Source organism: Nostoc sp. ChiVER01 (assembly GCF_034531155.1).
Classification (GTDB): domain Bacteria; phylum Cyanobacteriota; class Cyanobacteriia; order Cyanobacteriales; family Nostocaceae; genus Nostoc.
The window spans coordinates 173,015-230,685 of record NZ_JAVRBS010000006.1 but is presented as its reverse complement, the minus strand read 5'-3'; the positions used below and the strand labels follow the sequence as shown (position 1 = coordinate 230,685).

At 41.7% G+C, this 57,671-nt stretch carries 50 protein-coding genes (2 of these 50 running past the window's edge); 30 read left to right on the top strand and 20 right to left on the bottom strand.

Features of this window, described 5'->3' with window-relative positions:
* The 4 genes from RMY00_RS11015 to RMY00_RS11000 all read left to right on the top strand — a co-directional run.
* Positions 1 to 1,237 carry the 3' portion of an ATP-binding protein gene (locus RMY00_RS11015; protein ID WP_322647571.1) on the top strand. The gene continues 281 nt to the left of window position 1, outside the view, so 1,237 of the gene's 1,518 nt are visible here — the last part of the coding sequence; the start codon falls outside the window, past its left edge; it ends in the stop codon at positions 1,235 to 1,237.
* A gap of 421 nt (positions 1,238 to 1,658) precedes the next feature.
* Positions 1,659 to 2,123, top strand: coding sequence for an NADAR family protein (locus RMY00_RS11010; protein WP_322647570.1), 465 nt, complete (start codon positions 1,659 to 1,661; stop codon positions 2,121 to 2,123).
* A gap of 570 nt (positions 2,124 to 2,693) precedes the next feature.
* On the top strand, positions 2,694 to 5,411 hold the full coding sequence (locus tag RMY00_RS11005; protein ID WP_322647569.1) for a GAF domain-containing protein: 2,718 nt from the start codon (positions 2,694 to 2,696) through the stop codon (positions 5,409 to 5,411).
* Between the two features lie 514 nt (positions 5,412 to 5,925).
* Positions 5,926 to 6,696, top strand: a complete 771-nt coding sequence (locus RMY00_RS11000; protein WP_322647568.1) for a hypothetical protein — start codon at positions 5,926 to 5,928, stop codon at positions 6,694 to 6,696.
* A 32-nt stretch (positions 6,697 to 6,728) separates the two neighbouring features.
* Here RMY00_RS11000 and RMY00_RS10995 read toward each other — a convergent pair whose 3' ends face one another.
* Positions 6,729 to 7,583, bottom strand: a complete 855-nt coding sequence (locus tag RMY00_RS10995) for a phosphate/phosphite/phosphonate ABC transporter substrate-binding protein (protein WP_322647567.1) — start codon at positions 7,581 to 7,583, stop codon at positions 6,729 to 6,731.
* Between the two features lie 178 nt (positions 7,584 to 7,761).
* Here RMY00_RS10995 and RMY00_RS10990 point away from each other — a divergent pair, with 178 nt between their 5' ends.
* Positions 7,762 to 8,676, top strand: coding sequence for a Tll0287-like domain-containing protein (locus RMY00_RS10990; protein WP_322647566.1), 915 nt, complete (start codon positions 7,762 to 7,764; stop codon positions 8,674 to 8,676).
* Between the two features lie 63 nt (positions 8,677 to 8,739).
* On the opposite strand, the gene RMY00_RS10985 is transcribed toward RMY00_RS10990, so the two are convergent.
* Positions 8,740 to 10,119, bottom strand: a complete 1,380-nt coding sequence (locus tag RMY00_RS10985; protein ID WP_322647565.1) for a serine/threonine-protein kinase — start codon at positions 10,117 to 10,119, stop codon at positions 8,740 to 8,742.
* A gap of 283 nt (positions 10,120 to 10,402) precedes the next feature.
* Here RMY00_RS10985 and RMY00_RS10980 point away from each other — a divergent pair, with 283 nt between their 5' ends.
* Both RMY00_RS10980 and RMY00_RS10975 read left to right on the top strand, forming a co-directional pair.
* A complete protein-coding gene (locus RMY00_RS10980; protein ID WP_109010830.1) occupies positions 10,403 to 10,657 on the top strand; it encodes a hypothetical protein in 255 nt (84 codons plus the stop codon).
* 3 nt (positions 10,658 to 10,660) lie between these two features.
* Positions 10,661 to 11,944 carry a murein transglycosylase A gene (locus RMY00_RS10975; protein ID WP_322647628.1) on the top strand — a complete coding sequence of 428 codons (1,284 nt, stop codon included), beginning with the start codon at positions 10,661 to 10,663 and terminating at the stop codon, positions 11,942 to 11,944.
* 57 nt (positions 11,945 to 12,001) lie between these two features.
* Here RMY00_RS10975 and RMY00_RS10970 read toward each other — a convergent pair whose 3' ends face one another.
* Both RMY00_RS10970 and RMY00_RS10965 read right to left on the bottom strand, forming a co-directional pair.
* Positions 12,002 to 12,871: a DUF5895 domain-containing protein gene (locus tag RMY00_RS10970; protein WP_322647627.1), complete on the bottom strand. Its 870-nt coding sequence runs from the start codon at positions 12,869 to 12,871 to the stop codon at positions 12,002 to 12,004.
* Positions 12,872 to 13,118: 247 nt separating this feature from the next.
* Positions 13,119 to 13,817: a haloacid dehalogenase type II gene (locus RMY00_RS10965; RefSeq protein ID WP_322647564.1), complete on the bottom strand. Its 699-nt coding sequence runs from the start codon at positions 13,815 to 13,817 to the stop codon at positions 13,119 to 13,121.
* Positions 13,818 to 14,191: 374 nt separating this feature from the next.
* On the opposite strand from RMY00_RS10965, the gene RMY00_RS10960 reads away from it, so the two are divergent.
* The 4 genes from RMY00_RS10960 to RMY00_RS10945 are packed head-to-tail and all read left to right on the top strand — an operon-like array spanning position 14,192 to position 18,938.
* Positions 14,192 to 15,937: a ScyA-related TPP-binding enzyme gene (locus RMY00_RS10960; protein ID WP_322647563.1), complete on the top strand. Its 1,746-nt coding sequence runs from the start codon at positions 14,192 to 14,194 to the stop codon at positions 15,935 to 15,937.
* A 44-nt stretch (positions 15,938 to 15,981) separates the two neighbouring features.
* On the top strand, positions 15,982 to 17,130 hold the full coding sequence (locus RMY00_RS10955; protein WP_322647562.1) for a 3-oxoacyl-ACP synthase III family protein: 1,149 nt from the start codon (positions 15,982 to 15,984) through the stop codon (positions 17,128 to 17,130).
* A 41-nt stretch (positions 17,131 to 17,171) separates the two neighbouring features.
* Positions 17,172 to 18,224 (top strand): SGNH/GDSL hydrolase family protein, encoded by a 1,053-nt coding sequence (locus RMY00_RS10950; protein ID WP_322647561.1) that lies wholly within the window; start codon positions 17,172 to 17,174, stop codon positions 18,222 to 18,224.
* A gap of 30 nt (positions 18,225 to 18,254) precedes the next feature.
* The gene (locus RMY00_RS10945) at positions 18,255 to 18,938 is read left to right on the top strand and encodes a class I SAM-dependent methyltransferase (RefSeq protein ID WP_322647560.1); all 684 of its coding nucleotides are present in this window, start codon (positions 18,255 to 18,257) and stop codon (positions 18,936 to 18,938) included.
* A gap of 46 nt (positions 18,939 to 18,984) precedes the next feature.
* Here the strand turns inward: RMY00_RS10945 and RMY00_RS10940 are convergent, their stop codons facing one another.
* The gene (locus RMY00_RS10940; RefSeq protein ID WP_322647559.1) at positions 18,985 to 22,560 is read right to left on the bottom strand and encodes an NB-ARC domain-containing protein; all 3,576 of its coding nucleotides are present in this window, start codon (positions 22,558 to 22,560) and stop codon (positions 18,985 to 18,987) included.
* 439 nt (positions 22,561 to 22,999) lie between these two features.
* Between RMY00_RS10940 and RMY00_RS10935 the strand changes: the two genes are divergently transcribed.
* Positions 23,000 to 23,179 carry a CopG family transcriptional regulator gene (locus RMY00_RS10935; protein ID WP_322647558.1) on the top strand — a complete coding sequence of 60 codons (180 nt, stop codon included), beginning with the start codon at positions 23,000 to 23,002 and terminating at the stop codon, positions 23,177 to 23,179.
* A 169-nt stretch (positions 23,180 to 23,348) separates the two neighbouring features.
* Here the strand turns inward: RMY00_RS10935 and RMY00_RS10930 are convergent, their stop codons facing one another.
* On the bottom strand, positions 23,349 to 23,495 hold the full coding sequence (locus RMY00_RS10930; RefSeq protein WP_229493684.1) for a ribbon-helix-helix protein, CopG family: 147 nt from the start codon (positions 23,493 to 23,495) through the stop codon (positions 23,349 to 23,351).
* Between the two features lie 762 nt (positions 23,496 to 24,257).
* Here RMY00_RS10930 and RMY00_RS10925 point away from each other — a divergent pair.
* From RMY00_RS10925 to RMY00_RS10905, 5 genes are all read left to right on the top strand, one after another.
* Positions 24,258 to 24,758 (top strand): fatty acid hydroxylase, encoded by a 501-nt coding sequence (locus RMY00_RS10925; RefSeq protein ID WP_322647557.1) that lies wholly within the window; start codon positions 24,258 to 24,260, stop codon positions 24,756 to 24,758.
* A 435-nt stretch (positions 24,759 to 25,193) separates the two neighbouring features.
* The gene (locus RMY00_RS10920) at positions 25,194 to 25,508 is read left to right on the top strand and encodes a hypothetical protein (RefSeq protein ID WP_322647556.1); all 315 of its coding nucleotides are present in this window, start codon (positions 25,194 to 25,196) and stop codon (positions 25,506 to 25,508) included.
* Positions 25,495 to 27,474, top strand: coding sequence for an ATP-binding protein (locus RMY00_RS10915; protein ID WP_322647555.1), 1,980 nt, complete (start codon positions 25,495 to 25,497; stop codon positions 27,472 to 27,474). Before RMY00_RS10920 ends, RMY00_RS10915 begins: the two co-directional genes overlap by 14 nt.
* A 14-nt stretch (positions 27,475 to 27,488) precedes the next feature.
* On the top strand, positions 27,489 to 30,860 hold the full coding sequence (locus RMY00_RS10910) for a PAS domain S-box protein (RefSeq protein ID WP_322647554.1): 3,372 nt from the start codon (positions 27,489 to 27,491) through the stop codon (positions 30,858 to 30,860).
* A gap of 118 nt (positions 30,861 to 30,978) precedes the next feature.
* Positions 30,979 to 31,356, top strand: a complete 378-nt coding sequence (locus RMY00_RS10905) for a response regulator (RefSeq protein WP_322647553.1) — start codon at positions 30,979 to 30,981, stop codon at positions 31,354 to 31,356.
* Between the two features lie 6 nt (positions 31,357 to 31,362).
* On the opposite strand, the gene RMY00_RS10900 is transcribed toward RMY00_RS10905, so the two are convergent.
* On the bottom strand, positions 31,363 to 31,566 hold the full coding sequence (locus RMY00_RS10900) for a hypothetical protein (protein WP_322647552.1): 204 nt from the start codon (positions 31,564 to 31,566) through the stop codon (positions 31,363 to 31,365).
* Between the two features lie 265 nt (positions 31,567 to 31,831).
* A complete protein-coding gene (locus RMY00_RS10895) occupies positions 31,832 to 32,437 on the bottom strand; it encodes a flavin reductase family protein (RefSeq protein ID WP_322647551.1) in 606 nt (201 codons plus the stop codon).
* Positions 32,438 to 32,961: 524 nt separating this feature from the next.
* On the opposite strand from RMY00_RS10895, the gene RMY00_RS10890 reads away from it, so the two are divergent.
* Complete coding sequence (locus tag RMY00_RS10890; protein WP_109010813.1) at positions 32,962 to 34,056, top strand: phosphotransacetylase family protein; 1,095 nt, start codon at positions 32,962 to 32,964, stop codon at positions 34,054 to 34,056.
* A 16-nt stretch (positions 34,057 to 34,072) separates the two neighbouring features.
* On the opposite strand, the gene RMY00_RS10885 is transcribed toward RMY00_RS10890, so the two are convergent.
* On the bottom strand, positions 34,073 to 34,591 hold the full coding sequence (locus RMY00_RS10885; protein WP_322647550.1) for a DUF4188 domain-containing protein: 519 nt from the start codon (positions 34,589 to 34,591) through the stop codon (positions 34,073 to 34,075).
* 95 nt (positions 34,592 to 34,686) lie between these two features.
* Here RMY00_RS10885 and RMY00_RS10880 point away from each other — a divergent pair, with 95 nt between their 5' ends.
* The 4 genes from RMY00_RS10880 to RMY00_RS10865 all read left to right on the top strand — a co-directional run bounded on the left by RMY00_RS10880 (position 34,687) and on the right by RMY00_RS10865 (position 36,953).
* On the top strand, positions 34,687 to 35,232 hold the full coding sequence (locus RMY00_RS10880) for a PadR family transcriptional regulator (RefSeq protein WP_322647549.1): 546 nt from the start codon (positions 34,687 to 34,689) through the stop codon (positions 35,230 to 35,232).
* A gap of 84 nt (positions 35,233 to 35,316) precedes the next feature.
* Positions 35,317 to 35,820 (top strand): hypothetical protein, encoded by a 504-nt coding sequence (locus RMY00_RS10875; RefSeq protein ID WP_041565591.1) that lies wholly within the window; start codon positions 35,317 to 35,319, stop codon positions 35,818 to 35,820.
* A gap of 143 nt (positions 35,821 to 35,963) precedes the next feature.
* On the top strand, positions 35,964 to 36,362 hold the full coding sequence (locus RMY00_RS10870; RefSeq protein WP_322647548.1) for an MAPEG family protein: 399 nt from the start codon (positions 35,964 to 35,966) through the stop codon (positions 36,360 to 36,362).
* A gap of 99 nt (positions 36,363 to 36,461) precedes the next feature.
* Positions 36,462 to 36,953: a YajQ family cyclic di-GMP-binding protein gene (locus RMY00_RS10865; protein WP_012411046.1), complete on the top strand. Its 492-nt coding sequence runs from the start codon at positions 36,462 to 36,464 to the stop codon at positions 36,951 to 36,953.
* Between the two features lie 56 nt (positions 36,954 to 37,009).
* On the opposite strand, the gene RMY00_RS10860 is transcribed toward RMY00_RS10865, so the two are convergent.
* Both RMY00_RS10860 and RMY00_RS10855 read right to left on the bottom strand, forming a co-directional pair.
* Entirely contained in the window at positions 37,010 to 37,567 is a 558-nt protein-coding gene (locus tag RMY00_RS10860; protein ID WP_322647547.1) for a glutathione S-transferase family protein, read from the bottom strand.
* Positions 37,568 to 37,573: 6 nt separating this feature from the next.
* Positions 37,574 to 38,038: a hypothetical protein gene (locus RMY00_RS10855; RefSeq protein ID WP_322647546.1), complete on the bottom strand. Its 465-nt coding sequence runs from the start codon at positions 38,036 to 38,038 to the stop codon at positions 37,574 to 37,576.
* A gap of 489 nt (positions 38,039 to 38,527) precedes the next feature.
* On the opposite strand from RMY00_RS10855, the gene RMY00_RS10850 reads away from it, so the two are divergent.
* On the top strand, positions 38,528 to 39,247 hold the full coding sequence (locus tag RMY00_RS10850; RefSeq protein ID WP_322647545.1) for a tetratricopeptide repeat protein: 720 nt from the start codon (positions 38,528 to 38,530) through the stop codon (positions 39,245 to 39,247).
* Between the two features lie 227 nt (positions 39,248 to 39,474).
* Here the strand turns inward: RMY00_RS10850 and RMY00_RS10845 are convergent, their stop codons facing one another.
* Positions 39,475 to 39,885, bottom strand: coding sequence for a hypothetical protein (locus RMY00_RS10845; protein WP_322647544.1), 411 nt, complete (start codon positions 39,883 to 39,885; stop codon positions 39,475 to 39,477).
* Between the two features lie 248 nt (positions 39,886 to 40,133).
* The gene (gene psaM / locus RMY00_RS10840; protein WP_040630342.1) at positions 40,134 to 40,223 is read right to left on the bottom strand and encodes a photosystem I reaction center subunit XII; all 90 of its coding nucleotides are present in this window, start codon (positions 40,221 to 40,223) and stop codon (positions 40,134 to 40,136) included.
* A gap of 199 nt (positions 40,224 to 40,422) precedes the next feature.
* Between psaM and RMY00_RS10835 the strand changes: the two genes are divergently transcribed.
* Positions 40,423 to 41,691, top strand: a complete 1,269-nt coding sequence (locus RMY00_RS10835) for an FGGY-family carbohydrate kinase (RefSeq protein WP_322647543.1) — start codon at positions 40,423 to 40,425, stop codon at positions 41,689 to 41,691.
* Between the two features lie 449 nt (positions 41,692 to 42,140).
* Here the strand turns inward: RMY00_RS10835 and RMY00_RS10830 are convergent, their stop codons facing one another.
* The 3 genes from RMY00_RS10830 to RMY00_RS10820 are packed head-to-tail and all read right to left on the bottom strand — an operon-like array spanning position 42,141 to position 45,814.
* Entirely contained in the window at positions 42,141 to 43,724 is a 1,584-nt protein-coding gene (locus tag RMY00_RS10830) for a DUF2357 domain-containing protein (RefSeq protein ID WP_322647542.1), read from the bottom strand.
* Complete coding sequence (locus tag RMY00_RS10825) at positions 43,702 to 45,459, bottom strand: McrB family protein (protein WP_322647541.1); 1,758 nt, start codon at positions 45,457 to 45,459, stop codon at positions 43,702 to 43,704. Before RMY00_RS10825 ends, RMY00_RS10830 begins: the two co-directional genes overlap by 23 nt.
* Positions 45,460 to 45,466: 7 nt before the next feature.
* Entirely contained in the window at positions 45,467 to 45,814 is a 348-nt protein-coding gene (locus tag RMY00_RS10820; protein ID WP_322647540.1) for a hypothetical protein, read from the bottom strand.
* A 195-nt stretch (positions 45,815 to 46,009) separates the two neighbouring features.
* On the opposite strand from RMY00_RS10820, the gene RMY00_RS10815 reads away from it, so the two are divergent.
* Positions 46,010 to 46,750, top strand: coding sequence for a dienelactone hydrolase family protein (locus tag RMY00_RS10815; protein ID WP_322647539.1), 741 nt, complete (start codon positions 46,010 to 46,012; stop codon positions 46,748 to 46,750).
* Positions 46,751 to 46,776: 26 nt separating this feature from the next.
* On the opposite strand, the gene RMY00_RS10810 is transcribed toward RMY00_RS10815, so the two are convergent.
* Complete coding sequence (locus tag RMY00_RS10810) at positions 46,777 to 47,733, bottom strand: N-acetylglucosamine kinase (protein ID WP_322647538.1); 957 nt, start codon at positions 47,731 to 47,733, stop codon at positions 46,777 to 46,779.
* Positions 47,734 to 47,747: 14 nt separating this feature from the next.
* Complete coding sequence (locus RMY00_RS10805) at positions 47,748 to 48,944, bottom strand: MFS transporter (protein WP_322647626.1); 1,197 nt, start codon at positions 48,942 to 48,944, stop codon at positions 47,748 to 47,750.
* Here RMY00_RS10805 and RMY00_RS10800 point away from each other — a divergent pair.
* Positions 48,885 to 49,064, top strand: coding sequence for a hypothetical protein (locus tag RMY00_RS10800; protein WP_322647634.1), 180 nt, complete (start codon positions 48,885 to 48,887; stop codon positions 49,062 to 49,064). The two genes, RMY00_RS10805 and RMY00_RS10800, sit on opposite strands and share 60 nt — an antisense overlap.
* Here RMY00_RS10800 and RMY00_RS10795 read toward each other — a convergent pair.
* The gene (locus RMY00_RS10795) at positions 49,061 to 49,483 is read right to left on the bottom strand and encodes a GxxExxY protein (protein ID WP_322647537.1); all 423 of its coding nucleotides are present in this window, start codon (positions 49,481 to 49,483) and stop codon (positions 49,061 to 49,063) included. The two genes, RMY00_RS10800 and RMY00_RS10795, sit on opposite strands and share 4 nt — an antisense overlap.
* 58 nt (positions 49,484 to 49,541) lie before the next feature.
* Here RMY00_RS10795 and RMY00_RS10790 point away from each other — a divergent pair, with 58 nt between their 5' ends.
* The 3 genes from RMY00_RS10790 to cysC all read left to right on the top strand — a co-directional run bounded on the left by RMY00_RS10790 (position 49,542) and on the right by cysC (position 53,800).
* Positions 49,542 to 52,526, top strand: coding sequence for a valine--tRNA ligase (locus RMY00_RS10790; RefSeq protein ID WP_322647536.1), 2,985 nt, complete (start codon positions 49,542 to 49,544; stop codon positions 52,524 to 52,526).
* A gap of 159 nt (positions 52,527 to 52,685) precedes the next feature.
* Entirely contained in the window at positions 52,686 to 53,120 is a 435-nt protein-coding gene (locus RMY00_RS10785; protein ID WP_322647535.1) for a hypothetical protein, read from the top strand.
* Positions 53,121 to 53,239: 119 nt separating this feature from the next.
* Positions 53,240 to 53,800: an adenylyl-sulfate kinase gene (gene cysC, locus RMY00_RS10780; RefSeq protein WP_322647534.1), complete on the top strand. Its 561-nt coding sequence runs from the start codon at positions 53,240 to 53,242 to the stop codon at positions 53,798 to 53,800.
* Between the two features lie 207 nt (positions 53,801 to 54,007).
* On the opposite strand, the gene RMY00_RS10775 is transcribed toward cysC, so the two are convergent.
* Complete coding sequence (locus tag RMY00_RS10775; protein WP_322647533.1) at positions 54,008 to 55,996, bottom strand: AarF/ABC1/UbiB kinase family protein; 1,989 nt, start codon at positions 55,994 to 55,996, stop codon at positions 54,008 to 54,010.
* 341 nt (positions 55,997 to 56,337) lie between these two features.
* Between RMY00_RS10775 and recN the strand changes: the two genes are divergently transcribed.
* Positions 56,338 to 57,671 carry the 5' portion of a DNA repair protein RecN gene (gene recN / locus RMY00_RS10770; RefSeq protein WP_322647625.1) on the top strand. Its footprint extends 415 nt past the window's final position, so the window shows 1,334 of its 1,749 coding nt (coding positions 1-1,334); it begins with the start codon at positions 56,338 to 56,340; its stop codon lies off the right edge, out of view.

Here is a 57,671-nt window from a genome sequence, read left to right as displayed (position 1 = left end):
AAAAACTCCCATTGCCCTACTGGTGCTTGATGCAAACAACAAGATACTTTATCAATCCAACTCTCTAACCAGCGACGTTGAGATGAATCGTTTGCTGCTTAAGCGTCTTCAGTTGATACCTATACCACCACTTTTGCAGCGAGAACCACCGCCACCCCCCAATACAAATCCATCCGTTCAGCCACCACCTTTTCTTCGTCTTCGTCCAACTCAATTAGTTACTGAGCAGACAAAAACAGCAGCTTGGCGGATTGGGGCAGCTAAATTTCCTAATGTTCAGATTGCCATTGCTGTTAATCTCCAAGCCGTCGATCAAGAAATGGCAACGATTCAGAATATCTTTCTGATTTCAATTCCGGGAGGGCTTTTGCTGGTTGCGATCGGTGCATGGTTGGTTTCTGGTAGTGTTTTGCGTCCTATCCGGCAATTAACAGGCGTGATTCAACAGGTGACTGTCAAAGGGCTAGATCAACGGATTCCCATTGGGACAACTGATGTGGAATTTGTCGAACTAATTCAGGTATTTAACCAAATGCTGGAACGCTTGGAACGCAGTTTTACCCAAGCTTCCCGTTTTAGTGGTGATGCGGCTCATGAACTGAAAACGCCACTGACTATTTTGCAAGGCGAACTGGAACGAACCCTGCAACAGGTCGATCCTGGAAGTGAAGTACAACAACGCTTAAGTAACCTGTTGGATGAGGTGCGCCGCCTGAGTGGAATTATGCGAAAACTCTTGCTGCTATCTCTAGCAGATGCGGGAAAAATGAGTTTGTATTTGGTTGAGGTGGATATGTCTGAGTTACTGATGGAGATGTTAGAAGATGTGGAAATGTTAGCTCCCCACTTGAGTGTACAAACTGATTTCACTGACGGGCTACGGGTACAGGGCGATCGCGATCTTCTCATTCAAGTTTTGCAAAACCTATTCAGTAATGCCATCAAATACAATCTCGCTAACGGCTGGATACAAATTCGCGCCCATCAAATTCAAACAACTCTCCATATCACCATTGCCAACGCATCCAAAGATATTCCCCTGAGCGATCGTAATCGCATTTTTGACCGCTTTTATCGCGGCGATCCGGCTCGAACCCGCAAGGTAGAAGGCATCGGACTGGGACTGGGCCTAGCCCGTGAAATTGCCAGGGCCCATCATGGCAATCTTACCCTTGACTCAACATCTTTTGGTCAAACAGCATTCACCCTCACCTTACCAATGAAGTTACAGAATTGAAGAAGAGGCAAGGGAGCAGGGGGGATGGAAAAGAATGGGGATTTTCCAATACGGTTCAGTTAAAGCTAAAAAATAAAACTAAGTTGGCTTGAACTTTAGTGTTACCCAACAAAGCCTTGATAATATTGGGTTTCGTTCCTTAACCCAAGCGTATTGGATTTGACCCCATCAATTCGAGAACCACTTAGTAGAAGTGGGGAAATCATATCAAGTCCGGTGAATCACTTATGATTACCGTATCTGTGCAAAAATCTCAAAAGCCTTTTTCCCCCTGCCCCCTGCCCCCTGCTTCTTCATTGAGCCGTTGGGAAGAATCCCTAATGATATGAACCGAGAGAAAATCTATCTGATAACGATTTTGGGTTGCGGGTGCGATCTTTCAGCTACCCTGAAATTGAATATATAAAAGAGCAATTTTCAAATGACCATTTACTTTTATAAGGTTTGGCAGCCTTATGGCTGTTTTTCTAACTTTTCTCCCCACGGAATCCATATTCAGGGTATTTACTGGCCAACGGTTGAGCATTATTATCAAGCTCAAAAGTTTGTTGGCAGCACAGATGCGGGAATCATACCCGTCATCCATGCTGCCGCAACCCCGGAAGAAGCTGCCGCGTTGGGAAGATGTAGCACTCGCCAACTCCGTCGAGACTGGGATTTGGTCAAAACTGAAATTATGCGAGAAGCTCTCCTCAAAAAGTTTATCACTCATACTGATATTAGAGAAGTTCTCCTAAAAACAGGTGATGAGATTTTGGTTGAAAACTCTCCAACCGATTCTTTTTGGGGCTGTGGTGCTAATAGAACCGGTCAAAACCATCTCGGTAAAACTCTCATGAGTGTACGTGAAGAAATCCGTAACTTACTATCTTTAACGATAATTTAGGAATAATTTAATCAAAATAGTTACATTCAACATAAAATCAGTAATTCGACGGGGAATAGTAAAATTCCCCAGCCAAAAATCTTTGAAACAGTTGCCAATAATTTAGTTATTATTTGAAAAAATTTTAATTAATTGCATTAATGAGTAAAAAGGGTGAAAAAATATTTTTAATTTAACGCAGTTTTTCAGTCAATAAATTAAGTAAAATTACTGAAATAGTTTAATCATTGAGAATATAAAATTAATAGATGTTAATGATTAAGATTTTCTTAACTTTAGCCTTGAAAGGATGTTTTGACAGTATCTAATAATACAAGTAAATAGTTTGATATCTACCTAAATCCACTTTAGAAGGGTTCGAGATAACAAGCAAAATATCTGATCCTTTTCAAATATCCTCTAAATCCATTTTCAAAAATATTTGCACCAGATGTATGCCCCAAGCAACACATTTGTAGCAAAAATTTTTAGAAATGGAACGAAGATCAAGGCATTGTTAAGTTTAAAACTCTGAACAGCGACAATCAATTATAAAAAAAAATTATACTTCAGTCATGGTGTATGTAAGCAATGACATTTACCGATAAACCAAAAGGGTTGCAGCAAAGCTTAGATCAAGAAAGTTTACTGCACCAGATGATAAACCAGATCAGGCGATCGCTCGACCTCCAGGAAATATTAACAACTACCGTTAGCCAGGTGCGTTTATTTTTGGGTGCAGATCGAGTAAAAATATATCGTTTTGATACCGATGGTAGTGGTGAAGTTATCGCTGAATCTATCCATGAGCAGCGTCTACCATCTTTATTAGGGCAGCGTTTCCCAGTTAATGATATTCCAGAAGCAGCCAGAGAGATGTTTATGTTAGTGGGGCAACGTTCGATTGTGGATGTGGCAAATGGGAAGATCGGGCTATCGCCTCTACAGTCAAAAGAAACTGGCAAACGTCTAGAAACTAATATCCACTATCGGCAGGTAGACCCGTGCCATATTCAATACTTAAAGGCAATGGGCGTGCAGTCTTCGTTGGTAGTGCCAATTTTAGATTGCGATTTCCAAGAACAATCGGCAAAACCTACATTGTGGGGATTGTTGGTAGCTCACCAAAGTGAACCGCGAAAAATTTTAAAGCGGGAACTACAAGTATTGCAGCAAGTAGCTGACCAAGTAGCGATCGCGATCGCTCAAAGTAATCTACTCACCGCAGCCCGCACTAAGCAAGAGCGAGAAGCTACTATTAATCGAGTTACTACACTATTACATAAACTGCCGACAGTCCAATTACAGGGGGCGCTAGAAGAAGTTATTACAGCCTTCAATGGAACAGGTGGCAGGCTTTACATTGAACAGAGTCAGGAACTATACACCTGGGGCGAACAACCCACACTCCCCTACGAGTTAGATAACAATATTATCGAACATCATCCCTTATGGCAAAACTGGATGGCTGAATTTAAACAAGGTAATGTTTGGGCAACATCTGACCTGTATAAAGAACCCCATTTGCGAGTTTTGGCTTTAGCATTCCGTTCAACTCCAATTCGCGGACTTATGGTAATTCCCCTACATTACCGGGAAAAATTTATCGGTGTATTAAGCATTTTTCGCTGTGAATTTGAAACGGAAATCTTGTGGGCGGGACGATGTGAACAAAATCGGCGGCAACTATTACCACAGCTTTCTTTTGAGCTTTGGCGAGAGCAAAAAAAGGGGCAATCAGTTGAGTGGAAACCAGAAGACATCTCACTAGCGCAAGCCTTGTACGATCATTTCTCAATGGCAATTCAGCAGCAACAGATGTTTAAACAGGTACAAACCCTGAATGGCAATTTAGAACTGCGGGTGCAAGAGCAAACTTATGAACTCGAAAAATCATTACTATTTACCAAGGTACTCAAGCAAGTCACAGAGCATATTCGCCGCACATTAGACTTGCAGACAACTCTGCAATCCATCGTTCGGGAAGTCCGTGCCCTGCTAAACTCAGACCGCGTGGTGATTTTTGAACTGAAGAGTAAATCGGTGATTGTCGAAGAGATTAATGGCAATTGGCAGTCAGTTTTGGGAATGAATGCACCAGCCGATTGCTTTCCTGATGAGTATACCCATCTATATAGTCAGGGCAGAGTACGGGTAATTAACAACGTTTCGATAGCTTCTTTAAATAATTGTCATCGAGAGTTTTTGCAGAGTTTGCAAATACAAGCAACCTTAATAGTTCCGATTAATATAGGTATGGAAGTATGGGGGTTACTAATAGCCCATGAGTGTGAGACTCCTAGAAATTGGGAGGATGCAGAAATTGATTTATTGCAACAGCTAGGAGATCAGGCTGCGATCGCTATTCAACAAGCGCAACTCTACGAACAAACCTGTAATGCCGAAGCTGAAGCCAGAAATCAAGCTGCCCAGTTAGAGCATACCCTACATGAACTCCAAGAAACACAGACAAAATTGATTCACACCGAAAAAATGTCTGGTTTAGGACAGTTAGTGGCGGGTGTCGCCCACGAAATCAACAACCCTGTTAACTTTATTTACGGGAACCTCTGCCACGCTAGTGATTATACTGAACAACTGTTAGAAATTTTACGCCTCTATCAGTTATACTATCCCCAACCTCATAGCGAAATTAAGACAGCGATCAAAGCGATAGATTTTGAATTTTTGGTAGAAGACCTCCCGAAAATCATCACCTCAATGCAAGTAGGAAGCGATCGCATCCGTTCAATAGTGGTGTCGTTACGCAGTTTTTCTCGCTTGGATGAGGCTGAAAACAAGCGCGTTGACCTGCATGAAGGCATTGAAAACACCTTATTGATTTTGCAACATCGGCTCAAAGGTAATGGTGAATTCCGTGGCATTGAGGTCATTAAAGACTATGGCAACATACCAATGGTGGAATGCTATGCCGGTCAAATGAATCAGGTATTTATGAACATTATCAGCAATGCTATAGATGCGCTAGAAATGGGGAATCGAAGTAAGAGGGACGACAAAAAGATTGCCCAATACCCAGTGCCTACTATCCACATTTCCACTAGAGTCTCAGTAGACAATTCTCGTCTATTAATTCGTATTAGCGACAATGGAGCTGGTATGACTGAAGAGGTGAAAAAGCGGATTTTTGATCCGTTTTACACTACCAAACCTGTAGGTAAGGGTACAGGATTGGGATTGGCAATCAGCTATCAAATTATTGTCGAAAAACATGGTGGAATAATGGAGTGCATTTCAGAACTTGGCAAAGGTACAGAGTTCTGGATTGAAATTCCCGTCAGCCTTTAGTCAAAATAGATTGCTAAACTTAGAGAAATCGTTAACGATTTAAAATTTTAAATTAAAAACATTTTAGAGGGAGATTTAAACCCTGACTGAGACAAATGACAAAAGTAAAGTTTAGTTGCAAAAAAAATCCCTCTCATCTAAGAAGTGATAATCTAATAATTGAAGCTAATAAAGCCTCCCTGGCAGATATAACAGCTGCATTTGGAATGTAATAAGAGGTAAAAGACGCTGTTTAACTTAAATCTGTCTCGCCAAAACACAGCAACACCCAACGCGAAAACTGCTATTTCCTCAAAGATGGAATATTAGGGGGCGCTGTAACTAGTTTTTATAACTTGTTTAAACAAGCGATGAAAATTAGTACATCCCTGGCTATGATAAACAATGAGAGGAGATAGTTCAGCGAGTAGAGGTTTGGGTGTTGTTGTGTTTAAAGAGAAGTCTGAGATCAGGACTCCTCTTAGTGTAAGATTATACGAAGTTAAATAGTGAAAAATAGTTTAAATAGCGCCTTATGTCAATTATTGCGCTCAGAGCGTGGTATCTACAAGATTACGAGCCGATTCTAGAACTGGAAAAACGTCCGCCAGACATTCGCTTAAGCAAAAAAAGCCTGCTGAGATCAGCATTGCGAGCAGACTTTTTAGAAGAAAGCGACGAAGTTAGAAAATCAACTTGGTTTGGACGCTATTTGGAAGGAGAAGATATTGAATTTTATATTGAAGGTAGTGGTGGCTATTGCGTCGCTAACATTGACTTAATTAGTCATGAAATCTATTTTACTAAACAGGCGCTATTGGCTCAGTTAGAGCCAACGATTTTTTTATCGTATCAAACAGAGTATGCCGAAGCCACAAATGTTTTAAGAGAAGAACTGCGAAAAAGTTTGGACAGTTTAAACAAGCGATCGCGCCTTTCCTTAACATTAGTAGAATCCTCTCGCCCCAGTGATGCTACTGTACGGATTAACCGCACAATTATGCGAAAAATCCGTAAAAGTTTGTTATTTATCGCTGACACAACGCCCATTGCTAGTATTGATGGTAAAGAAGCTCCCCAAGTAATTCCTAGCCCTAATGTCTGTATTGAAATTGGCTATGCTATCCAAAGTAAGCGGTCTGAACAGATTTTACTAGCGCAGATGCAACGTCCCGATTTTGAAGGGCAATTTCCTTTCGATTTACCCACACAGCAAATTTTGCAATTCCAAGACACTACAGAATTAAGTAAAATCCTCACAGGAACGCTTCAAAATCAGCTAGCACGATTTAAATTATTTTATTGAGCAATTTTATAAAAATCTCCTTGAATGAGTATTTAAAATAAACGAACAGGCTTATTTTGCAGCTTGGAAGTAATGGAACTCACCCGATCAACCACAGAAATCATGTACTTGTAATCTGGTACTTGTCCATTGGGTATATAACCTACTTCTTCAGCTAAACCTGAAGGCGCATCGCTCATTACTTTACGGATGAACTCTTGACGGTTACGTTCGACATTAGGCCCAATTAAGACTACACCCAAGGGTACATAGTGAGGGTCTTTAAATAGGATGCGGAATTGGGTTGACCCCAACTGTGAACCGTAGAGACTCAATTCAGCTTCCGAGACAGCACAGGCGATCGCTTTTCCCTCAGCGACCAATTCCAACGCGGCTTTGGGCGTAGGTGCAAATAGAATCTGTGCTAGTGTTGTACCAAAAAGATTGTAAAGTGGGAAATAATATCCTGTTGCCGAACCTAACTGACCTAAAGCGATTGTTTGACCTTTTAGCTGTTTTAAGTCAGATATTGGATTGTCTTTGCGAACAACAAAGATTGAACGCAAATTACTAATACCTATTAAAGGAAACAGGGGAACATATTGGTGACGTGCGATCGCGATCGCTGCTAAACCTGGTGGAGCAAATACCAACGACCAAGCACGAGCCTCAAGCCGCTCAACCGCTCTGTTTTCATTGAAAGCAGGCTCTAGCTGAATTAATGAATTTGTCTTCTCGCCCAAGTAATTATTAAATTTCGCATATTGGTTAATTATTTGCTCGCCTCCACCATAGTTGATAACACCAATAGTTAATGTGCCCTCAAACTCTCGTGGTGATTGACAAGCGGCAAATGTTAAACCTAGCAGATTAAATAGAAATAAACGACGGGGAAATCGCAAAAACATCACTAATTATGCTTCAGGAAATAACTTGGTCAAGACTAATTTGGATAAGTTTGATTGCTGGCTAAACAGGTTATATTTCAACAAAAAATTAATATTTATTTAAATATTGTTGAAATAATTTCTAACAGGTATAAATAAATATTAGACAAACTCAGATATCGCCTTAGTTGGTTAGGTTATGTTAAAGAAAATTACGTTAAAAAACTTAAAAATAGGTGCTAAATTTAACTTACTTTTAATATTAGTTTTCATTATCAGTATTTTGGGTAGTGGCGTTGCTTTATCTAGTTTACTTCAAACAAGGGCGCAAAATGAAGTAGTTTCCCAAGCGGAGATTCTCATCCAAATGGTAAACGCAGTTAGAAACTATACACAAAATCATATAGTTCCACTTTTGGAACCGAGAGTAGAATTAAATTCAACCTTTACCCCTGAAGTAGTACCGACTTTTTCTGCTAAAGAGGTTTTTGAAAATTTTCGTAAAAACCCGCAATATAGCAACTTTTTTCATAAAGATGCAACACTTAATCCAACTAATTTAGCAGATAAAGCCGATAATTTTGAAACTCAACTTGTAGAGCGTTTTCGCAACGAACCCAATACTCTAGAAATTACCGGCTTTCGCACCTTGTCAGAAGGCGAAGTATTTTATATTGCACAACCACTTAAGATTACACAGCAGCAATGTCTGCGGTGTCATTCTACACCAAATCAGGCTCCTAAGAGTCAGTTGGCAACTTATGGCTCTGAAAATGGTTTTGGCTGGCAGCTAAATGATATTGTTACTGCCCAAATAGTCTCTGTTCCTTCAGAAGAGATTTTTGCCAATGCCAAACGAACTTGGATATTGATAATGGGGCTTTTAATTGCAATTTTTGCGATCGTAGTTTTTGTAATTAACTTTTTAATCAAAAAATATGTGATTAAGCGCATCAGAAGAATAGAGCAAATAGCTCAAAAAGTTAGCATTGGTGATATGAATGCTGATTTTGAAGAAAGCTCTAAAGATGAAATTGGTGGATTAGCAGAAGCATTTAATCGGATGAAAGCTAGCTTAAAAATAGCTATGGAAATGCTGAATAACCAGAGTTAATAATTCGTAGTTCGTAATTCGTAATTCGTAATTTACAGAGATAAAAATGGAATGGTTAAAAAATTAAGAAAGTAGGCGTTGCTGAAATTGCAAAGCTTTTTGAGGTTCGGGAATTTGTGATGCTAAAACATTCACAAATTCTGCACGAGAACTTTGCCCAGAAGACCTAACAGCTTTTTGGACTAAGAAACTAGCTATTGGCCCAATTAAATCAGCCAATTCTCGTTCGCACTGATGCACAAAGCTATCGCTGATTACTTGAGGTTCTTGCTTTGGTAAATTATTTGTTTTAAATTCAGATTGAGCAGTAAGTTCCTGTTGTGAAGTACGTTTATCTAGTAAAAACCTTGTTTTATTCTTAAAATCAATTTGTTGATTTCCTCGAAGATGAACGCCCAATTGAGTAATTAATTCTTCACAGTTGGGCGCTGATGCTGCAACTTGTCGTAGTAATCTTGAGGCAACGGGGCCGACAAATTCCAAAAGAATTGTTTCCAAGCGACTGTAACTTTCCGGTGACAAGATAGAAGTATGCGGATCTTTGGTTGAGTTTTTTTGAGAAAACGAAGCTTCAGGCGGTTGTGTAAAAAATGATTCTTGAAATGATTGCGCTTCTATTTTAGTATCGAGATACTTAAGCACTTGTAGAACTTCAGCCGCAGACTGATAGCGCTGTTTGAAGTGGTGTAGCACCATCTTAGATAGCACAAATGTCAACCCAGAACTAACGTTAGCTTGATGCTGCCAAGAAATTTCTCCAGTATCTGGGTCTTCCTCAAAGTTTATTGGATTCAACCCCGTCAGCGATTGAATAGCGATAATGCCCAAGGAATAAATATCGCTGTTGGGGCGCGGCTTACCTTGACCCTGTTCTGTAGACATATATCCTGGGGTGCCAATGGCAATAGTAGCCTCCGTGCGCCCTGAAAGTGTAAGCAGTTGAGTTTGGATTTGTTTGACTGCGCCAAAGTCAATCAGCACTAACTGGCCGTCTTGTCGCCGCCTGATTATATTGTCCGGCTTGATATCTCGATGGATAACGTTGCGGCTGTGAAGAAATTGCAGAATTTCCAACATCTGTTGGAGAAATTGAATTACTTTCTCTTCTGTCCAAGCTTGATTGGGAGACAGTTCTGCTTTTAGAGTATGTCCTTCAATGAACTCTTGCACCAAGAAGAACTCTTGGTTGTGTTCAAAATAAGCTAAAAGCCGAGGTATCTGGTCATGAATACCCAGTTGTTCTAGTGTTTCTGCTTCACTGGTAAATAGCCGTCTAGCAGTTTCAAGAAATTCAGGGTTACGAGTGACGGGCTTAAGGTGTTTGACAACACATTTCGGGAATCCTGGTCGGTGGGTGTCCTGTGCTATATAGGTTTGACCGAATCCACCTTTACCTAAGACCTGGAGAACTTGGTAACGTCCGTCTAATAATTGTCCTAACATTGTGTCACAAGCCTTAAGTCCTCAAGTTAATCTTGGCACAACTACCAGCTTTAGGAAGGTTTCTTGAGATAGAAAGTAGCTAGGTAGTGCGTAACTTTACTACTTTTCAGGAACTGGTTAAAGGATTAGCCGTCTACACTGAAGAGTTATTGTGGATTAGGCATTAGGCATTGGTTATCCTCCCCTGCCCCCTTTACTTCCAACCTCCCGTATGCTTACCCTTTGCATTCGGGGGTTACGTGGTTAACAATGGGTTGAATGTTTTTTAAATAATTCAACTCTTATGGCTAGAACTCCAAATGAATATGCCGTATACCTCCTACTGGAAAGCGGCCACCGAGAAGAAGTACGTTTTCCTACTATTCAAGAGTTTCAGAAGTGGTATAGCGGCGAACTTGTGCCAAAATCTGCTTCAAATGACTTTATTAGCGTGCCGATAAAAAATATTCAAGGGGAATATATGGTAGTAAGACCTTCCCGAGTTGTGGCAATCCGGGTAGAACCCGTTTTTAGTTCCAGTGTTGAAAGATTCAACTAAATGATGAGAAAAACCTTTGCTTTGCTTTCCTTAAGTCTGGGAATTGCCCTTGTAAACCCTCTCTGGTCGGCTGTTGCTCAGGTTCCTAACTTCCTGCCGTTGCCAGTACCCATAACTCCCGATCTTCCACCTCAGCCAATACCAATTACTCCTGAGATAACGCCACCGCTAAAACCAATTGCTATCGGAAGCAATTGTACGTTCCAACAGACTTGCTTGGGTTTAGATGACCAAATTTGGGGTCAAAGGGGTAAGATAGGCGTTGGCGCTTCGCCCACCGGAGGTGATCGCAACGCGCTGTTGGCTTCCATTGATAACAGTTTGCTTTATTTAACTAAGAAAGAGGCGATCGCAGCATATCAAAATTATCCGATGAAGGAAATTACCCTTGATCGCGTCCAGAGGAGTTTGCTACGCTTTCGCCAACTAGTTATCAGTTCTAAGTCAGCAGCGCAATTACAAGCTGCTGTCAGCCGAGAGTTTGTCTTTTACCAGTCTGTGGGTAACGATGGCAGAGGTACTGTTAAGTTCACTGCTTACTACGAACCTGTTTACATCGCCAGCCGTGTCAGGACTGCAATATATAAATATCCTCTTTATCGGCTACCACCTAATTTCAGCCAATGGCCAAAACCCCACCCAAAACGAATTGATTTGGAAGGGAAGGATGGTTTAAAAGGGAATAAGAGTAAATTGCACGGTTTAGAATTACTTTGGTTCCGCGATCGCTTAGACGCATACATGGTACATATCCAAGGTTCTGCCCAAATTAAGTTAACTAATGGCAAAACAACGTCAGTTGGCTATGCAGGTGGAACTGATTACCCTTGGACTAGTATCGGCAAAGAACTAGCAAAAGATGGTAAACTTCCACTATCAGGATTGACAATGCCACGGATGGTTAGTTACTTCCGACAAAAGCCTCAGGAGTTGAATAATTATCTGCCACGCTGGGAACGATTTATTTTCTTCCAAGAAACAGGCGGTAGACCAGCTACTGGTAGTATTCATGTGCCAGTAACAGCAGAACGTTCTATTGCTACAGATAAGTCTCTCATGCCACCGGGAGCGCTAGCGCTAATTTACAACTCATTTCCCTACCCTGCTGGTGGTGGCAAACTAGAGAAGCGTACTGTCAGCCGCTTTGTGCTTGACCAAGATACAGGAAGCGCCATCAAAGGCCCGGGCCGGGTGGATTATTTCATGGGGTCTGGTAAACTAGCAGGCGATCGCGCTGGCATCACAGGCGGTAATGGTTCACTATATTATTTGCTGCTCAAAGAATAGGGAATAGGGAATAGGGAATAGGGAATAGTTTTCCTAGTCCCCACTCCCCACTCCCACCTAATATGGCGGATAAGCAAAATCATCTTCATCAGCATAAACATAAGAGTTAGAAACTCCTGCCATTGCCAATTTAGGGGTTTCTGATTTTACAGGTTCCCTCCCAAAATCTTTGTATTCTTCAAAAGTCTTACAAATCATTCTAGACTCAAGAGAATCGGAGGCAATTAAGTATTCTGTTAAAGTCCCTACTGTGGGATGTTTGTAGTCTACAGTTGAAGCTACCAGAACTGTATTTGGTTCAATACCTCTTTCTTCACACTCAATTATCGGACAAAAAATCCCGTGAGCATGGAACAATGGCCCTTTTGGTGTCAAGGGTTGCTTGCGGTAAACAGCATAAGCCTTTTCTAGTTCAGCGACGAATCCACTAACTACTTTGCCTTGTTGATATTCGCAGTAAGTTTTGCTGAAACTTGCTCCGGCTGCACCATTAAGAGTTAGTTGTAGTGGTGATTCATGTAAAAACTTTTTATTCTCTCCCACTATAAAAATTAGATAGCGAGTAAAGGTTTTAAATTTAAGTTTGTCGGCTAAAAAAGCATCATAATTCTCTTTGAGCGTACCCAGTTTTAAACCACTTTCCCGGTCTTTAACAGACAATGGCCCCCGACGCACTATAACCACGCGTGGAGTAGTGGTAATAAAGACCGTTTCAACTCCAGAGGTAAATTCATGCTCCACTTGCTGCCAATTATCATCTGGCACAAAGCCGACAGCATTAGCATTATCCAGCTTAATTGCCAAACCGTGGGATTGCATACCATCTGTGCCATATCGAGGATTAATCATCTGACACCAGGGAAGGACTTGAGAAGGCGGTGCATTAAATTTCTCGTCTTCAAAGTCGAAATTAGCAGATGCTTTCATCGTTTTAGGCATATCAAAATGTTTTCTTGAACAAGCTGATCCTGAAGAGCCAGAATCAGAGGGTTGTTACGAGCTTTACTCGTCCCTTGCGCGTCGCCCTAAAAACAAGGGTGAATGTTGCGTCAAACTGGAGTAGTAGTTTTTCCAGATTAAGACAGAATCAATCTATGTTGCAATCCCTGTTTCGTTTTGTAACAACAGATCCTTCCCGAAACAGTGCTAGGTACTCAGTACCTATTCCTCGGTATTATTTCGCTAGACTTAAAGCAGCAAGACTCTTTAAATCCGGCACTTCTAAATCAGCTTGACTGATTGCTGAACCTGTAGCGTCAAATCTTTTTTGGTCTGCTCGACGATTTACCCAGACTGTTGATAGTCCCAGAGATTTGGCTGTAACAATGTCGTGATATACACTAGCAGCAACGTGTAATATCTGCTCTAGTGGCAAATCGATTCTTTCAATAGCTAGTCTGAAGTTGTTTAAGGAGGGTTTGTAGCTTTTTGCCTGTTCTGCTGTGATTATTTGGTCAAATTCCACCTGCAAGTGCTTTGCCGAGAAAGCAAAGAGATCGTCATCTACATTTGAGACAATCACCAACTTAAACTTTTGCTTGAGGGTTTTAAGTGCCTCAATTGTATCAGGGAAAGGCAGCCAATGCTGAATCGAATCAGCGAGTGAATTTAGTTCGTCAGCAGTTGGCTCAAAGCCAAATCGTTCACCAAATTTCTGGACTACTCTCTCCAATACTTCCCGATATTTGATATGATCTCCTTTTTCTAGTTCTGCTTCAAATTGAGCAAACAGTTCCAGAATTTGCTCGTCATCCAAATTAATGTTATGTGCTAGCAGAAGTGGCTTTAGCACCCCTAAGATACCGTTCTCCCAATCAATTAGGGTTCCATAACAATCGAAAGTTAAAGCCTTGTACTGATTGAAGTCAATCATTTTTTATACTCTAGAGCTTGATTAATAGTGTTCAGTTTTCACAAACTAAAAGATGGGTTCATCCATCTGCGTTGGCGTAGCCTGCCGCAGGCATTGCTACATTTGCCACTCTTAAACTTTATTAACATTTATTCATCTAAGTAGAGTTTAAGTAGGTAGACAAGAAAAGACCGAGTTGTCTGAAGATAAACAAATATATCAGCACAATAAAACTAAACTCTCTTAATAGAGATAAAGTAGGCTCAAACCCTTCCATCTCTTCCTTTTAGCATAACTGTTTACTAGCTTATTAGAACGACAAATATTTACGCTGACCTACTTTGGCTGTGGGATAATATTATCCCCAGAGGAAATTATTTCTAAGTATATTCTCTATGAATTTTAAATTTCAGGATACACAATCGAATACTACTGAACCATTAAATTTAACTAAACAGCTATTTGATAGCAAGTTATCCGTAACTTTTTCAGTAGCACAGGCAATGGTAAAAATCCTGAAAGATATGGGAGTGCAATATGCCTTTGGTGTTTCAGGAGGCGCGATCGCCCCAGTGTGGGCTGCATTACATCAAAGTCCCATCCAGGTACTGCACTTTCGGCACGAAGCCGGAGCAGCTTTTGCAGCCATTGAAGCGTATTTTGCTAGCGATCGCCCGGTTGTGGTATTCACTACCACCGGGCCAGGGATTACTAACGCTTTAACAGGACTGTTAGCTGCCCGTTGGGAGGGTGCTAAGGTGATTCTGGTGTCAGCTTCAACATCAGTGCCACAACGAGGACGTTGGGCTTGCCAAGAAACTAGCACCTATACAATGCCTAGCACAGGTATTTTTACTTCCGGGCAAATATTCCATTATGCAACTACTCTCGAATCCAGTCATGAACTCACAGAGGTTTCTCGAAGGCTTGCCCTTGGGCTAGGACAACCAGGAGGGTTCGTAGCTCATATAAGTATTCCAACAAATATCCAGACAAGTTTACTAAAAACTTCGTTGCCACAAATTACGCTCTCTCAGAGTCTGGCAACAGCAAGTGAAGAAACAATCGCAGAATGTGTCCGGTTACTGTCTGAGGGGCCGTTTGCCATCTGGGTCGGTTTCGGGGCACGGGGTGCTGCAAAAGAAATTCGCCAGCTTGCCGAGAAAACAGGGGCTGTGGTGATGTGTTCACCACGGGCTAAAGGTATTTTTCCTGAAGATCATCCTCAGTTTATCGGCGTCACCGGCTTCGGTGGGCATGAGTCTGTTTTTAGGTATATGCAGGAGTACCGACCCTTACGCACTTTGGTTCTGGGAACACGCTTAGGCGAACGCACATCATTCCTGCTCCCCGTAATGGTACCCTTGCGAGGCTTTTTACATGTTGACATCGACCCAGAAGTTCCAGGAACTGCATATCCATCTGCTGAGACTTTTGCCATTCTGTCTGACATCAAAGTGTTTGTGAAGGGTCTGTTGAAACACTTTTCGCAGCATCCTGTTCAGTTGACAAAATCGATACTATCTAGACCTGAACACAGTATAATCAATCCACGTACACACGGTGAAGTGCGCCCCGTAGTGCTTATGGATGCTATTCAAAGACTGATTGTTGAGGGAAGTGATGTATTGGTGATGACCGAGGCAAGCAGTTCGTCTGCTTGGGGAAATTATATGCTGCGCTTTGCCAAGCCACATCGTTACCGAAACTGTAGCGGTTTCGGGTCTATGGGGCATATTACTACTGGCGTTGTTGGTGCGGCACTAGCTCGTCGTGGTAAGGCGATCGCCATTGTTGGTGACGGTGCCATGCTAATGAATAATGAGATCAGCACAGCTGTGAAGTACCAAATTCCAGTTGTCTGGATAGTACTTAATGACGGACGCTATAACATGTGCCATCGGGGGATGGCGATGCAGGGCTTCCAGGGTATAGATACAGAAATTCCGCAGACCGACTTTGTTCAGATTGCTTACGGTATGGGAGCCGATGGTATTCGTGTCGAGAGAGAGGCTGATATTGAGGCGGCTCTGGAGAAAGCAATGGCAGCGATCGCTCCATTCGTGATTGATGTGATTATTGATACTACTCAACTTGCACCAGTTGAAAGTCGTATTCAGAGCTTGATGTCCCAGAGCTAAACTAATTATTGCTACTAAATATTGAGTGTAAAAAAAGGTTATTCATGGCACAACACGCAGTAGGTATTCGCTCACTCGCTGTGAGTTTACCCAGCATTAGACATAACAACGATTACTACAGAGAAAAATACCCCGAATTGGTTGCTCAAGCAGAGCAAAAAAGTTTAGGAAAGTGGTTCTCTCTAGATGGCTCCATCCCTAGAAATGAGTTTGACTTAGAGATGGTGCCCTATTTATCAGATCCCTTTCGGGGGACTGTCGAACGATGGGTACTCAGTGCAAATGAGTCACCACTAATGCTACAATGCCGCGCGGTAAAAGATACCCTTGCGGCTGCAAAGCTTTCTCTGGAAGATGTCGATCTGATGCTTGTTGCCTCAGTCTGGCCTGAAAAAATCGGATTTGGTGATGCTGCCTTTCTGGCGCGCGAACTAAGTTTCCAGGGTGCGGCTTGGAATATTGATGCAAGCTGTGGTAGTACTCTAATTGCGTTGCAGACTGCTTATACTTTGGTTTCGGCAGAACAGTATCACAACGTACTAGTAGTTATTTCATGTTCTTATTCTCACTTTGTTCCCGAACATGATACTGCCTCATGGTTTCTTAGCGATGGTGCTGGAGCTTTTGTAGTAAGTAAACTTAAACCAAATCAGGGTATTCTTGGTATTAAGACTGTTCATGCTGGTGCGCTGTGCGATCTAATTTACCCTGCGATCGCCAAGGATATACACGGCAACTTGCAGGTTCGTATGCAGGTCAGCAAGGATGCAAACAGATTAACTCGCGAAACGGCTGTAGGGTTTCTCCGCACTTGTTGTGAAGGTGCTATTAATGCAGCAGGTGTGACCCTTGAGCAAATAGACTTTTTTATTTTCAACACACCCACAGCTTGGTTCGCACGCTTTTGTACGCGCGTACTTGGTATTGATCCAGAACGTACAATCGACCTCTATCCACAATATGCAAACATTGGGCCAGTACTTACTGTAGTTAATATGTACCATGCTGCACAGTTAGGAAAAATTAGCGAAAATGACTTAGTTCTTGTTTATGGATTTGGTGCAGCAGGTGCTGCCTCTGCAAGTGTGATGCGTTGGGGCAAAGTAGCACTAGGTTCTGCTCCTATTCATAAAATAGAATCTGACTTAGCGGTGACAAGTTCTAAAAACAGAAACAAAGCTTTTTCTTTTTAAGGGTGTTTACTAAAATTTAAAGTTTACCTAAGTAGTTGGCTGTGAAGAAACAAATTCTTGCAATCGGAATTTTCATTTTATCTCTCATTTTTCCGCTTAAGGTTTCAGCGCAGAATAATGACGAGATTTATGTGTTTGGTGATAGCCTCTCTGATATAGGCAATGTATTCAACGCCACAGGCAAAATCATTCCTCCAAGTCCAACTTACTTTAATGGACGTTTTTCCAATGGCCCAATTTGGGTGGAATATCTCGCCTTAGATTTAGGACTAAAGTTGAATCCAAACACTGACTTTGCCTATGGTGGCGCAACCACAGGGTCTAAGAATATCGGTATTGCTAGTTTACCAGGATTGCAGCAACAGATTAATAGCTTTACATTAGCAAATCCTTCTGCAAACCCTAACGCCCTCTACGTTGTCTGGGCTGGTACGAATGATTATTTAGATTACTTTTTTGATGCTATTCCTAATCCTACCCAAGCAGTCAACAACTTATCAATGGCAGTGACATCACTTGCTGCTGTTGGTGCTAAAAATTTTGTAATAGTTAACTTACCAGATTTAGGAAAGTTTCCAGTTACAGGCGGCAATAATCAAGATTCTAGCTTACTAAGCACTTTTATCAATGCACACAACTCCAGTTTGACTAAAAATCTCAGCTTTTTGAGCCAGCAACTCAGCCCTGATATCAATATTATTCCTCTTGATGTTAATTCTCTATTCAATAGAATCATCGCGGCTCCAAAAGAATTCGGTTTTGCAAATGTTACCGAATCTTGTGTTGGAGACTTATCGGTAGTGCCTATTAATGTTCCTAAGAAGCTAGTTGTTTGTGAACCAGATAAGTTTTTATTCTGGGATCAAGTTCATCCTACAACTTCCGCTCACAAACTAATTGGAGAATTAGCTTTCTCAGCCGTGAAGCCAATACTTGTATCGGAACCTTCTGCTGTATCAGGAATGTTAGCACTTGGTGTTTTAGGTACAGTTGGGTACGCGGTTGAAAGATACAAAAATGAGCGTCAAGTTAGGGGAAAAATTTTACTTATGCCTGTTTTAGAAGTTCTCGATAGCCAAAGTTCAGAGTCCTAAATTAATAATGTAACTCTTAGGATAAAAGTTATGGGGATTAAGTTTGAGAAAATCCTTATATGGGGACGTTCTGCTGAAGAATACACCAAAATGTTTGGTTTAAATCTTGAAGATAACAAACTGAAAATTATTGACTGTGCAGGTGGGCCTGCAAGCTTTAATGTTGAGATGACCCGTAAAGGAGGCAACGTTGTCTCTTGCGATCCCATTTATAAATTCAGTAAAACTGAGATTGCTCAACGCATCCAAGAAGCTAATCGTGAAGTCATGAATGCGGTGCAAGGAAATCCAGATAATTTTGTTTGGCAGGATATTCAATCGCCAAACCAATTACTAAACATTAGAAGATCCGCAATGCAGGAATTCATTGAAGACCTTTCTTTAGGAATTCGGGAGAAACGTTATGTTATAGGTGAACTGCCTACTTTACCATTTGCTGATCGGCAATTTGATTTAGCCTTATGCTCTCATTTTTTATTTATTTATTCTGAACACCTATCTGAAGAGTTCCATCTCGCTTCTATTATAGAAATGTGTCGCGTTGCTATAGAGACACGCATTTTTCCATTACTAGACACATCTGGGAAGCTATCTCCATTTTTATTCCCAACTGCCAACCAACTGCTCAAGCAGGGATATAAAGTAGAAATTAGACAAGCATCCTATGAATTTCAGAAGAGTGGAGACAAGTTCTTGAGTATATCCAAAAGCTAAGTCTTGAAAAAATGATTTAGTTTTTTCTATAATCATCCAAGTTTTTTCAGCTTATAACTGTATGGTTTTCTTCTCCATAAATAACTGCCCCTAAAGCTTTTAGAGAGGCTTTTTGAGCTTCAGTTATACCTGTAATGCCAGTGGTGTCCATGCCTTGATAGGGCCTATCATTCGTCAAAATTTTTAGACACTCTCCAGTCTTCACATCCCATATTCTAATCGTATCATCTTGGCTACTACTAGCTAGAGTTTGATCATGGGGACTGAAAGCAAGTGACCAAACCCACTTGGTATGTCCTGACAAAGTTTTGAGGCATTGTTCAGTACTGACATCCCATAACTTCACCATTTGGTCACCACTCCCACTTGCTAGAAGGCGTCCATCCGCACTAAAGCTGACTGAGTAGACAGAACTGTTATGACCTTGTAGAGTTTTAAGGTGTTTACCTGTTTTCGCATCCCATAACTTCACCGTTTGATCGCTACTGCCACTCGCTAAAAGCTGCCCATCAGCACTAAAGCTAACTGACCACAGCCAATCAGTATGTCCTTGAAGGGATTTAAGGCATCGACCAGTGTTGACATCCCACAACTTTACTGTTTGGTCATGACAACCACTAGCTAGTATCTGACCGTCTGGGCTGAAGGCAATAGACCAGACCCGATGGCTTTGTCTATTCAAGGTATTAATGCATTTACCTGTACTGGTATCCCATAGCTTGATTGTGCGATCGTCGCTGCTACTTGCCAAAATCAGACCATTTGGGCTGAAGGTAACAGCTAATATACGGTTACTGTGCCCATTTAAGGTTGTGAAACATTGACCAGTGTTGACATCCCACAATTTTACCGTTTGGTCTTCACTACCACTAGCTAAAATGCGACCATCTGGACTAAGAGAAGCTGATGTGACCCGATTATTGTGTCCCTGTAAACTTTGAAGGCACGTACCAATGTTAGCATCCCATAGCCTTACAATTTTGTTAGACCCACTACTAGCCAACATATAACTGTTTGGGCTGAAGGCAACCGAGCGTACTCCATCACAATAACCCTGAAAAATCCTGATACAACGACCAGTATTTACATCCCACAGCATAACGTTTTGGTCATCACTGCCACTGGCCAAAACGTAGCTGCCTTTGTCGGAACTTAATGCAACTGTCCATATTCGGCTGCTGTGTCCTCTCAAAGTTCTAATACATTTACCTGTGGCAACATCCCAGACTCTCACCGTTTGATCATCACTACCGCTAGCAATAATATATCCATCCAAACTGAAGGTAACAGAATGTACTGAGTCAGTATGACCTTGCAGTGTTAAATAGCATTGTCCTGTGTCAACATTCCATAGCTTCACTGTGTGATCATGACTAGCGCTAGCCAAAATGCGACCATCTGCACTGAAGCTAACGGAATGTACTCTATTGGTATGTCCTTTCAATATTTTAATACATTGATCAGTGTTGATATCCCATAGATTGAGGGTGTGATTGTCGTTTCCAGTTACCACTGTGTCACCATCGGGACTGAAAGCAATTGACCATACACTATAATCATCTACTGATAAAGTCTTAAAACACAGACCAGTATTGATATCCCAAAACTTTACAGTTTTATCCTCACTGCTACTCGCCAGTATGTGACCATTCGTGCTGAAGGCGATAGATTGGATACCACTGCTATGCCCTTGCAAATTTGCAATACACTGACCAGTGCTAACATTCCATAACCTCACTGTTTGATCGTCACTTCCGCTAGCAATAATATCTCCATTAGGACTGAAGGTAACGGATCGAACCCAAGCAGTGTGACCCCTGCAAGTGAGCATCTGTTGTCCATCTATAACCTGGTACAGGCGAATCTCATTATTAGTATCGCCCGTAGCTAGAAGTTTGCCATCGGGGCTAAAGGCTACCGAAAAAATACCACCGAGGGTTTCAGCAAAAACACACTTAGCTAGATCAGCATGAGCAAAATTTGTATCATGTAAATTGATACTTCGCATATCTGCTTGCCAAACAGTCAGATAAGAAAAATCATAGCCACTCAAATCTGTTTCTAAATAAGAAAGAAGATTGAGAATATTGCCAGCTGTATATCCTGGTTCTAACGGCGATGTCTCTCTGAGTTTTGTAAGAACTTGAGTTAATTGATTTTGAATGTTTCTTTTACTTCTTAAAACATTAAGCAATTGATCTATAACTGGTTTGATTATGAGGCGAATTTGAGTCTCTTTGATATAGTCTTTACCTGTCGCCTTCATGAGAGCATGACATCTAAATAAATCAATATTCTGAATGACAATCTCCTCACAGACAAGTTCTATCAAGCTACTAGTCACATACTCCATAACCACAGGCTGGAGGGTAAAAAGTGATTCAGTTTTTTCAATGAGCATAGGCGTAGCTTTCTCGATTAGCGATCGCCTTCCTAAAGATTCCACAGCCTCTATTAATTTTGCTTGTGATACTGGTGATACAATATCCTCTCGCAATCCTAAGAGCGTAATCGGCTCACGATTAATCGCTAGCCAGTACATGATATCCTTTTCTAAAGGTGACAAGCGCCGAAATTGCTGCTCTAAAACATCACTAAGGTCACCAAAAACAAATGTGTCTTGTTGCAAAAATCCAGTGACATTACCATCAAAAACATCTTGAACGTTCGTGGCAACTATCTTCAACGCTAATGGATTGCCTGCATAGCGTTCAATTATTACTTTCCATTCGTCCTCTGCCGCATATAGCCCTTTGAGTTTTAAGATTTCTTGCCCTTCCGCAACCTTCAAGCCACTCAGCCGTAATGAGCGAACAGGTAGTGCTTGTCCTTCCAATAATGCCACTTCTCTAGGTTTTTCACGACTAGTCAGCACTAAGCAGCTTTGATGAGTTGCTTCTCCTACCCGTCTTAAAAGCTCACCATATTCCTCATATCCTTCTCGATAAAGTCCAGCGCGGCTACCACTGCGGAGAATTGACTCTGCATTATCAAGTATTACCAAACAGCGATGATTTTGTAAATAATAGAGTAGCCGCGATACCCTCTCACTAAAACTTTCTGGTAAATTACCTTCTGTTTCTTGTTCGTCAGATAGAAATTGGATTAAGTTACTTAGAATAATTTTAGCAGGTGGAGCTTCTCGTAGCGATCGCCAGATTACATACTCAAAGTTTTCCTGAATCTGTTGAGCAAATTTTACAGAAAGGGTTGTTTTCCCAATCCCTCCTATTCCCAATAATGCGACTAATTGACAGTGTTCATTAAGAATCCATTGCTCTAGCGTATTAAGTTCTTCTATACGTCCATAAAAAACTGAGTTAAAGATAGCTTCTCCCAAATCTAGATGAGTATTTGAGCTTGAATAGTCACCTTTATCTATTTTTAACTTAAAAGCTGAAAAAAGCTTCTCAATAGTCTGTTTATCAACTCCTCCTTCCCGATTCAATACTTTCGAGATAGTAGCTGAATATAACCCAGAACGCGCACTTATTTCTTCAAGAGTATACCTGTTTCCAAAATTTTCCTTTGCTTCTGACTGATGCCTTGCTTCCTTAATTTTCTGTAACCCCTTGTTAGTAAGTGCAACGCCACGCTTGCGTCTCGAATTCTGTAAAGTCATGTATTAACTCACTGTTGGTGTAATCACCTTTGATTAAAAGGAATTATTTACTAGGTTGCTATAGATATGAGGTGATAACTATAACAAACGAATAATTTTATGTTGCAGAAGAATTAAAACAGGTATATTACCAAAATATTCACTAATAAAGCCACTTTTGGCGATCCACTTGTCTCGGTAATTCAACACCGCTTGCTCAACAGACAATCTGGCTTGTAGGACATTGCTGACATCATCTCTTGAGCTAAAAGGATCTTGTACTTGGTAATGGTAGATTCATTACGTGTGGTATTAGTAATTTAATACTTTGAGTTTTAAGTAATATACTTGAGGCGTAAAGCTTAAGTTCAATCTCAAAATCCTGATCTTCACTGGTAAAGACGTTTCTAAATTGGCAAGCTTGATAAAGAAACTTCCTATATATCTAGCCTATCAATCAATGAATAAAACTGCTGCACTTAAATTTCCCCGTTTGGCAACCTCCAGTAGAAAAAGGGCGCTTAAGCGAATTACCTTAAACTTGACATCAGATGAAGCCCAGAACCTTGAAAAGTATTGTAAACAGACAGGTAGACCAGCAATAGATGTAATTCGGGAACTCATTCAAGCGTTGCCTTGATCTGACTTTTCATGCCAAGTTTGAAAAGCCTCAGTCCAGAAGGGCCATCAAACTACCCTTCGGGAACGGTAAAGCCGAACAGCCGTAGGCAAGTCTGAGTAGTTCAACCAGATTCTAATACTTAATATCTTGAGAATAAACTAAGGTTAAATGGTTCGCAAATCTACTTTTATTTTATCAGTGGCAAAGCTCGAATCAGTTCTCGAATCACATCCGTTGCTGGTCTGCCTGTTTGTTCACAATACTTTTCAAGGTTCTTGGCTTCATTTGATGCCAGGTTTATAGTGATTCGTTTGACGGCCCATTTTTTGTTCATGCTGAAACAGATAAATCCTGTAATCATACCTTCAAACTCTAATTTTACCTTCCTAATTGGAAAGTAACCTAAATTTGGGGTATGCCGAGATACCTTTTCAAGAGGACAAGTTCTAATTGAAGGAGGTAGACCGCAGGAGACAGTTCTTGCTGGAAGAGCAAATCATCCAGAAATTTGAAGATAGGATGATGCTGATTGATAGCTTACTATATATGACATATAGTTAATTCTAGATACTCCAAATTTTGCCACTTCTTAATTTAATTGTCAAGCAGCTTTCCTCACTTTGATAACCCAGACTACCTTGGCAGAATGCCTATTTCTATTGTTCTAATTAAATTTTTAATTAAAGCTTAAATTGCAATCAGCTTAGTATTAATAATACTGAAGAACGCCTTAACCTAAATTTGTACTAATTTTAACTTAACCTTTGCTTACGCTGTATGTCTTAGTAAGAAGATTATGTAGTAACTATGGTAAAATACAGTATTCCTATCGGAATTTAGATGTATTATTGCCATTAATCCAGAGTTAAAAGCCAAATTGGAGGTTCTTACAAGTTGCTGTTTACTGCATTAAGGATTATAGATTCGTAGAAACTGCAACTTACCCAATTACATATACTCTGAGTCAAATTAACTGGAGTGTAGACCCATGAAATGCATAGATGATGCAAGCATCATAGAAAATCAGGTGTCTACGTTTACAGCATCAAATTTGCATATTTTCTGTGGAGTTTCTTAACTTACTTGAGGAGTACAAATGCTTGAGGCTATCGTTGTTGCTTGGTTATTACTGTTTTTTGGCGATTTTTTATCTACATTTTTTTACCACGTACCCGAGCACGTTTTTGGTAGCCTACATTTAAAAACGCACCACTCCTGGAAGAAGGACTTTCGCCACTACGCTATTTTGACTTTTAATCCCCAAGTTCTTTTAGATGGTATCTTGGGAGCTTTGCCTTATGTACTTATAGCAGTAGTCTTGTGGCCTTTCTCTCCCATCGGCGTTATCTCTGGATTACTGCTTGGTCAGTTTCATGTATGGTGGAGACACATAAGTGTACTAGGTTGGCAAACTTCAAAGCCTGTCAATATTTTATGCCAAATTCTATTTATTACTACTCCTGAAAGACACTGGTTGCATCATCACAAAACTAATTTGGGTTTCGGTGATATTTTCACGTTCTTTGAACAACCTGCACAAATGTGGTTACGCTGGCTTCGGTTACTTAGACTTCGTTTTCGTTACTCTCGGATCTAACAGAAGCTAGCGCTTACCTAACTCCTCTTGGAGAGCCATACTTTTTAAAATTAGCAAAAAAGGCTGCGTTAGCGTTCGCGGAGCGTCTCGTAGAGAAGCTTACCGAAGGTATCGCAGCCTTTTTTCGTAAACTATTTATTTTTTGCCAGACAGAAAACTATTCCAACCTCAGAAAAGCTGATTCCCAATTTACGAGTAATCGCAACAACAGACACCAATTGACTATAGCTTTTAATCTATGCCTTTATAGAATTGTGAAGGCTTTATTTATAGTTTGTCTGTAACTCATCAAAAAGCAAGCGATTTCTATAGACGCAAGAACGCCTCTATTACGTAATTTAAATATATTTGCTAATGCTCAACTTTGTTGTTATGTCGCCCATCTTTCTGGGAAACCTAGTCTTAATTAGTAAATTATTATATCCCTAGATTTTTATGACAATTTCTCTCTTTTTTAGAGATGCTAGGCGTAGCTTCCTTATCCGTTCGCGGAGCGTCCCGCAGGGAAGGGGTATGGATAGCTACGGTGAAGTGAGCAGGAGGCAGGAGGCAGAAGGCAGAGGGTTGCAATACAGTTTAGGCTGCTTTTCTATAGGAGAGGCCGCACGATCGCAACTGGTAAAAACTAAGAACATGCCTGTCTTTGGAAACTTAGCCCCAGAGGTAGCAGATAAAATTAATAACCTGGTTGACTTGAATACAGCCAATTTACAAGTTGCTACTTATGAGGTGTTTCATGTCCGCAGTTAACCTCAGAAAGATGCTCAACAAAAAAGAGTTGCCATCTCTACTTCATAACTTAATTTACCAGTTTAACATTGCGATTGATATTGAACTAGTAGACGGCACGAAACTGATTAGCATTGGGGAGCAAACTGCAAAAAACCGATATCCAATCGAGGTGTCAGGAGAAATCATCGGTTGGGTTGTTGGGGGAGAACAGGCAACTCTACTTGCGACTTTGCTCTCCTTTTTGGCAAAGCAGGAAGCTGAGAAGAAAGTACTCGCCAAAGAATTGCTAGAGCGATACCAAGAAATTGATTTGTTTGAGGATATCTCGACTCAACTGACAACAAGTTTAGATACGCGACAAATTGCCCAACTTGTGCTTCAAGAATTGAGTCAATTAATTGAATCATCTGCGGGGATGATTCTGCTTTTGAGTCCAGATGCAACTGAGTTTGAAATCATTGCCGAATTTGGAATGTTTTTTGACCACAGTCAACCGGAACCGGGTAAGGGAATTATTGGCGACATTGTACAATCCAACCGCGCAGAACTGGTCAATGATGTGCAAGCCGATCCTCGGTTAGAGGGGCAAAAAAACGTTAGTGCAATGATTTGTGTACCGTTGCGAGCCAAGGAGCGGGTACTGGGAGCGATCGCCATTGGAACGCCCAAAACAGACTCATACATGGCTGAACACCTGAAACTTGTGAGTATCTTTGCCTCTCAAAGTGCGATCGCTATTGACAAAGCTTTGCTTTACGAGCAAAGCACCAAAGCAGCCCTCCAGGCAAAAGCCCAAACACAGAAGCTTCAGCAAGCTCTTCATGAGTTGCAATTGGCCCAAACTCAGTTGATCCAAAGCGAAAAAATGTCCAGTCTCGGACAACTCATTGCCGGAGTTGCCCACGAAATCAACAACCCGGTTAACTTTATTTACGGCAATTTAAGGTATGTTGCCGAATACGCCCAAGACTTATTGCACCTGTTGGAAAAGTATCAAAAGTTCCTACCTGTTGCTCCTCCAGAACTGGAATCAGAGTTAGACAACATAGACCTAGAATTTATCATGCAGGATCTTCCCAAACTGTTAGATTCGATGAAACTGGGCACAAGTCGCATTGTAGAAATTGTCCAATCTCTGAAAAATTTCTCTCGCCATGACGAAGCCGACATGAAAGCCGTGAACATCCACGATGGCATCGATGGAACCTTAATGATTCTTCATCATCGCCTGAAAGCAGATGTTCATCGTCCGGCAATTGAAATCGTTAAAGACTATGCAAAACTTCCTCTAATTGAATGTTACCCCGGACAGTTGAATCAGGTATTTATGAACATCCTGGCAAATGCCATCGATGCTTTAGAAGAAAATATGGAAAATTCCGGATTCAGAAGTAGCTCCCAATCCCTAACCCCCAATCCCCAAATAACTATTCGTACCCAAGTTCTTGACCAACAGTGGGTTGTGATTCGTATCGCTGACAACGGCCCAGGCATGAAGGAGGAGGTAATTCGCCGCATTTACGATCCTTTCTTCACCACAAAAGATATTGGTAAGGGAACCGGGTTAGGTATGGCAATCAGCTACCAAATTATTGTAGACAAACATGGGGGAATGCTCAAATGTCGTTCTCAACTGGGTGAAGGAACAGAATTCTGGATTCAGATTCCGTTAAATTGTGCATTGGTGGATGCTACTGAAGAACAGAATAGCGCCTCTGTCTCGCAAACTTACACAACAGAATTATCCCATACTCCCAATACTGATGGCTTCATTCCATCAACAACTCCAATGCTCAAACCGACGGATTTGTTGATTCGCCATACTCAATTGATCCAGCGACTCTCACAGCACAATCAAAATGTGGAAAGTGCATCACCCGATCAAATTTATCAGATGTTCCAACGCCATCCAATTTCATTAAGGCTTTACGCCACTTTGTTGTCTTGGTTCTGTTGTTCTAACCCTACCCAAATACGCCATTAAAAGAAATTTCAACCATGTTTAATCAACTTGATGAATACAATAGTCAGCTATTTGAACTATGTCCTGTTGGGCTAGTACTATGCCGAACAGATGGGACACTAATTAATATCAACCCCGCCTATGCTGCCATTTTGGGGCGCACTGTTCTAGAAACTCTGAATCTCAACTACTGGCAAATTACTCCAGAAAACTATGCAGCTACTGACCAAGCTACGCTAAAGAACCTAGAACAAACTGGTCGCTACGGCCCCTATGAGAAAGAGTTAATCCACAAAGACGGGCATCTGGTTCCGGTCAGGATCTCTGGACTGATGATTGAGAAAGATGGAGAGCAACTGATCTGGTCTAGTGTGGAGGATATCAGCGATCTTCGACGCATTCAGCAGGAACGCCAACATACTGAACAAATTCTGAAACAGAGTGAAGCCCGATACCGTTCTTTAGTAACTACTAATACACAAATTGTCTGGGTAAGCACACCACAAGGAATTTGTTTTGAACTGGCAAGCTGGATAGCCTATACAGGTCAAAGTCTAGCTGAAGCGGAAAATGGGGGCTGGATTGATGCCGTTCATCCCGACGATCGCGCCTACACCGGAGAAGTCTGGAGTGCTGCTGTGGCAAACCTGAGTATGTATCAAATTGAATACCGAATTCGTGGCAAGGATGGCAACTATCGCTACTTTTGGGTGTGGGGTGCGCCCGTTATAGAAGAAGATGGCAGCGTCCGGGAGTGGATTGGCACCTGCACCGATATTAACGAGCGCAAGCTGGCAGAAGCAGAAAATCAGCGTCTAAAAGAACGATATCGCTCGTTAGTAACTGCGACTTCACAGATTGTCTGGGGAGCTACCCCGGAAGGGCTAGGAATAAGTAGTGAAATGCTCACCTGGAGGGACTATACGGGGCAGAGTGAAACTGAAGTTGAGGGTTGGGGCTGGATCGATCCAATTCACCCCGATGACCGTGCCAACTCCATAGAAGTTTGGAATGCTGCTGTGGCAAACCGAAGTATCTACCAAACCGAATATCGACTGCATGGTAAGGATGGTACATACCGCTACTTCTCTGTCTGTGGTGCCCCCGTCTTGGAAGAAGACGGCAGTATTCGGGAATGGATTGGCACCTGTACTGATATTCACGATCGCAAACAGGCAGAAGCTGAAAATCAACGTTTATTCGATATGTTGAATCATTCCAGCGATGCCATTATCGTCCGCGACATGAGCGACAAAATCTCTCACTGGAATCAGGGTGCCGAAAGACTCTACGGTTGGACGCGTGAGGAAGTGAAAGACCAATACATTCACGCATTTATAAAATCAACCTTTCCAAAACCTTTAGAAGAAATTCTATCAGAGTTTCTACGGGAGGGCACTTGGGAGGGAGAACTGGAACACATGACGCGCGATGGCAGACCGATCACCGTTCAGAGCCGTTGGACTTTGCAACGAGATTTATCCGGTCAACCCTGCGCTATGCTAGAAATCAATACCGATATTACTGCTCGCAAACAAGCAGAAATCGCTCTGCGGCAACTAAATCAAGAACTGGAAGCCAGAGTTGTCGAGCGGACAGCTGCCCTGCAAAATACCTTAGCAGAAGCGCAGGGATTAAATGCCATTTTGGATAACTTAGCAGATGGTTTGTTAGTGGCAGACACCGCAGGAAAAATCACCCACTTCAATCCTGCTTTTTTAGCTATGCATGGATTAACAGCTACCGCCCTCAACGGTCACTACCGAGAATTGCCGATATCTGGTTTAGCAGACCTAATTGCACGAACTCAGTCCTATCCCAAAGAGGTGTTCTCTGCCGAAGTTGCACTGACCAAAGAACGCATTGGTCAGGCAGTGGCAACTGCCATTTTCAAAAAGACGACAGATTCAGAACCCGCCGCCTGCTTTGGTTCGGCGCTGCTAATTCGAGATGTGACGGCAGAAAAGGAAATCGACCAGATGAAGACCGACTTCATCTCAACAGTTTCTCATGAGCTGCGGACGCCATTGACTTCTGTCCTCGGTTTTGCGTCGATTATTCAAGAAAAGTTGCAAACCGATGTGTTCCCAATGATTTCTAGCGAAGACCGCAAGCTTCAAAAAACAATTAAGCGGGTGGCTGACAATCTCAACATTATTGTATCGGAAGCAGAACGGCTCACATCTTTGATTAATGATGTCTTGGACATCGCCAAGATGGAAGCAGGTAAGGTGGAATGGCAGATGCAGCCGATTGATCCTAGCGAATTATTGGATTGGGCAACCAATTCGACCGCCGGATTATTTGAAACCAATGGTTTGCAATTTGTGAGCGAGATTGAACCTGAACTGCCTCAGATAATAGGCGATCGCAATCGTTTGCTGCAAGTTTTAATCAACTTAATTTCCAATGCCGTTAAGTTTACCGAATCTGGTTGTGTCACCTGTCGCGTCAAACAAGAAAACGACGGTGTTTGCATCAGCGTTATCGACACAGGCATTGGGATTGCACCTGAAGATCAGCCGAAAGTGTTTGAGAAATTCCGCCAAGTTGGCGACACCCTCACCGACAAACCCAAAGGCACAGGGTTAGGATTGCCTATCTGTAAACAAATCGTCGATCATCACGGCGGTAGAATCTGGGTTGAGAGTGAACCAGGTAACGGCAGCGTATTTTCATTTATCATTCCCACCTACGCCAGCGATCAAAAAACCACTGCTAATCTGAATTTGGATACACTAGTCAAACAACTTAAAGAACACGTCATCACCAAAAACCTTGTGCTAAACCAAAACCGTAAAACCATTTTGGTTGTAGATGATGACGCTAATATTCGGGAACTGCTGCGTCAACAATTGGAAAACGAAGGCTACAATGTTCGTGAAGGAAAGGACGGTATGGATGCAATTCATCAAATCAAAATAGCCCGTCCCGATTTGATTCTTTTGGACGTAATGATGCCCCAAATCAACGGCTTCGATGTAGCAGCCGTCCTCAAAAATGATCCTCAGACCGCAGACATTCCAATCATCATTCTGTCGATTATTGAAAACAAAGAACGAGGCTACCATATTGGTATTGATCGCTATCTCACTAAGCCCATTGACACAGAAAAACTCCTCAACGAAATTGGCTCACTGCTTTACCAGGGTACTTCTAATAAAAAAGTATTGGTTGTAGATAAAAATGCATCAGCTTTAAAAACCTTATCAGATGTACTGCAAACTCAGGGATACAGTGTGATTGAAGCCTCCAATCCGCAAGAATGCATTTATAAAGCCTTGTCAGCTAAACCTGACATGATCATCATTGATTCTATCTTCTCTCAAGAAGCCGATTTGGTGAAAACCCTACGCTTTGAGAAAGAGTTAGAAAATGTATTTTTTATTATGCTGTCTGAACAGTAATCGTTGAGGCTGGGGGTTGGGGACTAGGAACTGGGAAGGAATTCTTCTAATCCGCAATCTCTAATCCCCAATCCCCAATCTGCAATCCCCAATCCCTAATCCCCAATTCCCAATCCCTATGAACCAGAAAATTCTAATTGTTGACGATGAACCTAATATCTTAATTTTGATGGAACAAGCCTTAGAAGCATTAGAAGACGAGGGTGTTGAACTTCTAACGGCTCGAAATGGAGAAGAAGCTCTCGAAACTATTAAAACTGAAAAACCAAACTTGGTTTTTCTCGATGTGATGATGCCTAAAATGAATGGTCTGCAAGTCTGTCATATTGTTAAACACGAACTACAATTGACTGATATTTATATCGTGATCTTGACAGCGAAGGGACAGGAATTTGATAAACAAAAAGGAATAGAAGTTGGTGCAGATTTATATCTAACTAAACCATTTCGCCCCAAAGAAGTACTTGAAAAATCAATGCAGGTGTTGGGCTTTTGATGAAAATTATGAATGCTTTTCACCTGCTTTCGCTTCTAGTGTGTCGGAGGCGATCGCATCTGATTTAGTCGGGTCGATACTAATGAGATTAATATCGTGTTCGGTGAAAGACTTATCATTAAAATCGCAGGGGAGCAGGGGGAAAGAAGTTTTCCTATTTTTTGTATATATGCGGGAATTATAACTAATTAGGCGGACATGATATAACACCGATCAAATCGCTATCACTCAAATTAGCCTATTAAAATCTCTCTCCCCAGCAGGATACTTTTCCAGAAATTTTCAATTTCTACAACTTATACCATTTCACGAAAAATCTGATACAGATGTGAACCTTGAAAGCATTGCTGTATCTAAGTTTTTTAATTGCGTACAGCCCTGCGGGTATGAAAACAGCGAAGCGGGGCGTTCGCTTTTAGCGTCTCCAAGAGTTGCCCATTGCGAATTGGTATTAGCTTTTGCATCAACTAATACTTTAAGCCGGGCGAGTAATTTCATACAAATCCTGGGTGCGGGTATACCAGTTACCCGACAGGCGACCAATCGCGTGCAACTTTGCGACATCAATTGTGTTTTGTGGTGTAAGTAAATCGTCCCGAATATGCCACAGCACCGCCTCAGCAATAATTAATGCCGATTGGCTACCTTCATTTCCTACGTAAACTACCTGCTTCAGCACACACTCAATATTAATCGGTGATTCAGCAACTCGTGGCGGACGCACCCGCTTTGAGGGAGCAGGAGTTAGTCCTGCTACTTGAAATTCGTCTACATCTGGTGGAAAGTCACCACTAGTGGTGTTCATCTGTTCTCCCAATTCTTCAACAACTATGTTGACCACTAGTTCACCCGACTGCTCTACATTAAATAAAGTATCTTTTTTAACACCACGTTTGAGACCTGTGGAGATGGCTAGAGTCGGTGGGTTAGCTGTCACGCCCATAAAAAAACTGAAAGGTGCAACATTGGGCGTACCATCGCTAGCGATCGTTGACACCCAAGCGATCGGTCGGGGAACCACTGAACCTACAAGTAATTGATAAGTATTCCGTGGGTCGTTCTGGGAGGGATCGATAATCATTGAGGTTTTCCTCACTAAACACTACAGTTTTTCAAAACTTGATCTTGCCGAAGAGAAGCTTTTTACCTGAGTTATGGGCAATTTTCGTTACTGCAACTTACTTTTTTTAGCTAAATGTGAGATGTTCATACTCAGCTACAATACTACGGTTTATTGGCTAGATTGCCGTAAAAGAAGAATTGGGGAAATCATCTACTGCGATCGCAGCTTTTTTTGCCAGCTATTTATTTGACCCAAATTGATGATTATAGGGCAACGGGAGAGGGAGATAAGGTGCAATACCGTTGGGTTAAGGAATTTCTTGGTTGAGCCAGACAATTAAAAAAGAAAAGCTGTTCTTGAGAGAAGAATTACTGAACAAGAACCCTCTTTCCTCAAAAACCTCCCCCGCGCCCCTGCTTGTTCAATCAGAAGGTAATTCTGGGAAACCTTAATTTGTGAGAGCTGAGGCTTTTGCCAGAAGGAACTAGAATTAGAAAACACCTAGCTGGGTTCTTCTGACTTTTGAAATTAGGAGTGCATGTGTGCCAAAATCCCCTAAATATTTGCTGATTGGATCAACCGAGACTTATAGCGGTAAATCTGCAACTGTTCTGGGTTTGTCTCATCAGCTACAGCAAAAAGGACTGGATATTACCTACGGTAAACCGCTTGGTACATGTTTGAATTCGTCCAGTGGAACCGTGATTGAGGAAGATGTCCAATTCATCGCTCTTAGCCTCAATTTGCCGGAAAACCGTGTTGCACCTACAATGCTGGCTTTGGATGAACTAAATGTGCAAAAACGCTTGCGAGGGGAAGACAAAACCGATTATCAGCAGTCCTTAATACAGCAATATTTGCATAAATCTCAAGGAGATTTGGTGTTACTGGAGGGGCCTGGTGATTTGTCCGAAGGCAATTTGTTTGACTTGTCTTTGCTGCAAATTGCTGAAGTATTGGATGCTGGCGTGCTGTTAGTAGCCCGCTATAAGTCGCTGCTTTCGGTTGAGTCGCTATTGGCTGCTAAAGGGCGTGTGGGCGATCGCTTGATTGGAGTTGTGATCAATGATATCCCTGTCACCCAACTAGAAGCAGTTGATACTCTCTTGCGCCCGTTTTTGGAACAGCAGGGGATTCCAGTGTTAGCAATGCTACCTAATAGCGATTTGCTCCGCAGTGTCAGTGTTGGCGAACTGGTCAAACAGTTAAAGGCTGATGTTCTCTGTCGTAACGATCGCATGGATTTGTTGGTTGAAAGTTTAGCAATTGGAGCGATGAATGTCAACTCTGCTGTGAAATATTTCCGCAAACGTCGGAATATGGCAGTGGTAACAGGAGGCGATCGCGTGGAAATTCAGCAAGCGGCTTTGGAAACTTCTACCCAATGTTTAATTCTCACCGGGCAACTACCACCCCCACCGTTCATTCTCAGTCGCGCTGAAGACCTAGAAATCCCCATTTTGTCTGTTGACTTAGATACCCTAACTACTGTAGAAATTGTTGACCGCACTTTTGGTCAAGTCCGTGTCCACGAGCCGATAAAGGTTCAGTATATTCGTAAGTTGATGTCCGAGCATTTTGACATTGACCGCTTGTTATCCAAATTAGGTTTAACTCCGGCAACGGCATTGTCTTAGATTCATTGCTCAGTTATCAGTTAGAAGGCTGTATTGCTGGTGAGGGTACAGCCGGCTCACCGTCACCTCCCAGGCGACGGCGAGCTGTTTCTTTGCGCCCCATAGCTGGGACGTGCTTAGTTGCAGCAGCTAATCCAAAGACAGGCATATTTCCATAAACTGCCTCATATCTTCCCGGTTCTATTAAATAAGTTTCGTGCCAAATGCCGACACTGCCATCAGCACCAATGGCTTGATTAAACCTTTGCCAAGCTTTTAAATGTGCATCGGCTGGATTTCTGGCAAAACGCTCCAAATCCTCGAACGAGCGCCAATACTGAATCAGTCCTACCCCTCGCCAGTAAACAAAAGTTTCTCCCCCTAAAAACCCTTTTTCAGGATTCTGATTAAGGCTTTGTAGCATGGGCGACATTGCCCTGGCTGTGGGAATCCATTTGGAAAAAGCGAATAATTTATTAATTCGCATCCCAATCAGAAACACAACAAAGGGTTCATCAATCTCGGCTGTAAATCGTCCCGGTATTACTTGAGGCATCTCTCACTCCTTGTTGTTTAAGTTAATATGCAACTAATTGCATATAAATATTGTTATGCAATTAGTTGCATAAGTCAAGTGGTAAATTAAAAAATATGGCATTAGCGCACGCAATATTAGCTGCTCTGGTTGATGCACCCTGTAGTGGGTATGATTTGGCAAAGCGATTCGATGGCTCTGTAGGCTTTTTCTGGTCAGCAAGTCACCAGCAGATTTATCGAGAGTTGGCGAAGCTAGAAGATCAAGGATTGATTAGTTCCGAGTCGATTCTTCAAGCAGGACGACCAGATAAAAGACTCTACAGCGTTACAGACTTAGGAGAACAGCACCTCAAAGAGTGGATTGCTCAACCTTGTGAACCCACACCGATTAAAGATGATTTACTGGTAAAAATTTTTGCTGGTCATATTGTTCATAAGCAAACTATCTTGGCAGAGTTAGAACATCACCAAGAAGCCCATCTAAAAAAATTGTCTACGTACAAGCAATTAGAACAGCTTTACTTTCAGAATCCGCAAGAACTGCCAGAATCAGGCAAATTTCAGTATTTGACTCTCCTAAATGGCATTAGTTACGAAACACATTGGCTAGCCTGGTGTAACCAAGTAAGAGAGTTACTGAACCAAACAATTGAAAATTAGTAACAATGTTTAATTCAAGTTTTCCTCGTATCTACACGCTGTTTGGTAGAATATCTGGGTCGTTTAATGTGATTATCTCCATCTTTGAGCCAATCAACAGACCTTATTAACCTAGATACATTAGCGCAAGAACTAGCGACAATCCAGCAAACGGGTTCTAAAAGAATCGCCTTGCTGGGTTCTCGTCATGTCCCGATTACGCATCAGAATCTTATTGAAATGATGACATACGCCCTAGTTTTATCGGGTAATCGAATCATTACTTCTGGTGCTACAGGTACAAATTCAGCTGCCATTAAGGGAGCAACACGGGCGGATGCAAATTTGTTGACAGTGATTCTACCCCAAAGCCTGGAACGCCAGCCTTTGGAATCGCGCCAGCAACTAGAACAGGTAATGCATCTAGTCGAAAATCCCAGTAATGATAATCTGTCTCTTGCTGAAGCTAGTTACTTGTGCAACAAAGAGATTGTCTCCCGTTGCCAGCAACTAATCTGCTTTGCGTTTCACGACAGTCGCACCCTGTTACAAACTTGTCAGGATGCAGAAGAACAAAGAAAAGTGGTGACGCTTTTTTACTTTGATTAGTCATTTGTCATTTGTCCTTTGTCATTTGTATTTGACTAATGACTGATGACTGATGGCCCTTACGGGTTCGCCAGTCACTCATGGGGGAAACCCCCAAGACCGCGCTGGCTCACTGATGACTAATAACCAATGACTAATAAGTAATGATAATTTTTTTGTACTCGATCGCTGCTGCTGTCGTTCTAATTTACGTGCCATTTTTGCTAGTAGCTTATGCCCGTGTGCGTATTGGGTATGAAAGTTTTTCTACTCCTCGCGCTATGTTTGATAAATTGCCACCTTATGCACAACGAGCTACTTGGGCACATCAGAACACCTTTGAAGCGTTTATGGTGTTTGCCGCAGCAGCATTGATGGCTTATGTAACTGGTGTAAATTCTTTTACAGCCCAAATAGCTGCGATCGCCTTTGTGGTAGCCCGTTTGCTATACTCAATTTTTTATATTTTGAATATACCCCTTTTGCGATCGCTGATGTTTGGCATTGGCATCCTTAGCTGTGCCACTCTCATCTTATTGAGCATCATCCAAGCTACTAGTTAATTGGGGCATGGAGAGTAGGGAGTGGGGAAAACTTTTCCCAATCCAAAATCGTTCGACTGAGCGAAGTCGAAGTCCAAAATCTAAAATCCAAAATGTTTTATGGCTTCTACTTTTTCTTTTGACATTGTGAGCGACTTTGACCGACAAGAGTTGGTTAACGCTGTCGATCAAGTTATCCGAGACATCAAAGGTCGTTACGACCTCAAAGATACTGAAACTACTGTCGAGTTAGTTGAAGAAAGCATTAACGTTAGTACTGACAGCGAGTTTACCTTAGATTCTGTACACACCATTCTGCGAGAAAAAGCCGCCAAGCGTAACCTATCCCAGAAAATCTTTGATTTTGGCAAAGTTGAATCAGCCAGTGGTAATCGCGTGCGTCAAGAAATCAAACTCAAAAAAGGCATCAGTCAGGAAATTGCCAAACAAATTTCCAAATTGATTCGGGACGAATTCAAAAAGGTACAAGCTTCAATTCAAGGTGATGCCGTGCGGGTTTCTGCCAAATCTAAAGATGACTTGCAAGTTGTCATGCAGCGTCTAAAACAAGAAGACTACCCAGTTGCTTTGCAATTTACAAATTACCGTTAAAAGATTCGTAATTCGTAGTTAAAAATTTAATTACGAATTACGAATTACGAATTATTTTAAGTCCGTCCGCCAATACTTCTTTGAAATGCCGGACGCTCAGATAATTGCTTCATATAGTTCAAAACTGCTGGATAAGGGCTGAGGTCTAGCTTCAGTATCATGGGAATGTAATTCAAAATAGACCCTACTGCCACATCAGCAACAGTGAACTCATTGCCAAGTAAAAAAGGTTGCTTACTGAAAATTTCATTTAACGGAGTCAACAAGCGGGGCATTTCCCGTTCCCGATTCTCTTCTCCAAAAATCCCTGGGCCAAGGGTAGCATTGGCAAATAAAACCCATTGGTAAAATACAGCACGTTCTTGGAGTGAAAGTGGAGTTTTACTATACTTATCGGCAAGATACAGCAAAATTGCCCCAGATTCCCAAAGTTTAAAATCTCCATCAACAATTGCTGGAACTTTACCAACCGGGTTAATTGCCAAATATTCAGGCTTGAGGTGTTCACCTGCCTGCATATCAAGCCTGACAAATTCGTAGGAAATTCCTAATTCTTCTAAAAACCAGTGAACAATTGAGGCTCGACTACGAGCGCCACCGTAAAGTTTTAGCATAATTACTTAAAGCACTTTGTGAGTGTGAGAATGCTGTTTAACGTTATCTTCTTTGGTGACAACTCTAGCGGCATTTAACACCCGTTTGCGCTCAGTAGAATACTTAAATTCAGTGTAGTTTGTACCTAAGGGAATTAAAGATTTTGCAGATTCACGACGCTTGTAGGTACGAGCTGCTGCAAATGCCCTCGGCACAAATTCTTCTCCAAACTGAGCCGTCTCTGGAAAGCCATCTGGCAATACTTGTGAATCGCCATCCAGCACAGCTCCTAAAGTTGTGGCATGAGCCAGCTTATAGGAGGTAGGGATGCCCTTTAAGAGCGCTTCTAAAGCCGCAGAGGGAATTGGTTCTATAACTTCGATTTGATAAACTTCTCCATCTTCTTTGACGAAGCAGGTTGCCAAGCCGATAACAATGTAATCATCGGTTGCTAAATCTGGGGCATTAGGATAGGAAATTGCGGTTGTCATCGGAAAATTTCTCAAAATTTAAAAATTGGATTTGGACATTGGGCATTGGGCATGGGAAAGAGGACTTGAGGACAAGGAGAATTGGGGACAAGGGGAAAGACTTGTTGGAAGCTCTAAACTTTTGTCACCTTGTCACCTTGTCCCCTCTGCTCACCTGCTTCCCCTGCTTCCCCTGCTTCTTCATCCCCTGTTTAATGAACGGCTTGTTGGCATTCTACCAATTTGTCGCTGTTACTACTTGACTAGTCTTTGAGATTGACATCTGCTATTTCTGGAATTCACCTTGGGGATCGAGTATCCATGATTAGGTTTGAGGAGCAATCGTTTATTTAGGGCGTAGATTTCTACAGGTGTGAGTAGTTTAAATTCAGTCTTGAGATAGCTTTAAAGTAACTATAAATACCTTAAAAATATACACATAGTAGTAAAACTACTAGCTGCAAAAAATTAGAATTTGATTCAAAAAGCAGGTATTTAAGGCAGGGAAAGATGAATATTCACTCATTTTTAGCTGACGGTGAGCAGCAAAGCAAGCAATATAATAACGCGCTAAATAATACAGATAAAGTACAAGAGGAGAGGACAAGCGATCGCAGCGAATCTACTTTTGGTGATCGCTATTTACGCTCTTGTGCTTTAAGGTCGGCTCAACAAGGAAATTATACTGAAGCGATCGCACTTTTAAGCCAACTAATTTCTCGCCATCCCCATAATGCCATTGATTACAACAATCGCGGGCTAATTTATTTCCAAAGTGGTGAAACGCAAAAAGCGCTTGACGACTATAATACCGCCCTCAAACTTAATCCTTATCTGGCTAGTGCTTATAATAATCGGGCAAATTACTACGCAGCTTGTGGAGAATTAGCAGCAGCACTTGCCGATTACGATCAAGCGATTGATTTCAATCCTCGCCATGTCCGGGCGTGGATAAACCGAGGCATTACCTGGCGTGATTTGGGGCAATATGAAGAGGCAATTGAGAATTTTGAGGTAGCACTGCTTTTTGGTCAACTAGAAGGTAATATCTGGGCTGAACGCGGCAGAACTTACCATCTTTGGGGCGACTGGAATTGTGCGATCGCTGATTATCGTCGCGCCCTCACTCAACTGCCTTCTCTCGACAACAGTAAGGATATTACTGGTTGTCGCTTGCGTTTACAACTCGAAAATTGGCTAAACGAGCTGCTATCTGAATCAGCGTCTTAATTGGTAGATTAGTTCTTCTGGGGGATTCAAAATTCAAAATAAATTATTAAACTTTGAATGAGAGTATAGTGACGCTGTATCGCTCATGACTAATAGATGATAGCTACATAGCTATTCAAAAATTAGCTATTAACCATTATTTATTAGCAATAATATAAATTTAACACCCGGCTTATACGTAGCCTGAATCACAAGAAACTTAAATAATCCCAAATTCGCTATTTGTCTTAGGGTGATGACTCTGTTTGTTCATCTTCTCGGCGATCGGGATTCATCAACACGACCCGACGCTGATTAGGATCAAATCGGTATCCTTGTTGTTGCATAATACTTTTGGTTTGCTGAGGATCGAAGTTACGGCTAAATTCCACCTGCAAACTGTTGACATGTCCTTCCATCAGCTTGACTTCAGTACTAATTTCGCGCAACTTTTCTTGCTGTGACCAATGATAAGGCAGAAGTTGTGCTAAGGCAGATCCTGCAACGGCTGTAATCACAAGATTAACTGCTATTTTGGCTGTGCTTTCCAAAGCCATCACCTGGTAAGAACGTTGACGAAGATGCCGCTTTGGTCGAGGAGTAACCCGGCGTTTTTGTATAGGTTGTAACGGTGGTCTGGAGGGTTGAATCGCGTTCATGATGCTAAAAAATAACCTCGCTGAGTGAAGGGAAGCACTGTAAAAGCTCTCTGGCGCTAATTACTGCTGATTTAGCTGTCATATTACTTCATTTTTTTGAAATAGCTACAAGTGTTGCACCAGTTAAAAAATAACCTGGCTTACGTAAGTGCAAGTCTAGATACTTAATGGCTTTAGACCATGAATTCTGGAAATTGCACCCCGTACTGCCAGGATTATTAGCTTTTTAACTGTGTCACATCGGAGCCTTATTTGTAAAGTTCTGTGGCTAATCGCCAAGCTAGAACTCCGGGGATCAAGGCTACAACTAGAGCGATGTAGACTTGAGTATCTGAGATGGAAGATATCTGAGCGATGTACAGAGTATCTAAGATAGGCATGGCTGAAAACCTCCTAACCTGAATAGATTTTGAACAGTTCGTTTACTACTTTTCCTTGTTTTGCCAAGATTGGGGAATATCTTGTTACAAGATGCAACAAAAGCAGGTATTAGTCAGTAGTCCTTAGTAATTCTTTAATAAAAAAATTCATAAAACTATGGATTTCTATTTGGGTATCGACTTTGGCACCTCTGGCGCACGCGGTATGGTGGTTGATGAGGAAGCTAGCATCCAGGTTGAGGTGCGATATCCCTTCCAGGACTCACCAGCCGCCGTTACGCCCACAATTTGGCAGGAGGCTTTGTTTGTGCTGGTGGAACAAATACCTGAGCAATTGCGGCGAGAAATTAAAGCGATCGCAATTAATGGTACTTCCTCCACCGTCTTGCTGGTCGATGCTGCTGGCAATCCAACAGATGCACCACTTTTGTACAACGATGCGCGGGGATCATCTGTCCTAGAGGATTTGAAGAATATCGCACCAGCCAATCATACCGTGTTGAGTGCCACCTCCAGCCTGGTCAAACTTTTGTGGATGAGGCAACAACCCTCTTTTAGTGAAGCTAGATATTTCCTGCATCAAGCAGATTGGCTAGCGTTTCTCCTACATGGACAGTTGGGTATTAGCGATTACCATAATGCTTTAAAGCTGGGTTATGACGTGGAAGAGTTGAAATACCCAGAATGGCTAGAAGAATTGCAAATACCGATTCAGCTACCCAAAGTTTTACCTCCTGGTACTCCAATTGCCGAATTGAGTCCTGAAGTTGCAGATAAATTCAGTTTTCGCCGTGATTGTCTGGTGTGTGCAGGTACAACTGATAGTATTGCCGCTTTTCTTGCCAGTGGGGCAAAATTACCTGGTGAAGCCGTGACTTCCCTTGGTTCAACGTTGGTACTAAAGTTATTAAGTCGTACCCGGCAAGAAGATGCCAGATATGGGATTTACAGCCATCGGTTGGGTGATTTATGGTTGACTGGTGGTGCTTCTAATACTGGAGGTGCAGTATTAAAGCAATTTTTCACAAACGCTGAGTTAGAAAGCCTTAGTCGGGAGATTGATGCCTCAATTGCCAGCGAGTTAGATTATTATCCGTTGTTGAAGGTAGGCGATCGCTTTCCGATTAATGATCCCAATTTACAGCCACGTTTGTCACCACGCCCAGATAATCCAGTGGAATTTTTGCATGGGTTGTTAGAAAGCATTGCCCGCATAGAAGCACGGGGGTATGAATTATTACAGCAAATGGGCGCAGACAAATTGAGCCGTGTTTATACTGCTGGCGGTGGCGCGGCGAATGAAGCTTGGACTGCGATTAGGGCGCGTCATTTGCAGGTTCCTGTAGTCGCGTCAGTGTACACAGAAGCAGCTTATGGAACGGCGCTGTTGGCGATGGGAGGCGGAATTAAGGGTGAACAAGAGTAATTGTGTAACAATCTTTTCGTAGGTATTTCGTAAATCAGTATCTATCCCAGTGACAATCTACATATCTCGGCCGATACTGTGATTATTAGATACCGGACTATAGATTCCAGGTTCATGATCTGGGCAGCTATTCGGGGATGGGTGCTTCGCCACAAGCGAATGTCATCTATCCCCTTCATTAATTATTGGCGTGAGTTCTGAGGGGATACGCTTGGGTTAAGGCTAAAACTCTTTGTCAAAGTCAATTATTTTAACGTAGACGCAAAGCGGTTTGCCGCAGGCTACCGTAGAGGCACAAAGGGCACAGAGAGAAGAAATGCTTAGTGTATTAAGGCAAACATGACAAACTTTCACTGGGGATATTAAGTCGCAGTGATGGTAAAAGAAAGCCATGAATGCCATTTACCGGATTCGTCAAGTCCGACATCAGAAATCCAGATGGTTTATTGTCAGGAAACTTCAAGGGCTTTATTTAGAACGCGACGCAGATGCTCCTGTAGGATACTTTCAGCCCCAGGATAAGCTGGAAGAGCCTCAATTTCAGCGTTGGAATGAGATACATAGGAGCCAGGGTAAATAATCGCAGCATAATTAACTACTTGCCTACCTTCTCTGTTTTGGATAGCGTCATGGTAAGTGTGCATCTTCTGAATATCAGCAGTTTTAGGCTTTCCTTCGTTGCTGGTGTTTTCCAGTGGCTCACTCTCAAGTTTGTACTTGGGATCAAATAAATAAACTTGTTGAGAGCCATTAGCTAGTTTGATCTCTACTGCTACATCAGGGCGCAATGTAACGCTGGCGCTTCGCAGTTCTCCATCTTTGCCATAGCTTCGTTCAGGAATTAACTTAATTTTTGTCTTGTGTTGTGGGTGAATTAAAACTAATGCTGGTTGTCCATTGGGTAAAATTCTGACGTAGACTCCCGTTTTATCTCTAGCAACTAAACACTGGGTTTCAACTTTGTATCCTTTGTCTATAGCTACTTCCAATAGCGTTGCAATTATCCACAAAGTTCCCCAAATTTGGTAAAGTTTGTAGAGATTCTCCAAAGGTGCATCAAGGTCTGAATCATCCAAACGTACAGCAGGACTTCTGATAAATTCTAGATAGCCTTCTAAAGCAGCATGGTAAAGTGGACGGTTTAACAAAACCATCGTAATTTGATTGGGCAAATATTTAGGCTGACTCACCTCATCGAGAAAAGCTGCTTGTTGACGAGCCTTTTTTAATTGGTAAAACAGAAACTTAATCTCTTCCAAAGGCTTACCTTTAGGGTCAGCTTCAAAAGCTTGCCGAATTCGTCTAAGTCTCTGATTGACAAGCTCAAAAAATAACCTAACCAATTGGTTTTCATAAACATTAACAGTATGCTCAACTCGGACATCCGGTAAGCGAATCGGTCTTCCACTCACATCCAAGTTATGCCCTCGAAAAAAAGCTTGAACTAGCCCACCAAGAGGAGGTCTGCGGACTTGATCTTGCCGAACCCGAATTTCATTAGTTTTGAGGATTTGATGAGGATTGCGAGCAAGTTGGCTCAAAATCTCACTCAGCCCTAGTCTGTTACCTGCACCATTAATAGCCCGACGTAAGCGAAGTAGTTCCTGAGCTAAAGTAGTTTCACTTAGTTGTGGTAATTTCAGACCAGCTAAAGCCCCGGTACGCTGTAAGCCTATCGCTACTGAGGTTGGCAGACGAGAATCAAGATCCTCTAGCATCTGAGCAAAAGCTTCACGACTAATTTTCTGAGGCCAAACCGCAATTGTCTGTTCCTCAATCTCATTTTGATACTCAAGTCGCAGTTGGTAGTAACCAGGGTTTGAGCGAGGCCACTCAGCTAGTACTCGAAACTTTCCACTCAAATCCATTACCAAGAGCGGGAGTTTTTTATCTTGAAGCCAAAGCCGTGTTTGTTGTAATTTTTCTTGAGGTACATTAACTTCCAACCAAGCAGGTTGCCACTCACTTGGAGCAGCTATAATCTCGCCTTCGCGGCTAAGAAAACTCAGTTTAGAAGTAGGAGGTAAATCCATGTTGTTCAAATGTTTTTAGCATTTTGCTAGCTTTAGCGTGGCTTAGATTAAATTTATTTTCAGCAATATCAACAAATGCCTTAAGGGCTTCTCCCACCCTATCATCAGCACCTTTTAGTTTGGGCAAAATTTTCTGTAACAACTGTTCATCTAAAGCTTCTTCCCAAGAAATACCCAAAATTTTAGCTTCATTCACATAGTTGTTTATTTCATCTAAAACACGAAAAGCAAATGGGGTTACTAGATGCAGATTATCCCAAACTTCCATTAAAATTTCACGATAGTCAACTTCACCTAAATGCTCAAATAAATCATTACGGCAAACCTCAAGTTCTATCATTTGCGCTCGATCATAAACTTTGTCAGCAAAATTATGAGTAGTTTCGTCTACATTAACTGTGCCAATAAAGTAAAGGTTAGGTGGTAGCAAAATTTGTTTCTCGGATGCAAGTTCAATTTGGACTAATCCTTCACGCATCCTAACTTCCATCACTGAGAGAAACTTGGCAAAGTAATACTCTACCCGTGCTAAATTCATATCATCCAAGATTAAATGGTAAGGTTTGGGGGTGCGTTTTTCTGTTTGAGCTTGTTCGTACTCTTGAGCCGCTTTTTCTAAAAAATGGCTAAATGCAGTGTAATGGTATTCTTTATCCATTGGATTGAAGTAGCCGAGCAAATCTTCGTTAGTAGTCCAATTAGGAGCCACAGGAACTAAAAGGTATTCAGCCGCTACTACTTCAGCATAAGCTTTGGTAAGCCAAGTCTTGCCAGTGCCGCTAGTTCCTGAAAGAATTACAAATTTTCTGGTTTTAAGGGCTAAATGGTAGCGTCGCAAGATACTTTCAGAAATACGCAGACCTTTAGAGCGGATATTCTGACTAATCTCTGTAAACAAAGGTTCACAATAGTTTGGATAAATAGTTTTGAGGATACGCTGTGCTTTTTCGTAATTATCCACGTCTTTTTCCTTGTCAAATAATTCTGTAGCTCTGCATAAATCCTCAAAAGCTTTTTGCTGATTTTCGAGTTCTAAGTATGTAAGTCCTCGATGGTAATATGCCAAGGCAAAGTTAGGATTAATATGTAAAGATTGGTTATAATCATTAAGGGCTTTATCGTAATTTTCAAGCTTATAGTAAATATTACCTCGCTCATCGTAAATTTCGTAATTTTTAGGTTGAATCAGTAGTAAATAATTATAGTCATATATAGCATCGTCAGTATATCCTGATTCAGCTTTTACTTTTCCTCGGTATCTATAAGCATCTGCTATATTTGGAGCTTGCTCTAAAGCTATATCAAATTGTTTAATAGCATCTTGGTAGTTTCCTTCTTGATATTTATTCACTCCTTGTCGGCAGTAATATTTACCATTTTTTATATTAGTTTGATGTAAATATTCTTCAATAGCTGTAATTGGTTCATCACACGTTGCAACCAAAAATAAAGGGAAAATTCCTTCAAATAGCTGTTTTATTTCATTAGCTAGCTGTTGATAGTCAAAATTTAATACTTGATAAGATGTAATATAATTAGTAACTTGAATACACTTAGTCGCGCTTTTCTGACGAGCTACAATTTTTAACCAGTCAGCTAAACGATTAATTTTACTAATCTGCTGACTAGATTCAGAAAAGAGAGAAAACTTACCATCTATTCGAGTATTTTGGAGAAGAATTTCTTTAATCGCTGTGTTATTTTGGATGTTTTTAATAAATTTTTGTCTATTCACACTTTTCTCAGAAATATACAAGCCAAACCATAAACCAATTTGGTATAATCCGTATAAAAAAGTGAGCATTATTCCATTGAGTTTCCATTTGTTTTAAAAATAAGTTATATTCAATAAATGGCTCATACAAAAAAATATTTTCCTGAATATCTGTATGAAGTTGTTTTATTATTTCACCTGATAGTTGAGCAATAGTAAGCTGGTATAGCTGCTGAAATGGTTGTTGAATATAAGTTTTAAAATCTTCTTCGTGCTTTGAATAAAAATCTTGACTTGAATGTTTCTTTAATTGTGCAAGAAGGTCAAAACTTTTTAATGAAAATGGGCATTCTGGATTTACAAAAACTTCTGTCATTTGACCTGATAACGATAACTAAAATTATTATTGTGACATATTACACAAAATCTAACTACTTCACTACTTTAGAAATGTGATCGCAACAAACTTTCACTGAAAAAAGAACGCCAAATTGTAGCTTGAAAGTAACCGGATGCTGCGGCGCTATAGTGTAAAAGCTAATGACAGCAAGCGTAACACGGAGACAAAAAAGTGCAAATCACTAAGCGCAATGTTGAGTTAAGAGTAGATGGCAGCTTAATGCGTGTTTATGTTGCGGCTCCCAAAGCAGCAGGAAAATACCCTGGTATTGTGTTCTACAGTGATATTTATCAGTTAGGCGATCCAATGATTCGTCTAGCTAACTACTTAGCAGGATACGGCTATGTAGTAGCAGCACCAGAAATTTTTCACCGAATAGAACCAGTTGGTTCAGTAATTGAGCCAGATGATCTTGGAAGGATGCGGGGTAATGACGATGCGCGTCGAACCGCCGTAGCTGATTATGATGCCGATTGCCTTGCTGTGATTGAATTTCTAAAAACAGAGAGTGCGGTTTCTCCAAATCAAATAGGTACTCTCGGCTTTTGTATTGGTGGACATTTAGCTTTTCGCGCAGCATTTCAAAGCGAAATTCGCGCTTGTGTCTGCTGTTACCCTACTGGGATTCCCAGTGGTAAACTCGGTAAAGAGGTAGCCGATACAATCCAGAGGGTAAGTGAAATCAAAGGCGAGATGCTAATGGTGTTCGGTACTCTTGATCCTCATATACCAGATAGCGATCGCCAAACTATAATAAAAGCAATTGAGAATGCTAACATTCCTCACCAAGTTTTCTTGTATGAAGCAGAACATACATTCATGCGCGACGACGGTTATCGTTATGATTCTAGTGCTAGCACCGCAGCTTGGGCTGAAATAGTAACTTTCTTGGGGCGTATATTTGCAGAGTGAAAACTCCTATTATTGCTTTCTTCGCGTCAATTTTGAGTTGTTTGCAACGCTAACAAACCAGCACCATAAGCAGGTTCATACCTCGGAAAAATTACCTTTACATTAGGAAATTTATTAACAAGAGATGCTGCAAATCTTTCATGGATATTGCATCTACCACGCCAGACACTTCCCGTTGTAACTACTTCTAAAACTGAGTCGGCAGTAAAAATCGCATCAATTACTGTAGATGTAGCTTTTACTAACTCTTTTACAGCATCATCAATTATCATATTCGCTACTATATCGCCTGACGCTGCTGCAAAATCTACAACTGGTGCTAAAGCTGCTATCTGTTTAACTCCCCATTCTCGACGATATACTACTTCTATTAAATCTTCTATACTTTCCAAATCAAGATGCTGTTTGAAACCCTCTATCAAACTCGTTGATATTTCCCGTCCATCATCAGATTTTAATGCTGCGTTCATGCCTGCGATCGCAATTTTATAAGCACTACCTTCATCTCCTAAAATATATCCCCAGCCGCCGACTCGCTTAGTATGTCCTTCATGATTTCGTCCGAAAACTATCGAACCAGTACCTGCTGCAACCACAATTCCTACAGGCTGACCAATTCCACCAACTAAAGCAATTAAAGCATCGTTACAAATTACAATATTCGCTGGTTCTAACGCCCAATCAATAGGCGATTTGTTCTTCTGCAACTCTTTAACTAAACTTTTTACTACTTCAATATCTGCTGCACGACCTACACCTGCTAAACCCAGACATATCGCATCAATATTCACAGAATTTGTAATTATTGCTGCCTCAATCGCATTTTTAATCGCTGTTTGAATAGATTGTAAAGTTGCTTCGATACCTATACTCTGATAATTAGCTGGGCCTGCTTCACCACGACCTAGCACCTGACGCAAATCATCCATCAAGATACAAACAGTCTTGCTACCGCCACCATCTATTCCTAAAACATAACTCATGGATTGCAATAATCTTAATTATTTTGATGCTTCGGTTCTTCTTTTAAAGGTATAAAAAATAGAGCAATCATTCCAGGAATGGTCAGCAAACAAATCAAGACAAAAAATAATGGATAGCCAAGTGCTTTTTGCAAATAACCGCTAACTAATCCGGGTAACATCATTCCTAAAGCCATAATGCCAGTAGATATGGCAAAATGAGAAGTTTTATATTCGCCTTGGCAAATATACATTAAATAAACGCTAAAAGCTGTAAAACCAAAACCATAGCCAAATTGCTCTAAGGAAACCAAGGGATACACTAATGTTAGTGAAGGCTTAGTGTAAGCCATATACACATAAAAAATATCAGGTAAATTCAATGCTAAAGCCATAGGGAATAAACATTTTTTTAATCCATATCTAGAAATTAGTAAGCCTCCTAAAATTCCTCCACAGATTAGGGATATTACCCCAAATGTCCCGTAGACTAGCCCAACATCTGATGTTGATAACCCTAAACCTCCTACTTCTGGTTTGTCCAATAGAAATAAAGAGGCTATCTTCACAAGCATTGCTTCGCCAAGTCTGTAAAGCAAGATAAATGCTAAAATATTTATAATTTTATTTTGAGCAAAATATGAGCTAATAATTGACCAAAAGGGGATTATTTTTGTAGCCTGTAGATGTTGTTTATTATCTGACTCAGATAAGGGTAAAAATAGGCGATGAGAAATAAACAAGATTGCTAAAATTAAAGCTGAGAAGCCAATAGCTATAGTCCAACTTAAAGGAATATTATTGAAATATACTTCAAACTGACCTGCTAAGACTACTAATATTCCTGAACCGAAGATAACAGCAAGTCTATAAAAAAGTGAGCGAATGCCGACAAAGAAGGCTTGTTGTTCTGGAGATAAAGCCAATAGATAAAAGCCGTCGGTGGCAATGTCATAAGTTGCAGAAATAAATGCTCCTATTGTTAATGTTGCGAGGGAGATGAAAAAGAAATTTGGCAGTTGTAAGGAGATGGCTATCAAACTCAAGCAACAGAACATGGCAAATTGGGTGTAAATTATCCATTTGCGTTTGGTAGAGTAAGTATCGACAATTGGGGCCCAAAACATTTTGATGACCCAAGGTAGATAGAGAAAACTTGTCCAGAGGGCAATTTGAGTGTTATCTATTTCGAGTTTTTTGTAAAAGATTACGGAAACTGTGTTGATGATGATGTAAGGTATGCCGGAGGCAAAGTAGAGGGTGGGGATGAATTTCCAGGGGGAGGTTGTTTGATTTTTCATGGGTTTGAGGAACGAACCGCCAAGACGCCAAGTGCGCCAAGAGAAGATTAAGAGAGGATGATGCGTTTGATGCCGTCTTTGAGGAGAGGGACGTTAAAGTTGATGAGGAGGGCTAGCGGGTAATGAGTCATTTTAAGGTAGGAGAGGACTTGAGCTTCGTGGATAGGGGCTAAATTTTGGACAGCTTTTAATTCCACAATTAGACAATTAGCAACCAAAAAATCTAATCTACCCTTGCCTACTTCATGTCCTTTGTAATTTACTGTTACCGACTTCTCAACCAAATGAGATATCCCGCACCTGAAAAATTCTATAATTAGCGCCTCCTTATACACCTCCTCCAAAAACCCTGGCCCCAACACCCGATGCACCTCAATCGCCGCCCCAATCACAGCATAAACTAATCCATCCACCTCCTCACTTGGCTCCCTTCTCTTGGCGTACTTCGCGCCTTCGCGGTTCGTTTCCATCAATCCCTCTCCAACCCTATGGCAAAATTTATTAAAGTCCTTCCTTAGTTTGCCCAGCATGACCGCAACCATTCCCAATCTCCCCAGTCTCTACGATCCCTTTTCCACCGAAGCCAAGTGGCAAAAATTCTGGGAAGACAACCAAGTTTACAAAGCTGACCCCAACAAAGGCGGCGAACCCTACTGCATCGTCATTCCCCCCCCAAATGTCACCGGCAGCTTACACATGGGTCACGCATTTGAAAGTTCCTTGATTGATACCCTCGTGCGCTACCACCGGATGCAGGGACGTAATACCCTGTGGCTACCCGGAACTGACCACGCCAGCATAGCTGTGCATACTATGCTGGAAAAGCAACTCAAAAAAGAGGGTAAAACTCGCTACGAATTGGGGCGCGAGAAATTCCTAGAACGCGCTTGGCAATGGAAAGCGGAGTCTGAGGGAACGATTCTGAATCAGCTACGCCGCTTGGGTGTCTCGGTGGACTGGTCACGGGAAAGGTTTACTCTGGATGAGGGTTTATCTAAAGCTGTTGTCGAGGCATTTACTCGCCTTTACGAAGAAGGCTTAATTTATCGTGGTGAATATTTAGTTAACTGGTGTCCTGCTTCCCAGTCGGCGGTGTCTGATGTGGAAGTGGAAAATCAAGAGGTGAATGGAAATCTCTGGCACTTCCGATATCCCCTCACCGATGGTTCCGGTTTTGTAGAAGTGGCAACAACTCGACCAGAAACGATGCTGGGTGATACGGCTGTAGCGGTTAATCCCAATGACGATCGCTACAAACATCTCATTGGTAAAACTCTAACTCTGCCAATTCTACAACGAGAAATTCCGATCATTGGCGATGAATATGTTGATCCCACTTTCGGCACGGGTTGCGTGAAAATAACTCCCGCCCATGACCTGAATGATTTTGACATGGGTAAGCGTCACAATCTGCCGTTTATCAACATTATGAACAAAGACGGCACTCTCAACGCCAATGCTGGGGAGTTTCAAGGACAAGACCGCTTTGTTGCTAGAAAAAATGTGGTTTCTCGCCTAGAAGCAGATGGCTTTTTGGTGAAGATAGAAGATTATAAGCATACCGTTCCCTACAGCGATCGCGGTAAAGTACCTATTGAACCTCTCCTCTCGACTCAGTGGTTCGTCAAAATTCGCCCCTTAGCTGATAACACTCTCGAATTCCTCGACCAACAGACTTCTCCAGAGTTTGTCCCCCAACGCTGGACTAAGGTTTATCGTGATTGGCTAGTAAAACTCACTGATTGGTGTATCTCTCGCCAATTATGGTGGGGACACCAAATTCCGGCTTGGTACGCTGTCAGTGAAACGGATGGACAAATTACCGATAACACGCCGTTTGTAGTGGCGAAATCAGAAACCGAAGCTTGGGAAAAAGCTAAATCACAATTTGGCGAAAATGTCAAGTTAGAACAAGACCCAGATGTGCTGGATACTTGGTTTTCTTCTGGACTTTGGCCGTTTTCGACTTTGGGCTGGCCGGAACAAACTCAAGATTTAGCAACTTACTACCCGACTACCACTTTGGTAACAGGCTTTGATATCATCTTTTTCTGGGTAGCCAGAATGACTATGATGGCTGGGCATTTTACGCAGCAAATGCCTTTTCAAACAGTTTACATTCATGGCTTGGTGCTGGATGAAAAAGGCCAGAAGATGTCAAAGACCAAAGGTAATGGCATTGACCCATTGTTATTAATTGACAAATATGGTACTGATGCCCTGCGGTATACCTTAATTAGAGAAGTGGCTGGTGCTGGTCAAGATATCCGCTTAGAATACGATCGCAAAAAGGATGAATCAGCATCAGTAGAGGCATCCCGCAACTTTGCAAACAAGTTGTGGAATGCTGCCCGGTTTGTGATGATGAATTTGGATGGACAGACACCTCAACAATTGGGAAATCCAATAGCCACAGAATTGAGCGATCGCTGGATTATCTCGCGGTATCATCAAGTTGTTAAACAAACCACTAATTACATCGATAATTACGGTTTAGGGGAAGCAGCAAAAGGACTCTACGAGTTTATTTGGGGTGATTTCTGCGATCAGTATATTGAACTAGTGAAATCTAGATTGCAAGCAGATGCCGATCCAGCATCGCGGCGGGTAGCACAGCAAACCCTCGGCTACACACTAGAAGGGATTATGAAACTGCTTCATCCCTTCATGCCTCATATTACCGAGGAAATTTGGCAAACTCTCACCCAACAATCAGGAGATTCCCCGCAAACTTTACCATTACAAAGCTATCCCCAGGTAGATGCAAACTTAATTGATTCAGCTTTAGAAGAACAGTTTGAATTGCTGATTGCCACTATTCGCACAATTCGGAATTTGCGAGCTGAGGCGGATATTAAGCCAGGGGTAAAAGTGACAGTGAATTTGCAAACTGAAAGTGAGAAAGAGCGGGAAATTCTCACTGCTGGACAGTCTTATATTAAAGATTTGGCGAAGGTTGAGACTTTAACTATTATCGACAAGCAAGCAAACCAAACTGTTGCTGCGAAAAAACCTCAAAGAGGTTTGAAGACAATTGGCTTAATTATTGTGGCCATTATCTTTGGTAGATTAGGTTTAGCTGCGGGAAATGCCATTAATGACATTCCCATCGTCGGAACTTTCTTTGAACTAATTGGTTTTGTTTACACAGCGTGGTTTGTTAGCCAAAATTTATTAACTGCTCAAGCTAGACAAAAGTTATGGAGACAGTTTTTTCCGCAGAAAGAATTAGAACAACCACAAGAAACAGAAAATGCGATCGCAGGTGTAATTGGTACAATACAGGTGCTAATTCCTCTAAGCGGTGTGGTAGATATTGAAGCTGTACGTGCCAAGCTAGAAAAAAGCTTAAGTAAAGCTGAAGCCGAAGTTCAATCCCTGAGTACCAGATTAAACAATCCTAGTTTCGTAGATAGAGCTAGGGCTGATGTGGTACAAGGAGCGCGGGATGCTTTAGCAGAAGCACAAAAGCAAGCTGAAATTTTGCGCGAGCGTCTGAAGGGGTTGTCGTAGCGATCGCCTGCGTGGCTTAGGATAACTGTAATGGGTAATGAGATTATTAATTCTCAATTACCCGTTACTAATTAACAAGATCCAAATCTCAATTCTGGGACTTATTATTTTATTAAAATTTTTTAATTTTTAATTTTTAATTGGAGCGAAGCGACCCTCATGCTATATCTAGCCCAGGTGCGTAAAAACGATTTTTTAGACCAGCACCAGTTACGCTTGTTAGCGCGTCAAGAAGCTGATAACTTGTGGGCGATAATTCCAGAAGAGGCTTTCATTCTGCTAGGAAAGGGAAAAGTCATGAGTGAAAACTTGCTTGTTTTAGTAGAACTTTCCTCTACAGGCGACATTGAAAGGCTAGAAGATGCCACCAACTGGGTACTCCATCTAGTACAAAGCTATCTCACCATAGGCATTACTCCAGAATTTTTGCAGCACGAAGCAGAACGAGCAGAACATTGGCGACAATCCCTGACGTTGCAAAACCAAGACTTAGCGCGGCGTTCTTTAGAATTGGAAGCTAGACGCGAACAAATTCAAGCCTTAGAAGAAAGCCTCAAACGCGACAAAAATGGTGATCCCCCAGAGGAAAGTTAAAAGTTTGTAATTGTATTGTCCATAAAACCACGATACCCTCCAATGTGTATTTATTGACCTAAAATTAGCCAAAAAAGCATTTTTTTGGTCTGCCATTTGAAGTGTACAGTGGAGGTAAGATGAGACAACAAGAGTATGGCGTGACAGTATGGTTCACTGGTTTAAGTGGTGCAGGTAAAACTACTATCTGTAAATTCGTGGAGAAGGAACTGCGGATACAGGGATACAGAGTTGAAGTTCTAGATGGCGATGCAGTACGTCAAAACCTATGCAAAGGATTGGGTTTCAGTAAAAAAGATCGAGAAGAGAATATTCGGCGCATTGGTTTTGTAGCTCATCTTCTTAGCAGAAATAATGTAATTGTATTGGTTTCGGCCATTTCCCCATATCGCGAAATTCGGGAAGAAGTGCGCCAAAGTATTCCATCTTTCATTGAAGTTTACGTCAATGCATCATTAGAAGTTTGTGAACAGCGAGACGTAAAAGGGTTATATAAAAAAGCAAGAGCCGGGGAGATTAAGCACTTCACTGGTATTGATGATCCTTATGAAATACCACTCCGTCCGGAAGTCGAATGCAAAACGAATCAAGAAAGTGTTACCCAAAGTGCAACTAAGGTCTTAGAAAAGCTGGAAGAGTTGGGTTATATAGTTGCTAGTAATGAATTATTTATGAGTTAAAGAAAGTTTTTAATAAAAAAGAATTCAGAAGTCAGAATTCAGCAGTCAGAATTAATCAGTCGGGGATTCAGATCGGCGCAGGAATTGAACACCTCCAAATCTACGATTTGGAGGGGGTTTTAGACCCGTTTATTCATCCGCTAAATCGATTCAGAATTCATACTGAATTCTGGCTCCTGACTTCTGAATTCTGTTTGATAACTTTTGCTAAGATGCCAATAATTGCCTAACTAACCTGGCTACAGCCTTTTGCGTAAAGCGATTGGCAATTTGTTGACCCAAACGCTGTACATCTGAATTTACCAATAACTGGGCAATTTTGGGCGCAAGTTCTATTGGATCAAAGCCTCGTGTTTCTCGGAGAATACCTAATATACGTTTGATATGCTCCAGGGTTTGTTGTTGCTCAACTGTCGCCGCCGGAGTTTCATTAACTGCTGTTAACCCAACGCGTTCCCGCAGCAAATAGGTGAAGTTATGCAAAACATTTTTACCTAAAGCATCAAGACCATTAACAGATTCATCTACTAGCTTGTCACGAATAAAAGCACCACGTTCAGATGCTAGAAATTCTATCCCCTGATTCAGCACTAAATTAAAGTCGTAGTCTTGACTATTACGCGCATTTTTTAACAAGTTCTCTAAGCGATTCCAGCGAAATCTGCCATCTTTAAATAGCAAATCTTGCAATGATGCTCTTAATTGCGGTGCTTGATCGGTTAACAGGCGTTTAGAAACGTAGGGATAAGCTTCGCTGAGGACTTTAAAGTTGGGATCTATGTATATTGCAATACCTTCGAGTGTCACCAGAGAGCGAATAATTAAGGCGTAGTAGGGCGGTACACGGAAAGGATACTCATACATTAAAGCCGATAGTTCATCGGTAATGCTTTTAATGTTGAGTTCGGCAACGCTGGCTCCTTGGGCATCAGCAAAGACTCTAGCAAAAGCTGGGATAATTGGTGTTAAATCGGTTTCTGGCGATAAAAAATCTAATTTAACGTAGTCTTTTGCTAATCCTTCAAAGTCGCGGTTGACGACGTGGACGATCGCTTCAATCAAACCATAACGCTGTGGTGGCTTAATCTCGCTCATCATGCCAAAGTCGAGATAAGCTAACTTACCATCGGTTGTTGCTAACAAATTACCAGGGTGGGGATCTGCATGGAAAAATCCATGTTCTAGTAACTGGCGCAGGGAACACTGCACACCCACTTCAATTAGATAACGAGCATCTATACCTTGGGCGCTAATTTCTTCTGTCTGGGTTAATTTAGTGCCGTTGATCCACTCCATCGTCAAGACGCGGCGATTAGTGTATTCCCAGTAAATTTTCGGTACATATACGTCTTTTATATGACCGTATAACTCGAAAAATCGCTCGGCATTTTCGCCTTCATGGATGTAATCCATCTCTTCAAAAATGCGATCGCCTAATTCATCAAGAATCCCAACTAAATCACTTCTTACCCGTTTGACCTTTTTCTGCACCCAAGCGGCGAGGTTACGCAAGATATACAAGTCAATGGTAATTCCCTCTCTTAAGTCGGGGCGTTGAACTTTAACAGCAACTTCTTCACCAGTTTTTAGCTTGCCTTTATACACTTGCCCCAATGAAGCCGCAGCAATTGGCTGGGCCGAGAGTTCTGCGTAAACCTCTTCTGGAGGAGCGCCTAATTCTTCTTTAATAAACTGGTAAGCAATTTCGTTAGGAAAAGGCGGTAATTGGTCTTGTAGTTTAGTTAATTCTTCTAGATATACCGGAGGAACTAGATCGGGTCTGGTGGATAAAGCTTGGCCAATTTTGATGTAAGCAGGCCCTAATTTGGTCAGCAATACTCGTAATTGAGTAGCTCGGCGGCGATCATTTTTGACGACAATTCCCCGTTTACTATCCGACCACAATCCAAAAACAAAGGATAGAGTCGGCCCCAACACGGCGAAAATCCGCCGTAGAACTTGCGCTTTTCTCTTTTGGTAATGTGCCGCTATACCCACAGGATCGTAAAGCGTCTCAGGTTGGGCTGTTGTCCTCAACTGTTGGGCTGCTAAGAGTCTTGGCGAGCGCACAACTAAGCTCGATGTACCATCTTCTGGCACTATATCAATAACGTCCAGTTCGCCTCGGCTAGTTGTGCCGTTGCTACTGTCCTCCTGAATCGGTCGGGAACTAGGGGGAAGTGTCTTAACAATCATGAAGAATGGCCACCAGTCAGAACGATCACATTAAGTATTGTAACAATCTGTTTAGAAATTGGGAATTGGGAATGGGGCATTGGGCATGGTGAAGAGGACTTGGGGACAAGGAGAATTAGGGACAAGGAGAAAGACTTGTTGCAAGTTATCACTTAAGTCACCTTGTCCCCTTGTCTCCCCATCTCCCTCATCTCCCCACTCCCTACTCCCCTCTAGTCTGCTACACTTAAACGGGCATACTAGTTCAATCGTATTAGGTATTGCTAGTTGCTCACAGATGAGACTTATTATCCTGTAAGTTGGAAGTATCCGGCATCTGCCCTCATGGAGAATTTGGCTTGATGTTGCTTTGCCTGCGAATTGAAAACTTTGCCCTAATTGACCAACTGGAATTGGAATTTGGCGCGGGACTAAATGTGTTAACAGGTGAAACCGGCGCTGGAAAATCGATTATCTTGGATGCCATTGATGCCGCTTTGGGCGGTAAAGTCTCTAGTCGAGTCATTCGCACGGGAACAAGTCGGGCGATGGTAGAAGCGACTTTCACCTCAAACGCGCCCCTAGCCGCTTGGTTAACTGAACAAGAAATAGATTTGCTTGATGAAAATTCCGTAGTTATTAGCCGAGAAATCACAGCTACTGCTAGTAATATCCGCAGTCGCTCGCGGGTGAATGGCGTGTTAGTAAATCGGCAGATTATGGGAGGAATGCGCGATCGCTTGGTGGAAATCACCGCCCAAGGTCAAACTGTACAAGTGGGACAATCTGCTCAAGTCCGCGATTGGTTGGATTTATATGGCGGTGACTCTCTGATGCAGCAGCGTCATAAAGTCGCCACTAGCTTCAGTGCTTACCAACAGGCGAATTTAACACTAGAAAAACGCCGGACATCAGAACGGGAACGCTTACAACAACTTGACTTGCTCACCTATCAAGTGCAAGAACTGGGAGCAGCAAATCTGGGCGAACCTGATGAATTGGAACAGTTGGGACAAGAACGGGAACGCCTGAATCATGTCGTCGATTTGCAACAAATGAGTTACAAAGTTTATCAAGCTTTGTATCAAAACGATCATGAAACTCCCGCCGCAGGTGATTTATTGGGAGACAGTGAGGCGATATTAAATGACATGGTGGAATATGATACGCAATTGCAACCCCTATTAGAATTAGTGCGGGACGCGCAAGCTGCGGTAATGGAAGTGGGAAGGCAGATTAATGCTTATGGGGATGGATTAGAAGCCGATCCGCAGCGATTGGAAGAGGTGGAAGAACGGATTCAAGAATTAAAGCAAATTTGCCGCAAGTATGGGCCGACACTTACAGAAGCGATCGCTTATTACCAGCGTATCCAAGGGGAATTAGCCCAACTTAATGACAGCGAACAATCTATCGAAAACTTAGAACAGCAAGAAAAGGCGTGTTTTGAAAAACTTACCCAAGCAAGTAATCAGTTAACTCAATTGCGGAGTAAAGCGGCTGCTAATTTAGAGTCACGTTTGATAGCTGAACTCAAGCCCCTAGCTATGGAAAAGGTGAAATTTTTGGTTGAAATATTACCAGCTTTCCCAACTGCTATGGGAGCAGATAAAATTACTTTTATGTTTAGTTCCAACCCTGGAGAACCACTGCAACCTTTAACAGAAGTTGCCTCTGGTGGGGAAATGAGCCGCTT

What these genes read in the sequence shown, in the direction of transcription:
- RMY00_RS11010 (WP_322647570.1), top strand. Translation starts at nt 1,659, where the DNA reads ATGACCATTTACTTTTATAAGGTTTGGCAGCCTTATGGCTGTTTTTCT.
- RMY00_RS11005 (WP_322647569.1), top strand. Translation starts at nt 2,694, where the DNA reads ATGACATTTACCGATAAACCAAAAGGGTTGCAGCAAAGCTTAGATCAA.
- RMY00_RS11000 (WP_322647568.1), top strand. Translation starts at nt 5,926, where the DNA reads ATGTCAATTATTGCGCTCAGAGCGTGGTATCTACAAGATTACGAGCCG.
- RMY00_RS10995 (WP_322647567.1), bottom strand. Translation starts at nt 7,583, where the DNA reads ATGTTTTTGCGATTTCCCCGTCGTTTATTTCTATTTAATCTGCTAGGT.
- RMY00_RS10990 (WP_322647566.1), top strand. Translation starts at nt 7,762, where the DNA reads ATGTTAAAGAAAATTACGTTAAAAAACTTAAAAATAGGTGCTAAATTT.
- RMY00_RS10985 (WP_322647565.1), bottom strand. Translation starts at nt 10,119, where the DNA reads ATGTTAGGACAATTATTAGACGGACGTTACCAAGTTCTCCAGGTCTTA.
- RMY00_RS10980 (WP_109010830.1), top strand. Translation starts at nt 10,403, where the DNA reads ATGGCTAGAACTCCAAATGAATATGCCGTATACCTCCTACTGGAAAGC.
- RMY00_RS10975 (WP_322647628.1), top strand. Translation starts at nt 10,661, where the DNA reads ATGAGAAAAACCTTTGCTTTGCTTTCCTTAAGTCTGGGAATTGCCCTT.
- RMY00_RS10970 (WP_322647627.1), bottom strand. Translation starts at nt 12,871, where the DNA reads ATGAAAGCATCTGCTAATTTCGACTTTGAAGACGAGAAATTTAATGCA.
- RMY00_RS10965 (WP_322647564.1), bottom strand. Translation starts at nt 13,817, where the DNA reads ATGATTGACTTCAATCAGTACAAGGCTTTAACTTTCGATTGTTATGGA.
- RMY00_RS10960 (WP_322647563.1), top strand. Translation starts at nt 14,192, where the DNA reads ATGAATTTTAAATTTCAGGATACACAATCGAATACTACTGAACCATTA.
- RMY00_RS10955 (WP_322647562.1), top strand. Translation starts at nt 15,982, where the DNA reads ATGGCACAACACGCAGTAGGTATTCGCTCACTCGCTGTGAGTTTACCC.
- RMY00_RS10945 (WP_322647560.1), top strand. Translation starts at nt 18,255, where the DNA reads ATGGGGATTAAGTTTGAGAAAATCCTTATATGGGGACGTTCTGCTGAA.
- RMY00_RS10940 (WP_322647559.1), bottom strand. Translation starts at nt 22,560, where the DNA reads ATGACTTTACAGAATTCGAGACGCAAGCGTGGCGTTGCACTTACTAAC.
- RMY00_RS10935 (WP_322647558.1), top strand. Translation starts at nt 23,000, where the DNA reads ATGAATAAAACTGCTGCACTTAAATTTCCCCGTTTGGCAACCTCCAGT.
- RMY00_RS10930 (WP_229493684.1), bottom strand. Translation starts at nt 23,495, where the DNA reads ATGAACAAAAAATGGGCCGTCAAACGAATCACTATAAACCTGGCATCA.
- RMY00_RS10925 (WP_322647557.1), top strand. Translation starts at nt 24,258, where the DNA reads ATGCTTGAGGCTATCGTTGTTGCTTGGTTATTACTGTTTTTTGGCGAT.
- RMY00_RS10920 (WP_322647556.1), top strand. Translation starts at nt 25,194, where the DNA reads ATGACAATTTCTCTCTTTTTTAGAGATGCTAGGCGTAGCTTCCTTATC.
- RMY00_RS10915 (WP_322647555.1), top strand. Translation starts at nt 25,495, where the DNA reads ATGTCCGCAGTTAACCTCAGAAAGATGCTCAACAAAAAAGAGTTGCCA.
- RMY00_RS10910 (WP_322647554.1), top strand. Translation starts at nt 27,489, where the DNA reads ATGTTTAATCAACTTGATGAATACAATAGTCAGCTATTTGAACTATGT.
- RMY00_RS10905 (WP_322647553.1), top strand. Translation starts at nt 30,979, where the DNA reads ATGAACCAGAAAATTCTAATTGTTGACGATGAACCTAATATCTTAATT.
- RMY00_RS10895 (WP_322647551.1), bottom strand. Translation starts at nt 32,437, where the DNA reads ATGATTATCGATCCCTCCCAGAACGACCCACGGAATACTTATCAATTA.
- RMY00_RS10885 (WP_322647550.1), bottom strand. Translation starts at nt 34,591, where the DNA reads ATGCCTCAAGTAATACCGGGACGATTTACAGCCGAGATTGATGAACCC.
- RMY00_RS10880 (WP_322647549.1), top strand. Translation starts at nt 34,687, where the DNA reads ATGGCATTAGCGCACGCAATATTAGCTGCTCTGGTTGATGCACCCTGT.
- RMY00_RS10870 (WP_322647548.1), top strand. Translation starts at nt 35,964, where the DNA reads ATGATAATTTTTTTGTACTCGATCGCTGCTGCTGTCGTTCTAATTTAC.
- RMY00_RS10865 (WP_012411046.1), top strand. Translation starts at nt 36,462, where the DNA reads ATGGCTTCTACTTTTTCTTTTGACATTGTGAGCGACTTTGACCGACAA.
- RMY00_RS10860 (WP_322647547.1), bottom strand. Translation starts at nt 37,567, where the DNA reads ATGCTAAAACTTTACGGTGGCGCTCGTAGTCGAGCCTCAATTGTTCAC.
- RMY00_RS10855 (WP_322647546.1), bottom strand. Translation starts at nt 38,038, where the DNA reads ATGACAACCGCAATTTCCTATCCTAATGCCCCAGATTTAGCAACCGAT.
- RMY00_RS10850 (WP_322647545.1), top strand. Translation starts at nt 38,528, where the DNA reads ATGAATATTCACTCATTTTTAGCTGACGGTGAGCAGCAAAGCAAGCAA.
- RMY00_RS10845 (WP_322647544.1), bottom strand. Translation starts at nt 39,885, where the DNA reads ATGAACGCGATTCAACCCTCCAGACCACCGTTACAACCTATACAAAAA.
- RMY00_RS10835 (WP_322647543.1), top strand. Translation starts at nt 40,423, where the DNA reads ATGGATTTCTATTTGGGTATCGACTTTGGCACCTCTGGCGCACGCGGT.
- RMY00_RS10830 (WP_322647542.1), bottom strand. Translation starts at nt 43,724, where the DNA reads ATGGATTTACCTCCTACTTCTAAACTGAGTTTTCTTAGCCGCGAAGGC.
- RMY00_RS10820 (WP_322647540.1), bottom strand. Translation starts at nt 45,814, where the DNA reads ATGACAGAAGTTTTTGTAAATCCAGAATGCCCATTTTCATTAAAAAGT.
- RMY00_RS10810 (WP_322647538.1), bottom strand. Translation starts at nt 47,733, where the DNA reads ATGAGTTATGTTTTAGGAATAGATGGTGGCGGTAGCAAGACTGTTTGT.
- RMY00_RS10795 (WP_322647537.1), bottom strand. Translation starts at nt 49,483, where the DNA reads ATGGAAACGAACCGCGAAGGCGCGAAGTACGCCAAGAGAAGGGAGCCA.
- RMY00_RS10790 (WP_322647536.1), top strand. Translation starts at nt 49,542, where the DNA reads ATGACCGCAACCATTCCCAATCTCCCCAGTCTCTACGATCCCTTTTCC.
- RMY00_RS10785 (WP_322647535.1), top strand. Translation starts at nt 52,686, where the DNA reads ATGCTATATCTAGCCCAGGTGCGTAAAAACGATTTTTTAGACCAGCAC.
- cysC (WP_322647534.1), top strand. Translation starts at nt 53,240, where the DNA reads ATGAGACAACAAGAGTATGGCGTGACAGTATGGTTCACTGGTTTAAGT.
- RMY00_RS10775 (WP_322647533.1), bottom strand. Translation starts at nt 55,996, where the DNA reads ATGATTGTTAAGACACTTCCCCCTAGTTCCCGACCGATTCAGGAGGAC.